Raw genomic sequence first — 56,409 nt, forward strand, 5'->3', positions numbered from 1 at the left:
ACAGCTGACGCCCGGCTGGCTGGCCTGCTCAACCGCACCGCGCTTGAACTCGGTGCTGAACTTCCTTCGCTTCGACATGAACACTCCTCATGGCCTTGATCGGCCTTCTCGTAAGTGTCCGTGAAAACGGGGGTGAACCCTTTCGTGGCCACGGCCTCGATGCGGGTATTAATGGTTGAGCCCTTGGCCCAGAACGGCAGCAGGCCCCACGCCAGCCGGGCCTTCGCCGCGATCCAGAATCACCGAGGCGCGTTGCGTCGGCGCCAGGTTGTAGCTGGGCTGGATCTCGGCCAGGCCGGGGGCAAGGTCAGCCAGCCTGGCTGGCCGAAGTCGACAACGGAGTGCTGGACGAATCGGCCGCACATGACCGGAGGGTAGCCTTGGTTCGAGGTTCATGTGACCTACAATCGTGGCGACCGGCTGTTTGGAAATGCCGCTTCAGCGGGACGGTGACGTGGACGCCAGGTCCTATTGGCCAAGAGGCGACTGCACCGGCGAGTGTGGCAAAAGAACCCCCGGCGAGCCGGGGGTTCCTCTGTGAGTTACGGATCATCCGCAGTGGTAAGGATCTGCAGGCCCAAGCTGGCGAAATAGTCGGTAGGCATGAAGAAGAGGTCTTTGTGGAACTCTGTCCCTGAATTGCCCCGGCCATGAACCATCCCGTAAGCGGTGTCGTAGAAGCGCCCGTCAGGCTTCTGCGTCCCATAGACAGGGCCGCCGCTATCACCAAAATCTGTCATGGTGCGGCCTTCCGGGCTAACCACCCGAACGAACTCTCCGATAGCGTTTTCAAAGGTTGCTTGAAATTTAAGATCGGTGATGAGACCGCAAGTCTCATACGTTGATTTTCCGTATTTACAGACAATGTCCCCAACTTTCATCCCTGAGCGCGGCCTTACGGCGACCATAATACGGCTCTGAGATCCGGCCTCGACGCGGTGGGAGGGGACGTAGTGATACCGGCTCGTGTCTGGATAGGTGTGCCATTGAATGTCCTCTGAGCCCGATTTTTTTTCGGCCTGAAAAGTCAAACGGTTTCCACTATGCGTCAACGTGTTATCGCAGTGCCCCGCCGTAGTGATGCCACGAGTCGTGCCGCTCTTAACGCCAAACCCGCTGGTGCAGTAGGATCCCGGTGGCTCCTTGAGCTTCTGTGCAGAACTCAGCGAAATTTCCAGTAGAGTGGGCTGCAAGAAGCCAGTGGTTTTCTTGAATCGAATGAACGGAATTTCGGACCGTAGGGAACGCATGGGCTGTTCCACCGCCTGCGGATCTTCAACGGAAAATTCAACCGTTGAATGCTCCAAGTCCAGACGTGAGAGGAAGTTGATCCCATTTCGATGGAGCTCCTCACCAACGGCTTGTTGAGCCGCGCTAAGTTCAGCCAGTGAATGGGATGCTGGCAGGGCAACGAAGGCTGGGTCTGCTGTCACTGCGCGCAGACTTTCTGCTGGGGAATCTGTGAAACGCACAACGACACGGAATTGGGGCTGGTGCTCGACATACAGGCCACCGAAAGTCGTTGGATACTTCGTTCGAAGGATCTCTTGAACTTTGGTCGATTCCGCCATGATGAGGAAACGCGCCTCAGCTTCAATCTTGGATACCCCGAACATCCTTGAGTATGTAGCTATTGGGGTGCTGTTGTCCTCGTTTTCCAACTCCGAAGAACACAGCGCATGGCTGGAGTAGAACGAAAGCAGCGCAGCTGCAGCAATTCCGGCAAGACGAAGATGCTTCATTTCCATTTCCTTTTGGATGTAGCGTTTTCCACACTAGCACCATCTCGTCGCTCGCACACCTGGCTTTCACATTCAAATTCCGGGCGACTGCACAAATTTTCATGAGGAAATGGACACTTCTTGATTAATTTCACACTTATCCAAAAAGCGCAATTCCTCTGTCCGACAACCAGTAGGCCTCGCTGTGTACTAAAAATTTTTGTGGATGCTGCCCTGACCGCTAGTACCCATCTTTGATGATGATCCGCATTCAGCGTCACGATCTCCTAAATTGTTGTGTGTTAGTCGCCAGCCCACGTAAACGTTCTCCTGCTACTGTTAGGGTCGTGCGTCGTCTAGGAGGTGCACGAATGCCCATCAGGGCCGTTGTATGCGTGAGCAGTGCCGGCGAGGAATTGCCGGCGACAAGCTGGGCCTGTCCAGCGGGAAACTGGATCAGATCGTGGACGACGCGGCCCGGTTCAGCCGTAATGCTGGAGTTACGGGGGGCTCCTCTTCGATGGCGAACGCTTCCTCCAATACCAGGAGGGGCCGGAAGACGGATTGTCGGTGGCGTACTGCCGCGTGCTGGGCGCGAGCAGCCACAATGGAATCGTGGAACTGCAGCGGGGCCGGGTTGGGCAACGCCGCCTGCCGTTCTGGCCGATGAAGTGGCTCTCGGTAGAGCCAGTGGAGCTTAAGCGCTTGGCCCACGCCGACTGGACCCGATTCAATCAGCGCGGCGTTGCCGATGATGCCAGCGCTACGGCCATGGACCTCTTGGTCGTGTTGGTCGAACCGTACGATATTGCCGCCTAGTTGGTGCCGAGTGGGCTCCATGGCGCTAGCATGGCCCTGGAGCCCTGACCGAGATAGCCGGACTGGATCATGGAAGAGTTGCCGAAGCGGAAGAAGAAGCCTGGCCGCAAAGACGGCTTCCCTTGGAAGAGCATCATTGCCGTCGTGATTATCGTCGGCGTTGTCCTTGCCGTAACGGAAATGGGGCGGGTTGACCGCGAGTACCGCGCGCAGGCCAATCGCCAAGCCTTCGGCGCAATGCAAAGTGCGCTCCATGGGGATAAATTCGTGGCTCGCCCGGCTGCGGACACGATCCCGGCCAGCGATGCAGATCAGAACGATCAGAAGGCCGAAACAGACCCCTCCAGCAACGTGAAGCGAAGCGCAGGTGCGGCCCGCGAACGGGCTGCACCGGCAGTGCTAGGAATCAGCTGGGTGTCCAACCGAACTCGTACAAGATCCATGGTTCCATGGACAGGCAGACCATCTCGCCCGCCAACTGACAAGCTTCTTCCTTGGTGAACGGCGGGTTGCCGAGCAGGAGGACTGCGTGCGATGGGTCGTCGCCGATATGGCATTGACCCTTAGGGGTGCAGATTACTCTCCCATCGCAGCCATCAGTGACCTTCAGGTAGTACGGGGTAGTGGTGTCGCCGCCCTCCAACCTTTTGCCGTTGCAGAAGTATGCGCGTTGACCGACAGGCGTGCCATTGACATCAAAGTAAACGTAGTTGACCGAGCTGTTTCGAGCGGCACTGGCGCCGAAGCTAATCGCGGTAAGGGTCGCAAGCAACAGAGATAGGGGTATTGCTTTCACAAGCGCTTCTCCTTAGGCAGTAGAGCTATCGCTCTTTAGGTCTGAATGGAAGGTGGTCCTATGGTTGTCAAGTTGATGAATGCCCGGTGGGCAGCTGGAAGGTCTCAACGGACTTGGATGCTCGCAATAGGAAAACCGCTCACTGGCATGTAGGGAAAAGCCTAAGAGGCAGTGCTGGTAGGGGCGTAGCAGGGCCTCCTGAGCGGTTAAGAATCGCGGTTGAGCGAATCGCAGCGATTGAGACGGCCGGTCGTATCCTTCCGGCCATGGTCTCCTCCACCCACCAAGGCTTTCGCACCGCGCCGATCCCGTCTGGCTGGGTCCAGACAGGGGAGCGGTGGGATCTATGGTGGAACGGGCGCTCAGTCGCCAATATCACTCCGGCGCCCGGCCGTGGTGTCCGGCTTCACTTGGATGCGCGAAAGATCTTCGAGACTGGCTTCCTGCTCGGTGGCGGCCAAACCGGCGCGCAGCAGCTGCTCGAGCCCCATCTCTGGGACGAGATGCATGGCTTCGGCCTGGGCGGTGACTACGGGCTCGGCGTAATGCGCAGCGAACGGCTCTACGGCAGTACGCCGGTGCGGCTGCTTCACCATCGCGGCGGAGGCTTCGGATTCGGGTGCGTGTTCACCTACTGCAGGCAGGCCAACGCTGGATTCGCCGCGATGTTCAACTGCGCGACGTCCGCGGGGTACGGCATCGGCGAGCGTCTGCTCGATCAATTGCTGTCGGCGCGTTTCGGGCCCCGTCAGCCGCGTGTGCCGCTATCGTCCCTGGCGCCGATCAGGTTGAACCAGGACCAGATGCAGCGGATGGCGGGAGACTGGATAGGGCGCAGCGGCAAGGCGAAGATCGTGGTTGCCGGAAGCGGTGAACTGCAACTGCATCGTGGGGCGCAAGCTGTGGGCAGACGGTTTGCGGCCATCGACGGCGACCAACTGTTCACCGCGGACACCGATGGAGAGGTTGCGACGTACCGTCACCATGCGGCGACGGAGAGGCTGCCGGCGCACCTGGAATGTACGAACGGCGAGGATGGCCTGGACCAGAACGATCCCATCGATGGGGCCACAGGGCCGCAGGCGTCCCATTGGCGACCCTGGCTGGGGCGCTATCGCATCGACCAATGGGGGAAACCGTCGATGTCCGTTGTGCTGGAGCAGCGACAGGGCTGGCTGTACATCGATGGCATCCGCCTGGTCACTGAACTGGAGCCAGGCCTGCTGTTCTCCAGCGATGGCGAAGCGGTGGATTTCCGCAGCTCCCAGCCGACATGGCGCAACCTGCGTCTGCAGCGCGTCCAGCCCGTGGGCCGGGGATGATGGCGGCATGCCGCGTGCTCATCCGCGCCGCCCACGCCCATCGATGCTGTAGCGCCCCGCCCCGGTGCAGGCCAGCAGCAGGAAGCCACCGGCCAGCCCCAGGTTCTTCAGGAACATGATCTGCTGGGTCGGGTCGGCAACGTTGTGGTGGAAGATGAAGGCGGTGACCAGGCTGAAGCCTGCCAGCACGATCGATACCAGCCGGGTCTGGAAGCCCAGCAGGATGCACAGGCCGCTGCCGATCTCAAAGGCGATGGTAGGCCACAGCAGGATGCCGGGTACCCCCATCGCTTCCATGTAACCCTGGGTACCGCTGAGGTCGCCGAGCTTGCCGATGCCGGACACCAGGAACAGTGCCATCAGCAGGATGCGCGCAAACAGGTAGGCGAGCGAATGCGATGAGTTGCTCACGTCGAAGTCCTCGGAGATGGCTGCCGAAGGCGATCGGAGCCCACCGGCAGTGAAGCCCGTGTCTACGTACCGGGCAAGGCGGCTTGACAGCTGGCCGGCCGCAGGACACCTTTCCATCATGACGATCGATATTGAATCGCTCAGCCTTCGGGAGCTGGGCGCCTTGGTGGTTGCCGCTGAACAGCGGAAACAGCTCATTTCCAGCCGCCGTCCGGCCAGCGCGGTGCGGCGGATGTTGAAGGCTGCCGCGGCCGAAGCCGGCTACACCCTCGAAGAACTCTTCGGTGGCGAAGCCTCGGAAACACCTGCGCCCGCCCGCAAACCCACCCGCCGTAAATCCGGCAAAGTCGCGCCCAAGTATCGCGACCCGGAATACAAGCGCCTGACCTGGACCGGTCGCGGGCGCATGCCGCGCTGGCTGGCGTCCAAGGTGTCGATGGGCCATAAGGCCACCGATTTCCTGATTCCTGGCTTGGCCAGGCCGACCGCTGGCAAGACCAGCACCATCGGCAAGCGGACTGTCATCAAGAAGGGATGAGGCTGCAGCACTGCTACCCTGCCCGGGTCTTTCAACCAAGGAGCACGGGATGGCACACGAGGGTGGCATGACGATCACGCCGAAAGTCCTGTACACAGCCGCAGGCGTGGCCGTGCTGGTCAGCCTGTTGGCCTGGGCGGTGGAGTGGAGCGGGATGGCCTATGTCTGCCCATACTGCCGCGTACAACGCACTGTCATCGGTGTGCTGGGCGTGCTGACATTGTTCGCGCGGCCGGGGAGCCTCATCGTGCCCTGGTTGTCGTACACAGCGGGCGGCTTCGCGTTCGTGGTTGCAGCGATGCAGCACTTCAACGGCTGGAAGCGCATTTCCGCCGGTGATTTCAGTTTCAACGCGCAGTGGTACATCGACCCGTGGCTGCTGTCAGGCGGCGCGATGCTGATCCTGGTAGCGCAGCTGATGCTGGTGCAGGCTGCCTGCCGGCGCAGCTTGCGCTGAGTGTTCCCACCCATGGCGTGGAACTACCCGTTCTGGAATACCGCCAACTGCGCAGCAAACGCGCGCTGATAGGCGGGACGCTGCGTCGCCCGTGCCACATAGGCCACCAGCAGCGGGTACTCGTCGAGCAGGCCGCTGCTCTTCAGGCGCAGCAGTACCGAGACCATCATCAGGTCGCCCACGCTGAACCCGCCGTCCAGCCACGCCGCCGCGCCCAACCACGCGGACAGTTGCGAGAGACGCATCCGCACGCGCTCGTCCAGCATCACCAACCGCCGTGCATACCAGGGCTGTTCGCGCTCCAGCACCCAGGCCATCGAGCGCTCGACGATGGGTGGCTCCACCGTATTCAACGCGGCGAACACCCACATGACTGCGCGCATGCGTGCATCCGGACCAACGGGCAGCAGGCCGGCATGCTGTTCGGCCAGGTGCAGGACGATCGCGCCGGATTCGAACAGGACCTGGTCGCCCTCCTGCCAGGTGGGAATCTGTCCGAAGGGATTCCGCGCCAGGTGGGCAGGTTGCTTCATTTCGGCGAAGGTCAGCAGCTGCACGTCATAGGGCACGCCCAGTTCCTCCAGCGCCCAGCGCACGCGCATGTCACGGGCCAGGCCCTGGCCGCGGTCGGGGGAGGTGGCAAAGGCGGTGAGGATGGGGGACATCGCGGCGCTCCTGCAGGCGGGAAGGCCTGGCTCTTCTGTTCCGACGAACGACGAGGGCGGAAATCGACATCCCTCGATGCGCTCTTCACCCCGCCCGATGCAGTTTCCGGTACTGGTCCGGCGTGCACTGTGCGTGCCGCTTGAACATCTCTGCGAAGGCGCTGACGCCGGAGTAGCCCAGCTCCTCGGCAATCCGGCTGATCGGCCGGCGTGTGCACAACGCTTCGGTGGCACGCACGAACTTCACCCGACCGCGCCAGTCACCGAGTGACATGCCCAGCTCGCTGCGTGCCATGCGCTCCAGCTTGCGTACGCTCATATGATGCCGCTGCGCGATATCGGCGACCGACTCGGCTGCGGACAGGTGCTTCTCGATGTACGCCATCACCTGTTTCAGGGCATCGCTGCTGGCGATCGGCAGGAAGCTGGGCAGCACTGCGGCATTGAGGATCTGGTCGATCACCACGGCGGCCATGCGCCGCTGGGCCGGCGTCCGCGGATCGGTCACGCCCTGTCGCGCCAGCTCGTGCAGCAGCTCGCGCAGCAATGGACTGACTTCCAGCGCACTGCAACGCTCGGGCAGGCGGCGTGACAACGCCGGCGACAGGTAGGCCGAGCGATAGGCCAACCGCGACCGGTTGCGCGAATAGTGGGGCATTCCCGGTGGGATCCAGATCGCGTAATGGGGCGGGGACACCATCCACTCGCCGTCGATCTTCATCTCCATCACCCCTTGTGCGACGAAGTTGAACTGGCCCCAAGGATGGCTGTGCGTGCCCCAGTCGGTGGGCTCCATCGCACCCTGCCGGAAGTAGACCGGACCGGGTAGCTGGCGGAAGGTGGGGATGGGTTCCATCGGTTGCCGCAACCCGGGGTCGGAGTGACGCATTTTCAGGATGTCCTCGATATGCGCCAAGCGTACGCTGGCCATTCCCCCACGTACACCCACGCTCTTGAACTACCTCTTCCCAATCCTTGCCTGCCTGCTGTGGGGCGCGAATACCATCGTGACCAAGCTGGCCTCGGGCGCGGTCGGTCCCATCGATATTGGTTTCTTCCGCTGGCTGGTGGCGGCCATTGTCCTGTTGCCCTTCGCGCTGCCGCGGCTGCGCAACAACCTGCAGACCGTGCGTGCCAACCTTGGCCGCTTCCTGCTGCTGGGGTGCCTGGGCGGGGTGATGTACCAGTGCCTTGCGTACTATGCGGCGCACTTCACCTCGGCCACCAACATGGGCGTGATCCAGGCATTGATTCCACTGCTCGCATTGGCGTTGTCACGCGTGTTCATGGGCCATCCGGTGCGCGGTACCTCCATTGCCGGTGCGGTGATTTCCACTGTCGGGGTGGTGGCGGTGGTCTCGCAGGGCGACCTGGCGCGATTGGCCGCTCAGGGCGTGAACCGCGGTGATGCGATCATGCTGATCGGTGCGTTGGCCTTTGCCGCCTACAACGTGCTGATGCAGCGCTGGAAGATCCCGCTGACGGTGCTGGAATCATTGTTCCTGCAAGCCACCGCCGCGTCGCTGATCCTGTTGCCGGCGCAGCTGCTGGTCGGTACCGGGGTGAACAATCTCACTGCGGTCGGCTGCATCGGGTTTGCGGCAGTATGCGCGTCGATCCTGGCCCCACTGACCTGGATGACTGGATTGTCACGGTTGGGCGCAGCGCGTGTCTCCGGCTTCTTCAACCTGGTGCCGATCGTGACCGCCGCACTGGCCGTGCTGCTGCTGGGCGAATCGCTCAGTGGCTGGGTACTGGCAGGGGCCGTGCTGGCGGTATCCGGTGTGGTCTTCGCCGAGTACGCAGCGAAGCGCGCGACGATGGCGAGTGGGGGCGAAGCGTCCTGACGCGGTCGGGCCGGACCCGCGCGGACCTCAGCCGCGGCGTGTCGTCCCGCATAGCGCCTGCTCCACCTCCTGTTCCAGCGCGTCGGCGTCGTAGCCGCGCTTGCCCTGCAGGCTCAGGTACAGCGACAGCGGGTCCACGCGGTCACCGCTACCGGTGAAGGCAGGCGGATACGACCATATCTGCAACGTTCCGCTGCGCGTGCAGTCGGGGCCGGCTGCAGGCAGTGCCCCCAGCTTCCGCCAGGCATCGATGTACAGGGCACGCGTGATGCCGTGGTCTTTCGACGGCACCGCAAGCATTGCTTCCGTCCCTGCCTGGGGGGCGGATTGAGCATGTCGGGCCAGAACGTCGGCGACCTGTTCCCAGCAGACCTCCACTTCCTTCAGCACGGGGGAGCGCAGGAACGGCTGCGCTCTCGCCCAGACCTCGCCGCGGCTGCCGGCGAGTCTCAGGAAGCGTTCGCGTCCGCCGGTGGAGCGTTCGGCCAGTCCGCGACCGACCAGTTCAGCGGAGAGCCTCGACGCGGTCATCGAGGTGTATCCGGCAGCACGGCTGACCTCACGCGGCGACCACCAGCGTGCCTGGCCGGACAGGAGTACGTGGATGAGCACGGCCTGCGCCGAAGGCAGCAGCGAAATCGCTTTCTTCTCGTGGTCGGGCGCATCGCGGAACTCGATCGCCAGGCTGGGGGCGTACAGCTGGTTGTGCGGTACCACGAAGTCGATATGGTTCTCGACCAGGAACCTGCGCTGGGTGGGGGTGAGGTACGGCGAGACATACAGCACCATGGCCTTTGCCGCTGAGCGCAGCACTTTCACATCCTGGATGACGCGGCTGCTGGATTCGCCCTGGACGCGTGGAACTGCCAGCATCGCCGGCGTTTCACCATAGAGGGTCAGCTCGGCGATGTGATAGCGCGAGGCCATGGTCTGCGGGATGAAGCGGGCCGCAGCCACGGGGCCGACCACCGAGGCCAGGCCGGGCAGGATCCGGCGCAGGTAGCGCTGCGCATCCATGACCAGATCGGTCAAGCCACTGTGTACTGCCGTTGTCATCGCTTGCTTCCCTTGGACCAGCCTCATCCCCGCAGCGGGGAGGGGGTGGTCCATCGCATTCAGTGGTGAATCCGGAGAGGTCGGGCGAGGTGGATGCCGCGCGGGCGATCCTCGCTTGCCTGCTCCATCTGCTGCCGTTGCGCCAGTGTTGCCGGGGATGTTGGAGATTGGGTCGAAGTAGCGTGGAGATTGGGTGGAGGTTGTGTGCGGCGTGGCCGGCGGAACTCCCCTTCCGCCGGCCACGTGCACGGACGCTACGGTCAGAAGCGCTGCGAGTACTTCACGTACACCGTGCGGCCGATATCGAAGCCGCCGTAGTAGGGGAAGGAACTCTCCGGCTTGGAGAACATGATCGGGCCGCGATGGTCGAACACATTGTTCGAGCCCACTGCCACGGTGCCATCCCAGGGCAGCCTGTAGCTGACCTGGATGTCGTGGAACGCGTTCGAGCCGACCCTGCGCACGGCATCCGGCTCGCCGTTGGCGATGCGTTCGGGCGCGGTGCAGGGCCGGTTTGGCATGCAGCCTTCCATCATCCCGGAGTAGTAGCGCACCGTGTACTGGGCCGAGAGGTTGCCCAGCTGCCAGTTGACGCCGAGATTGGACCGCAGGCGGAACACCCCCGGGCGTCCAATACGACCGTCCATGATGGTGTCACCGGCCGAGTTCTGCTTCTCCTCGTCGTACTTGGAGACGTAGCTGTTCTGCAGGTCAAGGGTGAAGCGACCGAACGCGTACTCCGGCAGGCGGTAACGGATGCCCAGGTCCCAGCCCTCGGTCTTCATCGCGCCGAGGTTGGTCAGGCCATAGAACATGCTGGTGATGTGGCCATCAGCGGCACGCTTGACGCTGCCGCAGCGCGAGGCATTGCCCAGCACGTAGCAGTCACGGAGGATGCGATCGACGTTGTCCTCGATGATCATGTTGGTGATCTTGTAGCTGTACCAGTCCAGGTTGATGTCCAGACCGTTGACCCAGCGCGGGCTCCAGACCACACCGACGGTCTTGCTCTTGGACTCTTCCGGGCGCAGGTTCGGGTTCGAGCCCGTGGTGAATTCGTTCGGGGTGGCGCACGGATAGCTGGTGCAGGGCTTCAGGCCCTGGGCCAGCTGCTCGTAGCCACGCGGAACACCGGCGGCGTTGCAGGCCGCGTTGCCGTTGACGCTGTTGGTGGCGCCGATGCCGCAGGGGTCCACGTAGGTTTCGAAGCTGGTGCCCAGGCCGCCATACAGGTCGGAGATGCTGGGAGCACGGAAGCCCTCGGCGAAGGTGCCGCGCACCATCAGCTCCTCGACCGGGCGCCAGGCGAAGCTGGCCTTGGTGTTGGTGGTGCTGCCGAAGTTGCTGTAGTCGGAATAGCGTGCCGCAACGTTGACGGTCAGCTCCTTGGCGAACGGAAGGTCACGCAGCACCGGCACATTCACTTCGGCGAAGACTTCATTGAGGCTGTAACCGCCTGCAGTGGTCTGTGCCCCCAGTGCAGTGCTCTGGCGCGACTGGGCAAAGGCGTCGGGAACGTAGCGTCCTTCTTCCTTGCGGTACTGGTAGCCCATCGCCACCGAGAGCTCGCCCGCCGGCAGTTCCAGCACCGGGCCGGAGATGTTGGCGAAGTAGCTTCGGGTCTTGGTGATGCCGGTATCGGTGAACGTGGGAAACAGGAAGCGCTGCAGTTCCGGGTCGGCAAGCGAGCCGGCGCCAGCAACGCCGTACGGCAGCAGCGGATTCCAGGCAAGGCAGCCGGCGATCGGTGCACCTGCGCTGCCGCAGCGTGCTACACCGTTGCCATCAACAAAGGACTGTCCCAGCGCTTGGCGCGAGGCGATCAGGCTCATGTCACCACGGCCGGTCTTGGTCACCTCGTTGCGGTTGAACAGCGCGCCCACCTCCCAGTCGAACGTTCTGCTGGCCAGTTCGAAGTAGCCCGACAGCGTCGGTGCCACGCGCAGCGACTTCAGCTTGCTTTCGGTCGTGCGCGGAAGCTCCCACAGGCGGCGGTTGAAGGCGATGTCATGGCCGACCGGATTGAACGCACTGTTGCCGGCCAGCGGCGTCCCGAACTTGGTCGATTCGTAGGGGTAGCCGGCAATCTGCTGGTCCGAGATGCGCTCGTTGTAGCCGATATCGGTGGTGAAGGTGATCTGGTCACTCAGTGCATAGTCGGAGCTGAGGAACAGCGACCGGCGCTCGATGCCGGTCTGCACATGCATCTGCTCGTTGCCGTTGGAATACTCGGCCGGCGTGATCGGATGGTAATCGTTCGGGTTCTTCGGGTCGCCACCACGATTGAGTGTCTTGAACACGGAATTTCCGGTGGCACAGTCGTAAAGCGCCGGGTCACACCAGGAGCCGTTCTGGCTGAGGTCACTCCAGCCCGCGCGCGGATAACCCGGCCCCGCACCACCATGCTTGGAGAACCAGCGGTCGCGGGCGAACACCGGGTCGGCCTTCTGGTATTCCAGGGCCAAGGTGTAGCCACCTCGCTCGCCGCGCGCGCCGGTAACGAGCGAGAACGTGCTGTCCTTGCCGTCGCCCTGGCTGAACTGGCCATGCTGCGCCGAAAGCTCCAGCCCCTCGACGCTCTTGCGGGTAATGATGTTGATGACGCCGGCGATGGCGTCGGATCCGTAGAGCACCGAGGCGCCATCCTTGAGCACGTCGATGCGCTCGACCGCGCTCATTGGAATCTGGCTCAGGTCCTGCAGGCCGCTGGTGCTGGCGCCCAGGCGCTTGCCGTTCACCAGCACCAGGGTGCGGGTGGCGCCGAGGTTGCGGATGTTTGCGTAGCTGCCGCCGACGTCTTCGCCGGACGACAGCGTGCGCGAACGCGAGAGCGCTGGTGCGCCGGCCGACGTGAGGTTCTGCAGGACGTCGGCGATGGTGGTGAAGCCCTGCTGCTCGATCATCTTGCGCGAGATGGCAAGCACCGGCTGCTGGGTTTCCACATCCACGCTGCGTATCGCCGATCCCGTCACCTGGATGCGGTCCAGGTTCTTCGGAGACTTCGCAGCATCGTCCTGTGCATTGGCAGCCGGCGAGAAAACGGCAGCCAACACGGCGCCGATCCCTGCCGAAAGCAGAGTGTATTTGTAGTGCATTGTTTCTCTCTCCAAATCCGTTGTGTGGTCGCAATGCGCGCGGCGCTACGACCGGTCTGCATTCCGTTACCCGGAATCGAGAGGAACCTAACATCCCGCTCACATTTGAACTGCGTTATGGACGCGTTATCTTCGCGCGCCCTTGGCCGCTGTCCTGCACGGGGAGTGCACGTCGCGTCGACGTTGTGCAATGACGTTTCGCTTCAGTCTGGCAGCTCCTTTCCCGGCATACACAGGAGGCCGCCGATGAATACGCCTGGCAAGCCGAAACCCAGCTGGAAGCAATGGCATGTGCTGCTGGTGATTCTGGCGATTGCGCTGCTGATCAGTGTGATCATCGTCATCGCGCCATGGTGAGGCAGGCATCGCATGCTTGTTTTCCGTGAACATTCAATGATGCCGGCAATGAAGAAGTCAGCACGTGTTCCGCATGGTGATGTGTACATCAATTCGTACTCACCCGGCCGGCACACGAGGACGATGATAGTGAGGTCGAAGGCAGTGCCGACGCGCTGCCATTCTCCACTGACTTTCGAGCACACAGGAGCGACGCCATGAGCACCCAGTCCACCATCGAACATCGCCTCAACGACCTGATCGAGATCGCGCGTGACGGCAAGTCCTTCTATGAGGAAGCCGCAACGAAGGTAAAGGATGCCGAACTGTCGGCACTGTTCACCCGTATCGCCGGGGTCAAGGCGCGGATCGTCGCGGCGCTGAGTGGTTCGGTCGCCGCCAGCGGCGGCAAGCCGGCCGAGCACGGCACCATGGTCGGTTCGATGCAGCAGTTCTACGGCAAGGTGCGCGCCGCGTTTGGTGATACCAACTACGGCTACGTGGCCGAACTGGAAGAATCCGAAGACCGCCTGCTGGGCGCGTTCAAGGATGTGCTGCAGGACAACGATCTGCCGCCGGCGGTGCGCCAGGAAGTGACCCAGCTGCTGCCGGATGTGCAGGAGTGCCACAACGTCATGCGGGCACGCAAGCACGCCATGAAGGCCGCCTGACGTCCCGCGCCGGGCGGCCGATCGCGGCCGTCGAGCCCCGGAGGCGCGTCATGCCCCGGGAACCTTCGCAGCCCGGCAGGGCTGCGAAGGACCGGGCGTCCCGCCCCGTTTCCATGGTTATACTTGGCCGAGTCCAGGGAACAGGCGCGGCATGACGAAGGGGGCTTCGTCCAGCATCAACGTCAATCGCCAACCGGATGCAGTCGCGTCCGGTTTTGTGCGTGTGCGCGGTTTGCTGTGATGTGCGCTTCGCCGGTCTTTCCGTTGCCTGGTCCTGGTTGTCCCATCGCCATCCATTGCGAACAGGCCCACTGACGATGCGTCGAGTCAATGCACTTTCCGCGATGATGTTGCTGGGCACGGTTGTGGGAAGTGCGGGGGCGCAGTCCTACAGCAAGACCAACGTCATCACCTATCACGATGATCTGTCGAAGTGGGTGCTTGGCCAGGTCCGGACGTCGGTCAACCAGGACACGGGCCGGACCGAGTCCCAGGTGGATTATGACCCGGCCACCGCGAAGCCCCAGCGGATCCATGCCTTCGGCCAGCTCCAGCAGACCATTCACTACAACAGCGACGGTACCGTTCGCGCCGTGGTGGATGGGCGTGGCAATACGGTGAGCCTGTCCGGCTGGAAGCGCGGCATCCCCGGGAACATCCAGTATGCGGATGGTTCGACCCAGTCTGCCGGCGTGGATGACAATGGCTGGATACGCTGGATCACCGATGGCCGGGGCAACACCACGCGTTACGACTACGACGCGATGGGGCGCATGTCGCTGGTCGACTACCCCGACGGCGATACGGTGGACTGGGCGTCCACCACGACACAGTTTGCCCAGGTGGGCGGCGCCGAGTACGGCATTCCTGCCGGTCATTGGCGGCAGACGGTCAGCACCGGCAATGCGCGCAAGGTCACCTACTACGATGCGCTGTGGCGCCCATTGCTGGTGCGCGAGTACGACGCGGGCAATGAAGCCGGCACGCGGCGGGCCTCTGTGACCGCCTATGACACGGAGGGGCGGGTCACCTTCCAGTCCTATCCTGTCGCGGGGGTCGGTACGGTCCAGGACGCCGGAACTGGCGTCCGTACGACGTACGACGCACTTGGGCGGGTGGTCCAGGTCAGCCAGGATTCGGAGATTGGCGCGCTGGTCAGCACAACCGAGTACCTGCCGGGGCGGCGCGTGCGCACGACCAATGCCAGGGGTATCCCGACCGTCGTGACCTACACCGGTGCAGATGCCGCGAAGCTTGACTGGCCGGTACGTATCGAACTGGCAGAGGGAGCCGTGCTGGATATCCCGCGGGACGTCTTCGGCAAGCCGACGTCGATCACCCGCAGGGCCAGCAATGGCTCGGTGACGTCGACCCGGCGCTATGTCTACGATGCGGCGCAGCGGTTGTGCAAGACGATCGAACCGGAAACCGGCGCCACCGTAATTGACTACGACGCCGCATCGAACCCGGTCGGAAGCGCGCAGGGGTTGGACCTGTCCGATGCAGGCAACTGCAACCAGGACATTGCCGCGGCAAGCGGGCGCCGGGTGGTGCGTTCCTATGACGCACGCAACCGGCTCGCATCACTGCAGTTCCCCGACGGCAATGGCAACCAGCGCTGGAGCTACTGGCCCGATGGCCTGGTCAAGCAGGTCACCACGTTGAACGCCGGGGTGGAGACGCACAACAGCTATGCGTACAACCGTCGCGGGCTGCTCATCGGTGAGGTGCAGAGCCCCACCGATGGCGAAGCGCTGGCGATGGGGTATGCCTACGACGCACTGGGCAACCTGTCCGCGCATCGCTATCCCTCCGGCAACGTGGTCGCGTATGCGCCCAACGCGCTGGGACAGGCCGGGCAGGCGGGCTCCTACGCCGCTGGCGTGGTCTATTACCCCAACGGCGCGATTCGTCAGTTCACCTATGGCAACGGCATTGTCCACTCGATGGTGCAGAACGCGCGCCAGTTGCCGGATGAAAGCCAGGACACGCTTGGCGCAACCCGGATCCTCAGCGACGGCTACGACTACGATGCGGTCGGCAATGTGATGGCAATCACTGACGGTGCCACGGGCCGCAACCAGCGTGGCAACCGCAATCTGGGCTATGACGCGCTGGATCGGCTCGTTTCGGCTTCCTCGCCCATGTTCGGCTCGGCGAGCTACAGCTATGACGCGTTGGACAACCTTACGCGGGTGACGATTCTCGGCCGTGACCATCACTACTGCTATGACAACGCCTGGCGCTTGACCAACGTGAAGATCAACGGGTGCGGAGGGTCAACCGTGGTCGGCCTGGCCTACGATGCGCAGGGCAATCTGCGGGCGAAGAACGGACAGCCGTTCACCTTCGACTTCGGCAACCGGCTGCGTGCGGCGGCAGGTTCCGAGAGCTACCGTTACGACGCTGACGGTCGCCGCACACAGACAGATTCATCGTTCGGACGGATCACCTCGATGTACGACCACGCCGGCGTCCTCCGCTACCAGGCGAGCGAGCGCGAGGACAAACGGACCGATTACATCACGCTGGGCGGAAGCCTGGTCGCCAAGGCAGCGGTGCCGATGCGGCGTTCGCCGGCCGCGAAGGACTTCGTTGGGTGGTCGCCTGTGGCCTCTGCCGTCCGCTACGTCGTCGAGGAAAGCGTGGACGGGGTGACCTGGACCACGGTCTACGAAGGCAACGCCGCGAACTGGACGTCGGCCGCACGCCCTGCCACCAGCTATGCGTATCGCGTGCTTGCCTGTGGCGCCACGGGGAGCTGCACGCCAGTGTCCGATGTCTCGCATGTCCAGCGTCCGCAGGGTGACATCGTGCCTCTGCTGTACCAGCTGCTGCTGGGCTGAGCGTAGCGGGCTGCACCGGCCGCAGTGCACCGTCAACCGGTTGTTCATGACAGGGGAAGGAAGAACATGGCTGGAGTACGTGCTGTATCGCGCCCGCGTGGACCATCGGCGGCAAGGTCCTGCTGGCGGTGGTGGCAGTGCTGGGAACTGGCCTGGCCTCAACGGCAAATGCTGAGCCTCACAATCTGGAAGGCCATCGGATCGTATCCGTCGCAACGGGCTGGGGCGGGGAAGGATTCTACCTGGTGACGCAAGGTGTGCTTCCAGCGGGCTCGGATTGTGGGGGTGGCAATCGCTTCATTCTCCTCAATGATCATCCGATGCAGAGGGAGATGGTCTCGATGCTGCTCATCGCCTGGCAGAACAAGCTGCGTGTCGGATTGCGTGTCGACGGCTGCACCTCCGGGGTAATGCAGCTGAGGGCCGTGACGATGCCTGAGGCCTGATGTCTGAATCCACAGGGGAACTACATGATGATGAGTGACGCGACGCCGGGCTTCCGCAGGAGGCTGGGAGCGGGGGTGGCCTTGACGTTGGCCTTGTGCCTGTCTGCACCACTGAAGGCGGAGCCAACCAGCGATCAGATGACGATTCTGTCGCTGCGGCCGTACATGGACGGCCCGGCGGGAATTGTGTACGTGCATGTTTCGAGTACGGCCTTCTGCAATACCGATACCTTTGCAATCGACATGTCCCGGCCGGGTGCCAAGGAAGCGTACGCTGCGGCGTTGGCAGCGCTGACATCGGGGAAGAATGTCCGGCTCGAGGCGTTCAACTCCACCGGGTGCAATGGCTGGGCGACCCGGCTCCAGTCGATCTTCATCCACGCGTAACGCTCCACGGATGGATCCAGGACGCGATGATCCTGAGGTATCGCGCATGGCCCTGGGGCGTGGATAAAAAAGGGGCGGCCCTGAGGCCGCCCCAAACCGTCAGGAGAACACGCGTCTAGAAGCGAACCGACCAGCGCATGTTGGCGCTGTGGTCGCGGCTTTCACTGCCGTACTGGCCGCTGTAACCCAGCTCCAGCTGCTGGCGCGGGGTCAGCCAGGCCGACAGCCCCAGCTCGGCCACAACGGCGCTGTCGGCAATCGGGGCGCCTTCGACCGCGAAGGTGGTGGTGCTGTTGGCGAATGCGAGGTCGGCCAGCTGGCGGCGGTCACCCGAGGCACGGCGGTAGCCCACGCCCCCACGCAGGTGCAGCCAGCTGTCCTGCTGGAACGATGCCTTCAGGCCCTTGTCGAAGCGCAGGCCAGCGGTGGCGATCGTGGTGCCGGTGTCGTCCACCTTGCCGTGCAGGGCGGCTGCACCACCGCGCTCGTTGATCTGCTTCAGGTCCACCTCCACGCGCGCGACCTGCAGGTAGGGTTCCAGCCCGGCCTCCGGGCCACCAAAGCGGTAGCCGGCTTCGATGAAGGCCTGGCGGGTATGCGCGTTGTAGCGGGCGCTCAGGCTGTCGCTGAACCCTGCGAAGTCGACATCGCGGGTGCTCTTCACCTTGTGCTTGCTCCAGGCGACGCCGCCACGCAGGCCGAGGCCGCCCCAGTTGTGACTGGCATATGCACCGAAGTGGGTGTTGTCGATCTTCGACTTGGCACGAAGCGCCTGCTGCTTGACGTCGGTGCGGCCGGTGCCAGCCAGCACGCCGACCTGCCAGCCAGAGAACTCGTGGTCGATACCGGCCAGCAGGCCGTTGCTGTTGGCTTCGGTGCGGGCGGTATTGCTGTTGCCGTCCAGCCTGCTGTTGCCGCCCAGAGCCTGCACCCAGGCGCCGGTGGCGTCGCCCGCATCGGCGCCTGGCGCGACTGCACCTGCACGGCGGGACAGCGCGGCATCGCGTACGTAGCGGCTGCCTTCCACCAGTGTGAGCGGCGTGGCTGCGTGCAGTTCGCCGCTGAGGCCGTCGAGCACGCCGCCGACCTGCTGCGGGAACAGCTGGGTCAGCGGCTTGGGCAGGCCCTGGTTGATTGCCAGCAGGTCCGCCGCGGCGGCCACCGCGCGCTGGTTCGGGGTGGTGGCGGCGCTGGCCAGCGAGGCACCGCGTGCCACGTCGATGCGGGTGCCATTGGCTCCGTAGGCGAGGCTGAACTGCAGGAACGGCGAGAACGCGCTGAAGTCGGTTTTCGCGAACTGGCCGTTGATGCCACCGTCGGCGCGGATGAAGTTGAACTGCTCGCCGAGATAGTAGATGCCTGGTTCCGGCAACGCGACCAGCGTGCCGCCGAGGGTGGCAGTACCGGTCACGTGCAACTGGTCGCTACGCCCGCCAGGCGCGAGTTCGGCGGCGTAGACGCCGGTCGCGCCCTGCACGTAGTCGCCGTTGATGGTCAGCGTGCCGATCGAATTGCCGGGCGCGATGGTGCCGTCCACTCGGGTGCTGCCCAACGTGCCGATACCCTTCAGCAGGCCGTTGCTGCCGACCGTGGTGGTGCCGCCGGTCTGCATGCCATTGAAGGACACCACGCCGCCATTGACGGTCAGGTTCCCGTCCTTCAGAACGCCGCTGGCGCTGACCGTGCTGACGCCACCGGTGGTGGTGAGTGCGGTGGAGACCAGGCTGCCGTTGAGCAGGAACCGGCCGCCTTGCACATCGACCGCCGAGGTGAGGGTGTTGCTGCCGTTCAACTCCAGCGTGCCCTCGCGCAGCACCGCGCCGTTGAAGCTGTTGTCGCCGCTCAGGCGCAGCCAACCGATGCCGGATTTGGTCAGCGTGCCGGGGCCGCCGATGTCATTGGTCCAGTCGTCCCAGGCATCGCCTTCCCACACCTTCAGGCCGCCGGCCCTCTGGTTCATCACCACGTTGGTATCCACGCGCAGCGAGCCATAGCCCTCGATGGCCCTGCGCAGGTCAACCATGCCCCAGCCGTAGATCGGGTCGACGCCTGCCGCACCGAGATCGCGCGCGGTGGTCAGCAGGACGTCGCGCACCTGGGCGTTGTCCAGGTAGGGGAAGCGCTCCATCAACAGGCCGAGTGCGCCGGTGATATGGGGGGCGGCCATGGACGTGCCGGTCTTCAGGCCGTAGTCGTACGTGGGATTCTGGCTGTCGATGAGAAGACGGACGTAGTCAGCGGTCTTCTCCAGCCGTCCCTGGATGTCACCGGAAACGATGGTGCTGAGGATTGCCGTGCCGGGTGCGGAAATGCACCAGTTGGCGGCAGCGCCACAGATGCTCGAGCCTGCGTTGATCACGTAGTCGGTTTCACCATTGGCTGTATTGGGCTGGCGAACGTTGGCGACGGCCAGCCAGTAGGGCTCGATCTCCGGCTTCCAGCGCGGCAGGGCCGCGGTGATACCGGCGACGGCGCCGCTGCCATTGCCGGCCGACCAGACCTGGATCAACTGCGAAGCGGGGGCGTTCGCACTGTCCTTGTAGATGCTTCCGTATACGTCGTAGCCGGCACCGATGCGTGCGTACTGGGCATCCAGTGCGGCCACGGTCATGTTCCGGGTGGAGATGCCCCAGCTGTGATTGATGGCACGCACGCCTTGTGCCTGCAGCTGCGCGTACATGTCCAGCCTTGCGGCACCATCGGGATCCGTCCGTTCCACGGCTTCAGGCAGGTAGCCTCCGCTCGCCTGGCGCCTCCATTCGTAGTAAGTGTCACCAAATACACGGGCGGTCGTCAGATCGGCACCGAAGGCGACGCCGTGCATCCCCGTGCCATTGCGGTTGGCGCCAATGGTTCCGAGGACATGCGTGCCGTGATCGGCATAGCGGAAACCCCATTCACGGCCTGCGGCAATGATGTTGGCCTGCAGGGAAGCAGGCACGCCCGCGCCGAGCGTGTAGTAGTTGATACCCGGTTGATCACCCTGTGTCTGGCTGCACGCGCCGGTACCGCCGACGGTTCCCGGTGACGCACAGTTCGGGCCGATGGTGATGCTGGAGGTGTTGCGGCCGGCGAATTCGGGGTGAGCCAGTGCCGAGCCGGTGTCGAACAGCGCCAGGCGCACGCCCTTGCCGGTCAGGCCGCGGGCATACGCGTGGTCGGCCCCCATCGCACCCAGGCCCCAGTCGGCGTTGAATTCATCGCTGCGCCAGCTGGCGGCATCGCCCGGATTGCCGAGCAGGGCGGTGCCGGTTGCCGCGGGCGTGGCGGCCGTCGATGCTGCAGGCGCGCTGACGGCGGGCTGTGCCCACGCCGCCTGCAGCTGGCGCTGTTGCTGCCATGCGTCGAGCGCCTCGCCGGCCATGGCGGGCGCGGCAGCGGCAAGCAACAGAGAGCTGGACACGGCCAGCGCGAGGCGGCTGTGCAGCGGGGAGCGGGAGTGGGACGAACGGCCGTGCAGCGGGTGATTCATCGGGCAACTTCCTTGGTGGACGGGCAACAAGGCCGTTAACGCCAATCCGTGGCGACATCCCCCATGCATGTGAAAGGAAAATTGTGAACAGGTTAAGTGTGCGTGACAGTGGGCTTCACTTCGTCTCCCCGTGTCCTCGCTAACGTGGGCCGGCCTGGGCTCACCAGGCTTATCAAGGAGTGATGGCGATGCGTGTTGTCAGGAAGGTGATCGCAGTGGCGGTATTCGCGTTGGCGTGTACCGGTTCGGTGGCAGTGGCAGGGCCGGTCGAGCCCTGCGACCAGCCGTGCTGGCGGGCTTATCAGATGTGCCTGGCCAGTGGCACCGATGCCGGTGAATGCCAGCAGGCGTACAACACCTGCGTGGTCGATCTGTGCATGGGCGTGTGAGTCGCGCCGTTTGAGCCGTACGCGGAGCCCCGTCATCGACGGGGCTCTTCTGTTCCAGCGATCGCCTCAGGTGGCGATGCGGGCATCTGGCCTGAGCCCGCTTGCGGGCCATGCATGCAGCGGCGAGGATGTGAAATCGCACCGGAGCCGCTGCACATGGCCGTCAAACGCATTGTCGCCAACATCGCCACGCCCGACCCGGCGCGTGCCGCAGCGTTCTATGGCGGGCTGCTGGGCATGCCGGTGGTGATGGATCATGGCTGGATCGTCACCCATGGCGGGCAGGGCAGTGCGCTGGCGCAGGTGAGCTTTGCCAGCGAAGGGGGTTCCGGCACCGCGGTGCCCGATCTGTCGATCGAAGTGGACGACCTGCAGCAGGTGCTGGAGCGCATGCACGCGGCCGGCATCCCGCTGGAGTATGGCCCGGCCGACGAGCCTTGGGGAGTGCGTCGTTTCTTCGTCCGCGACCCGTTCGGGCGGCTGTTGAACATTCTCGCCCACACCTGAGCGGGAAGCGTTCCTTCAGCGGCGTCTGCCGCTGCGCGTCGGCGCTGCCGGAACGCCGACCATGCGCAGGCAATCCGCTTCCACAGCGGCGATGAAGGCATCGGCATCCTGTGCGGGTGTGGCGATCAGGTCGTCGGTGGCCCCGTGCACGCCGGCATAGATCAACGAGGCGGTGACCTGTGGAGCAGGCAGCTGCCACAGTCCGGCTGCGTTGCCCGCTTCGAGGATGCCCAGCAGCTGCTGCTGGATCGCATTGCGCTCGGCATTGCCCCGCTGGTGGTGGTGATGGTTGGCGTACACCACGTCATGCAACGCGTGGGTGCGCGCGTAGATCTCGATGTTGGCGCGGATCCAGGCGCGCAGGCGCGCTGCGCCATCACCGGCAGGGTGTTGCTGCACTGCCTGCTCGACTTCGTCCATGAACTGCCGCGTGTAGCGCTGCGCCAGCGCCTGCAGGATCTCGGTGCGGGAGGCGAAATAGGTATAGAAAGTGCCCTTGGCCACGTCGGCCGCGGCGACGATGTCGCTGATGGTGGTGGCGTCCACACCCTGCGAAAGGAACAACGCCTGCGCGGCGTCCATCAGTTCCTCCTGGCGGGTTTCGGCGGGCTTGGTGCGAGGCCTGGCGACAGCTGGGGTCTGCATGGTGGGCGGTATCCGGGTGTGACGGACGCCATTCTAGCTGCCCCTTCGCATTGACTGACCGCTGGTCATTGACCGACGGTCAGTCAGTCGATAGCATGCGCGCACATCCTCCCCCCGGATCCACGCATGAGACGCCTCCAACGGCCCGCCCTGGTGCTGGCGGCCTACCTCGGTACATTCCTCGCTTCGCTGGACATCAGCATCGTCAACGTGGCCCTGCCAACCCTGCAGCAGGCGCTGCAGACCGACATGGCGGGCCTGCAATGGGTGATCAACGCCTATGCGATCGCACTGTCGGCGCTGATGCTGTCGGCCGGTCCGTTGGGGGATCGCTATGGTCATCGGCGAATGTGGTTGCTGAGCGTCGCCACCTTCACCATGGGCTCGCTGCTGTGCGCCTGCGCCAAGGACCTTTCGACCCTGGTCGCCGGGCGCGCGGTGCAGGGCGTGGCAGGTGCGCTGTTGATTCCCAGTGCGATGCCGATCCTGAGTCACGCATTTCCCGATCCGGGCCAGCGTGCACGCGTGATCGGTGGCTGGTCCGCTTTCAGCGCGCTGGCCCTGGTGCTCGGCCCGTTGCTCGGCGGTGCGCTGGTGCAGCGGGCCGGCTGGCCCAGCATCTTCCTGATCAACCTGCCTTTGGGGCTGCTGGCGTTTGTGCTTGGCGCCTGGGGCATCGCCGAGCGACGGCACCCGCAGCACGCCGCGCTGGATCCGGCCGGGCAGCTGCTCAGTATCGGCGCGCTGGGCGCACTGTGCTATGGCCTGATCGCGATCGGCGAGCAGGGCCTGCTGGCCCCGGTGACGCTTCTGGCGCTGGGCGCCGCAACTGCGGGGCTGATCCTGTTCGGCATCGTCGAGCGGCGGGTGGCACGGCCACTGCTGCCGCTGGACCTGTTTGCCGACGGTCGCTTCCGCATGCTCAACCTGGCCTCGTTCGTGCTGGGCTTCACCGCCTATGCGAGCCTGTTCTTCCTGTCGCTGTTCTTCCAGCAGGCACAGGGGCACAGCGCCGCGCTGGCAGGCTCGCAGCTGGCTCCCCAGTTCCTGTTGATGGGTGGTGTCTCGCTGTTGTTCGGGCGCCTGGTTGCCCGCCTCGGGCTGCATGCCGCGCTGGTGCTGGGCTACGTCCTGGCCGGTGTGGCGCTGTGCGCAATGGCCACGTTCGAACCGGCTACTTCGCGCGCTCATGCCACTGCCGTGCTGATGCTGCTTGGCATTGGAATGGGGCTGGCGGTGCCGGCGACCGGCATGGCGATCATGGCCAACGCACCGGCCGAACGCGCAGGTATCGCGTCAGCCACGATGAACGCGCTGCGCCAGGCAGGCAGGAGCCTGGGCATCGCGCTGATGGGCAGCCTGATGGGCCAGCGTGCCGTACAGCAGTTCGCCGCCTGCGCACAGGCCGCAGGGCAGCAGCGGCTTGTTGCGCAGGCGCGTGAACTGATCCTGCACCCGGGCTCGATGCACGCCACGCCGCAGGTGCTGACCTGGTACCGCAGTGCGATGGCCAGCGGGTTCGGTTGGGCGATGGCGGTGGCGGGTGCGCTGGCCCTGCTTGCGGCGCTTGGGCTGCATCGGCAGCGTGCATCGGCTTGACGCGCAGCAATCAGCCCTGCTGGCGTTGCGGGTCCTCTGCCGTGCGTTCGATCGCCTGAGGCTGTTGTTGCTGCTGGCGCGCGTTGGCGTGGCGTGCGTGTCCACCTTCGCGTCCGATCGTGGCCATGTGCTGGCGGTCGCGGCTGATCGCTTCGCCGCCCTTGCGGCCTGCGACACGTGCTTCGGCCGGACTGAATTCGTGCGCATTGCCGGAGGCATGTGCCGCGCGCCCGCCCTTGGCGGCGATCGCGCGCTGTTTGTCCTGGTCCATCGAGGCGAAGCCCCGGTTGGAGCTGCGCGGGTTCTGCTCAGTCATGTGAAATCTCCTGCAGTGTGGACGCCGCCTTCGTGGGCGACGGCGTCCATGCTTGGCCATCGCACGCTAAGTCCAGGTCGCCATCTTCGCCCCGGTTTTCACGCGCCCTGCGCACGGGGATGATCACGCAGCCGGCCCGGCGGCCGCATTCGTCGCGTATTCACTGCCGGCCCTCGGATGCGCGGCAAGGCCGGCGGCCGCAGTGGCGGTGCCGCACATATGTTCGATGATCCTGTGCTGCTGCCCGATGGCTATCAGATAAACGTTCCGGACCGGCAACCGATCAGACTGCGCACCGGTGGAAACTGCGAACGGACCGGTGTCGCGCCCCACGCGGCAGGCGGCGACGATCCACTCTCCATCGCGCGTCAACTGCTGGCTCCGCCGAAGTCGTCAAGATGAACGCACAGTTGCGTGGTCGTCCTATCGCAGATGTTCCGCTGCATGCCTAGAATCGAAGCATCCCGGTAGTTCCCGGGCGCTTCGAGTGAATGGACTCAATGAAGATTCTGTTGACCGGCAGTTCCGGGCGGATCGGGCGCGCGATCTTCGGCGCGCTGGCGGCTGCCCATGAAGTGGTGGGTCTGGACCGCAGTCCGTTTGCCACCACGCGCATCATTGCCGATGTCACCGATCATCAAGCCGTCGTGCGCGCGGTGCAGGGCGTCGACGCGGTCATCCATACCGCGGCCCTGCATGCGCCACACGTCGGCCTGGTACCGGACGCGGTGTTCCAGCAGATCAACGTGGACGCGACCGCGCACCTGCTGCAGGCGGCGCGCGAGGCAGGCGCACGGCGGTTCGTGTTGACCAGTACCACCGCGCTGTACGGCCACGCGGTGGTGGCAGGGGGATGCCGCTGGATCGATGAGGATACCGAGCCGCTGCCGCGAACGATCTACCACCGCAGCAAGCTGCAGGCCGAGGCCCTGGCTGAAGCTGCCGCCGCACCGGACTTCGGGGTGCGCGTGCTGCGGATGGGGCGCTGCTTCCCGGAACCGCCGGAACGGATGGCGATGTTCCGGTTGCATCGTGGGATCGACGCCCGTGACGTGGCCAGTGCCCATGCCGCGCTGCTGCTGGATGAGGGGCCGGCCTTCGCCCGCTACATCGCCTGCGCCTCAACCCCGTTCCGTCGCGAGGATTGCCTGGAACTGGCCACCCAGCCGCGCAATGTACTGGCCCGGCGCGTACCGCAGCTGTTGGCAGAGTTCGAGCGCCGCGGCTGGCCGTTGCCGCTGAGCGTCGACCGTGTCTACGACAGCGCCCGCATCCGCAGGGAGCTGGGGTGGCAGCCGCGTTTCGGGCCGGACGCCGTGCTGCAGCAGTACGCCGCAGGCAGCATCGAGGTGTTGCCACGCGCGGAGTGGATCAAGGATCGGGTGGCCGAATAGGGGACGCGGGGACGGATCCCTCCCCCGTCCCTGAGTGGATTCAGGAATGTGTAGGCCGGTCGCCTCAACCTCGTTGGCAGGCGGCCGCTAACCCGGTGCGCTTCCTGCGCCGGGCGGGTCCCGGCGGCCGGTGGCCTGCGCGACGGATCGCGCGCCTGCGCGGTGCCCTCCCGGTGCCGGTCGTCCTGAACTGCCTTGCGGACCCCTCCATGCCTTCTTCCCGTTCCGCCGCTGCCCGCCGCCCGGGCAGCATCGCCCACAAGCTGATGCTGGGCACCGCCGTCATCGCGCTGCTGTGCTTCGGCCTGACGGCGTTCCTGATCTATCGCCAGGCCAGTGCCAGCCTGATCGATGCCTCGCGCCAGACCATGACCAGCGAGGCCAACGCCGAAGCGCGCCAGGTCGCCGCCGACCTGGGCACGGCGTTCGCCAGCAACGATGCCATGGTCGAAGCCGTGCTCGCCCAGCGTGCGCGGGGTGACGTGCCCGATCGCGCCAGCCTGGCTGCCGTGCTGGGCGAGCAGCTGCGCACCCACCCGGAGTGGCTGGGCAAGAGCACCATGTGGGAGGCCGATGCCTTCGATGGCAAGGATGCCGAGTTCGCCAATACCGCGATGCACGATGCCAGCGGCCGCTACATGAGCTACTGGGCCTGGCATGACGGCAAGCCGCAGCAGTCGACCATGACCGACTACACCGAAGCCGCCGACGGCTCGGCCGACTGGTACGTGGTACCCAGCCGCGACAAGCTGCCCAAGGTCAGCGAGCCCTATGCCTACGACATCGCCGGCCAGCAGGTGCTGATGAGCACGTTGAGCTCGCCGATCGTCGAAAACGGTACCTTCCTCGGCGTGTTCACCGTCGACTTCTCGCTGGCGGCGCTGCAGAAGCACCTGGCGACGCTGACGCCGATGGGCGCAGGCCGCGTCGAGCTGCTTTCGCCCAACGGCGTGGTGCTGGCCTCGGCGAATGCCGCCGAGATCGGCAAGCCGCGCACCGACGCATTGACCCGCAGCATGCTGGCCGACATCGCCGCCGACCGCCGGTTCGAAGCCTTCACGCCCGATGCAGCCGGCAACGTGCGCGTCTACGTGCCGCTACGCGTGGGCAATGCCCCGCAGCGCTTCGCGCTGGGCGTGGTGATGCCGCACGCGGTGATCGTGGCCGAGGCGCGCCAGCTGCTGTGGTTGACGCTGCTGGTGGGCGTGGTGGCCGCGCTGACGCTGAGTGCCGGCGTCTATGTGCTGCTGCGCCGCCTGGCGATCCGCCCGTTGGCCGAAGCGGTGCGGGTGGCGGGTGACGTCGCCGCCGGCAAGCTCGACAGCACCTTGCCTGCGCGCAGCAACGATGAAGTGGGCCGCCTGCTGGACGCGATGCAGGGCATGCGCGGGCAGCTGCAGGCGGTGATGGCGGCGCAGGCGGAAATGGCGCGCCGCCACGATGCTGGCGAGCTGAGCTACCGCATGGACGCCACTGCCTTCCCCGGCGAGTACGGCCGCATGGTGGCCGACAGCAACCAGCTGGTGGCTTCCAGCAATGCGGTCACCCAGCGCCTGGTCGAGGTGATGCAGCGTTACGCGGTGGGTGACCTCAGCGTGGACATGGAAGCGCTGCCGGGCGAGAAGGCGGTGTTCACCGCAGCGATGGCCACCACCAAGAGCAACCTGGCCGCGATCAACGAGCAGATCCAGCAGCTGGCTGCCGCCGCGGCAGCCGGCGACTTCGCTGTACGCGGTGATGCCCAGCGCTTCGACCACGATTTCCGCCGCATGGTGGAGACCCTCAACATCATGATGCAGGTGAGCGATCACAACCTGGCTGAGCTTTCGACGCTGCTTCGCGCGATTGCCGCCGGCGACCTCAGCGCACGCATGCGCGGTGATTTCCATGGCGTGTTCGCGGTGATGCGCGACGATGCCAACAGCACCGTGCAGCAGTTGACCCAGATCGTCGGCCAGATCCAGCAGTCGGCCGCCAGCATCCGCCTGGCGGCGGGTGAGATCGCTGCGGGCAACAGCGATCTCTCGCGTCGTACCGAGCAGCAGGCCGCCAACCTGGAAGAAACCGCCGCCTCGATGGAGGAGCTGACCTCCACCGTGCGCCAGAACGCCGACCACGCGCTGCAGGCCAATACCCTGGCAGGATCCGCCGCTGACGTTGCCAGCGAGGGCGGGGAAGTGGTCAACCAGGTGGTGCAGACCATGGAGCAGATCGAGGCCTCCTCGCAGCGCATCGCCGAGATCATTTCGGTGATCGACGGCATCGCGTTCCAGACCAACATCCTGGCGTTGAATGCGGCGGTGGAAGCGGCGCGGGCCGGTGAGCAGGGCCGCGGCTTCGCGGTGGTCGCCAGCGAAGTGCGCGCGCTGGCGCAACGCTCGGCGGGCGCAGCGAAGGAGATCAAGGAACTGATCGACGCATCCGTGGCGCAGGTCGGTGCCGGTGCGCAGCTGGTGCACGGTGCGGGCCGTACCATGCAGGCCATCGTCGGCCAGGTGGGGCGCGTCAACGAGATCATGGCCGAGATCTCGGCTGCGTCGCGCGAACAGTCCGCCGGCATCGAGCAGGTCAACCAGACCGTGGTGCAGATGGATGAGACCACCCAGCAGAACGCCGCACTGGTGGAGGAAGCCAGCGCCGCGGCGCGGGCGATGGAGGAGCAGGCCGAGCAGCTGGCCGTGGCGGTCTCGCGCTTCCGCCTGCAGGCCGAACCGGAGGCCATGGCCCGCCGCGCGGCCTGATCCCGGAAACGAAGACGCCCGGAGGGGGCCGGGCGTCGGTTGCATCCTTGCCGCGCATCCTGCGCAGGTCTGATGGCTCAGAACATTCCTTCAAACGGGTTCCAGCTGGTACGGCCTTCCACCTTCTCCAGGTAGTAGCTGTAGTTGGTGCTGGAGGCGACCAGCAGGTTCATGGCGATGAACAGCATGCGCCCGACGACGTCCGGAAGGAACATGGAGACGATGGCCAGCACGATGTTGATGCCGATCACCACCAGTGCCTTGCGCCACATGCCAAGAATCAGCAGGTAGATGGCACCGAAGAACAACGCGAAGAAGTTCAGGTTGATCTTCAGGCGGTCACCAAAGGACAGCGCCTTCCAGGCCTGCTTGAAGCCGGGGTTCTTGGGGGCGCCGTGCTGGCGGAAGAAGTTGAAGCGGAACTGCCACTTCGGGCTGAACTGGGACAGGTCAGTGGTATTCATTGGGGGGAGACATCCCTGTGAGAAAACGTTTTCATGATAGGGCAAGTCCTATTCAGGATCCAAGCGTCACCGTCAAAAATGTGACGCCTGCCTTGTTCCGGCTGCTGCGGCAGGGGCGCGCACCGTCACCCGCCCGCCTTGTTTTTAGGATAGGGTGCGCAGTTCCGCTGCCGCACCAGCTGAATCCGTGCGGCGGCGGGATGTCCATGGAGGTTGCATGACCACACCTGCTACACCGGAAAACGCACCGGGACCGGTGCTCCTGCCGACACCTGAAGTGGTGCAGGCACAACAGCTGCTCGCACGCCAGCAACTGGCGGTGGCGATGGACCGTGCACGCACGGCGGCTACGCAGAGCGCGGCGCCCGCCGCCGCATTGGAAAGCGAGTAATCCGCAACACCGCCGATCGCGCCGGCCCGTCGCCAGCGCGATCGCGGCGGACGCTCTTGGTCAGAACCGCGCGGTCATGCTGAGGAAGTAGCTGCGCCCGGCCACGAAGTAATCGGTGGAGCCTTCCGCATACAGCTTCTTGTCGGCCAGGTTGCTGACGCCGCCACGCAGGGTCAGTACCTCATTGACGTTCCAGGCCGCGGTCAGGTCATACAGCGTGTAGGCCTTGAGGAAGGTCGTCGCCGTGCCGGCCTGCCTGCCGGTGTACTGCGCCGACAGGCTGCTGGAAAACACCGCGTCGGGCGTCCAGTCCAGCGACGAATAGCCCGAGAATTCGGGGGTATCGATCAGGTTGCGGCCGGTGGTCAGGTTCCTGGCTTCCTTCATCCATGTCGCCGAGGTGCGCCAGCGCCAGTGCTCGCCGAAGCGGACATTGAAGCTGCCTTCCATGCCGCTGGTGCGTGCGCGCTGCACGTTGCTCATCCGCGTCCACCAGATGCCGTTGAACCTGCCCAGCGGTGCGTACTCGATCTTGTTCCTGAAGTCGGTGTGGAAGTAGGTCAGGCCGGCATCGACCAGGTCGTTGTCGAAGCTGATGCCGATTTCGCGGTTGGTGCTGGTTTCCGGGTCCAGGTCCGGATTGCCGGCCATGTAGCAGCCGCCGCGGGTATAGCCCAGCGGAATCAGCGAGGTGCAGCCACGGCCACCGGACTGGGTGGCGGCGCTGGCGGAGTTCTCGGTCAGGCTGGGGGCGCGGAAGCCCTTGGAAACGCCACCGCGGATGGTCCATTGCTCGGCCGGATGCCAGACCAGGTAGGCGCGCGGGCTGACGTGGCCACCGAATTTCTCATGGTGATCCAGGCGCGCGCCCAAGGTCAGTGCCAGGGTGCGGTGCAGCTTCAGTTCGTCTTCGACGAACAGGGCCCAGGTATCCACTTCCAGATCGGAGCCGCTGACGGCATTGCCGGCATAGTCGATCGGCGCGCGGCCGATGGTGTCGGTGTTGGTCAGCTCCTGGCGCTTCCACTGGCCGCCCACGGCGAACTGGTGTTCAACGCCGAGGGTGAACGGCGTGGTCAGGCTGCCCTCGATGATCGTATCGGTGGCTTCGGAACGGCCGGTAGCACCGATGTCGTTCCTGTACTCGGTCCAGTACGCACTGATCTTCGAATTGCCGAAGCTCCACTTGCCATCGTGGTTGAGCGCCAGCGAGCTGCGCTTGAGTTCGCTGGCACCCCAGGCGCCTTCATCCTGCTTTTCCAGCGAAGCGTCGATGAAGGCCTGCTGCACGCCATGGCCGGCTTCGAGCGACAGTTCCTGCGCGTCGCTCAGTTTCCACTGCAGCAGCGCATCGACATTGCGGTCCTTCTCGCCTGCATACGCGTTGCCGTAGACACCGCCATTGGAGCGATCCGAATCGCGGCGCATGCTGTTGGCACCGATGCGCAGGCCGAAGCGCTCGCCGAGCGGCCCGGAGAACGTCGCACCGATCTGCTGGGTGTCGCCGCGCTTGCCATCGCCCGGGCGGGTATAGCTGTGGGTGGCGCTGCCGCTCCAGTCATCACCGATGCGCCGGGTGATGATGTTGATCACGCCGCCCATGGCGTCGGAGCCATACAGCGACGACATTGGTCCGCGCACCACTTCGATGCGCTCGATCTGGTCAGGCGAGATCCAGTTCAGGTCCTGGCGGCCCAGGTCCGGCCGGTAGTTGGTCGAGGCCGAGCTGCCCATGCGCTTGCCGTCCACCAGCACCAGCGTGTAGTTCGACGGCATGCCGCGCAGCTTGATCTTGGACTGCTCGCCAACCGCACTGAGGCCACCGGTCACGCCGGGCACGCGGCTGAGCAGGGTGGCCAGGTCGTGCACCGGCTGGCGCGCGATGTCCTCGCGGCTGATCACGCTGATGCTGGCCGGCGCATCCTTGATCCATTGCTGGTTGCCCGAGGCGGTGACCACCACGGTATCCAGGTCCTTGGTGGAGGCATCGGCGCTGGCCTCTGCAGCGGCCAGGCCGGGCAGGGCCAGCAGGCAGGCAGTGGCCAGGGCACTGGCCAGGCGGGTGCGCGGCAGGCGCGCGGAACGGGAGCGGAACGGCTGGGACATGACGGCTTCCATCGAATGAGGGGGGACCGGATGGAAGCAACGGGCACACGCAGACAAGCAGGCAGGCCCCCCTTCCATGGGTCGTAGGGCGCACGGTTCGGGCCGGCGCAGCTGGGTGGGTCTCGGCCGTACGGAAGACGGCGACCTGCCTGGTTAATGAAATGATAACCGTTCGCGTTTGTTACGATCCAGTACCCGGTGCCACGAAGCGACATTCCGCTGCGCGGTCCACCATCGCCTGCTGTTTGCTGAATGGGGATAAATCCCGGCGTAGACCTTCGCACTCGGCTTACATCCGGCGCCCTAGACTGGGCCGCATTTTCGATTCCGCCCCGTTGGAGATCGTGTGGGTTCCGGTAGTGACAGACAGCGACTGTGCGGCCAAGGGCCGGTACAGCCAGGACAAGTGCGGGCGCCGGGAAGGCGCGCCGGGAACCTTCGCGCATGCAGCCCGGCCGGGACGGCCGGCCATGCCGATCGTGGGGAGTAAGCGGTGATGGGGGGTCACACCATCCACGCGGAAGCGGATGCGCCCCGGCTCGACGCCGGCTGGGCGCTGCTGCCGGCCGAATCTCCGCTGCCGATGCCCGAACAGACCCTGCGCGAAGGCAAGCTGAAGGTCCGTCGGCACCGTACCTCGCCACGCCTGATCGGCCTGCGCCGGTTCTACATCTTCGGCGGCACCCTGGCCATGACCGCCATCGCCACCCGCATGATGTGGCGGGTGCTGTCGGCCAATGGCATCAGCGTGCTGGAAGCCTGCCTGCTGGTGCTGTTCGTCGGCCTGTTCGCCTGGATCGCGCTGTCCTTCGCCAGCGCCGTGGCCGGCTTCCTGACCGCCGTGTTCGACCGTGGCTATCGCCTTGGCATCGACCCGGACAAGCCGCTGCCGACCGTGCACAGCCGCACCGCGCTGCTGATGCCGACCTACAACGAGGATCCGCGCCGACTGCTGGCGGGCCTGCAGGCGATCTACGAGTCGGTGGCCGCCACCGGCCAGCTCGAACGCTTCGACTTCTTCGTGCTCAGCGATACCCGGCGCGAGGACATCGCACGCGCCGAGGAGCAGGTATTCGCCGAACTGCGCGAGCGCGTGCCGGACGGCCAGACGCGGCTGTTCTACCGCCGCCGTGGCGACAACAGCGGGCGCAAGGCCGGCAACATCGCCGACTGGGTGCGCCGCTTCGGTGGCGCTTACCCGCAGATGCTGATCCTGGACGCCGACAGCCTGATGACCGGCGACAGCATCGTGCGCCTGGTGGCCGGCATGGAACACAACGCCGATGTCGGCCTGATCCAGACCCTGCCCTCGGTGATCGGTGGCCGCACCCTGTTCGCACGCATGCAGCAGTTCGGCGGTCGCGTGTACGGCCCGGTGATTGCCCGTGGCGTGGCCTGGTGGCATGGCGCCGAGAGCAACTACTGGGGCCACAACGCCATCATCCGCACCCGTGCCTTCGCCGACCACGCCGGCTTGCCAGCGCTGCCGGGGCGCAAGCCGTTCGGCGGTCACGTGCTCAGCCACGATTTCGTCGAAGCGGCGCTGATGCGCCGTGGCGGCTGGGCCGCGCACATGGTGCCGTACCTGGGGGGCAGCTACGAAGAAGGGCCGCCGACCCTGACCGACCTGCTGGTGCGCGACCGTCGCTGGTGCCAGGGCAACCTGCAGCACGGCAAGGTGGTCGGCAGCCGTGGCCTGCACTGGATCAGCCGCACCCACATGCTGATCGGCATCGGCCATTACTTCACCGCGCCGATGTGGGCGATGCTGATGCTGATCGGCATTGCGATCCCGCTGTTCCAGGAAGGCATCGATTTCAATGCCCTGCTGCACCTGTCACCCAGCGTGTACTGGCGGGCCCAGGACGAGGAGCAGGTGGTGCGCCTGTTCGCCGCCACCATGGCGGTGCTGCTGCTGCCCAAGGTGCTGGGCTATCTGGCGATGCTGCTGGACCCTGTCGACCGCCGCGGTTGCGGCGGTGCGATCCGTGCGTTCGTGTCGATGCTGGTGGAGACCGTGCTGGCCGCACTGATGGCACCGGTAGTGATGTACGTGCAGTCGCGCGGCGTGGCCGAAGTGCTGTCCGGCCGCGATTCCGGCTGGGACGCACAGCAGCGTGACGATGGTGGCATCTCGTGGATGGCCTTGATCCGTGGCTACGGCGGGTTGGGCGTGTTTGGTGCGTTCATGGGTGTGCTGGCGTGGGCGGTGTCGCCGTCGCTGGCAGCCTGGATGGCGCCGGTGGTGATCGGCATGGTGCTGGCCGTTCCGGTGGTGGCGCTGACCTCCTCGCGCGGCCCGGGTGCCTTCCTGCATCGCCTCGGCCTGCTCGACATCCCCGAAGAGAACATTCCGCCACCGGTGCTGGTGCGCGCCGCGCAGCTGCGCCGGGAAGCCGCCGAGCAACCGCCGCTGTACTGATGGCCCTGCACCAGCGGCATAATGCGGCTCGAACTTGAAGGAGCCGCATCATGCTGCAAACGGTGGAACAGGAAACCGGCGCCTCGCCACAGTGGTCGGTGATCTGGCTGCACGGGCTTGGCGCCGACGGCCACGACTTCGCGCCGATCGTGCCGGAACTGGTGCGTCCGCACTGGCCGGCGCTGCGCTTCGTGTTCCCGCACGCACCGGTGCGGCCGATCACGATCAACAACGGCGTGCCGATGCGCGGCTGGTACGACATCGTCGGGATGGACTTCCGCTCGCGTGCCGACATGGCCGGCGTGCAGGAATCGGTGCTGCAGCTGGATGCGCTGATCGCACGTGAGATCGAGCGCGGCGTCGCGCCGGAGAAGATCTTCCTGGCCGGCTTCTCGCAGGGCGGGGCGATCATCCTCACCGCTGCACTGTCGCGCACCGCGCCGCTGGCTGGCCTGATCGCACTGTCCACTTACCTGCCGGAAGCCGAGAGCGCCAGGCGCGTTGACGGTGCGGTGCAGGTGCCGGTGTTCATGGCCCATGGCAGCAGCGACCCGGTGATTCCGCAGGCGGTGGCCGTACACAGCGCGCAGGCCCTGCAGGCGCTGGGCCTGGAGGTGGAGTGGCACAGCTACCCGATGGCCCACCAGGTCTGCGCCGAAGAGATCCAGGCGCTGGGTGACTGGCTGCAGGAACGGTTGGGCGCTGCCTGAGCCATGCCCCCGGCCAGCACATCGCCGTGGATGCCGGAACTGTGCCGCCTGCCGCGGCTGGCGGCGATGCTTGGCCTGGCCCAGCTGGTAGTGGTGGTGCTGGCGCTGGCGCCCGATGGCAGCCGCCACTGGACCTTCGGCGAGCTGCTGTCGGCCAGCGGCTTCGCGCTGTGGCTGGCGCTGGCGGTGACCGCCAGCCTGTGCCTCCTGCGGCAGGCACTGTCGAGGCTGCCGCAGGTGCTGGGCGCTGTCGCGGCGATCGTGCTGGCGACCCTGATCGCCGTGGTCTGTGCCGGCATCGTGCATGCACTGTACGCGGTGCTGGGCGACAACTTCGCCCGCGGCATCAGCTTCTGGCGCTTCACCCTGGGCAGTGCGGCAACCACGGCACTGATCGCCGCACTTGCCCTGCGCTACTTCTATGTGAGCGATCGCTGGGCCGCGCAGGTGCAGGCCAACGCGCGTGCCCAGGCCGACGCGCTGCAGGCGCGGATCCGGCCGCACTTCCTGTTCAACAGCATGAACCTGATTGCCAGCCTGCTGCATCGCGATCCGGCGGTGGCCGAACGCGCGGTGCTGGATCTGTCCGATCTGTTCCGTGCTGCCCTGGGCGCGGGCGAGGGCGACTCCACCCTGCGTGACGAATGCGAGCTGGCCGAGCGCTATCTGTCGATAGAGTCGCTGCGCCTCGGCGAGCGTCTGCAGGTGCGCTGGCAGCGCGATGAGCCGCTGCCGTGGGACCTGCCACTGCCGAGGCTGGTACTGCAGCCGCTGGTGGAAAACGCAGTGCTGCATGGCATTTCGCGGCTGCCCGAGGGCGGCACCATCGAATTGCAGCTGGTGCGCGAGGGCAACGAGCTGCAGATCCGCGTGCGCAATCCCGCGCCCGATCCGCAGGCGCCGGGGTTGGCGCTGGCGCGTGGTGCCGGCCATGCCCAGCACAGCATCGCTCATCGGCTGGCCTGGCGCTTCGGCGCCGCCGCGCGGATGACGGCTGGCTGGAGCGAGGGCTACTATGCCTGCCAGGTGACAGTGCCGATCCAGTGAGGGGACGACCGTGAGGGTAGTCATCGCCGATGACGAACCGCTGGCGCGGGAACGCCTGCGCAGCCTGCTGGCGGCGCAGGACGGGGTGGACGTGGTGGCCGAGGCCGGCAACGGCGAGCAGGCCCTGCATGCGTGCGCGGAGCTGCAGCCGGACCTGGTCCTGCTGGATATCGCCATGCCCGGGCTGGACGGCCTGGAAGCCGCCCGCCACCTGGCCAGCTTCGAGCCGCGCCCGGCGGTGGTGTTCTGCACGGCTTATGACGCGCATGCGCTGTCGGCGTTCGAGGCGGCGGCCATCGATTACCTGATGAAGCCGGTCCGCGCCGAGCGCCTTGCCGCAGCGATCGCACGTGCACGGACGTTCCTGGCCGGCCGCGACGGCCAGCCGCAGGACAGCGGCGGGCAGCAGGCCCGCAGCATGCTGTGCGCACGCCTGCGTGGCAGCCTGCGGCTGATCCCGCTGGACGACATCCACTACCTGCAGGCGGAAGAGAAGTACGTGGTGGTGCACCATGCGCGCGGCGAGGACCTGATCGAGGAGTCGCTGAAGTCGCTGGAGGAAGAGTTCGCCAGCCGCTTCATCCGCATCCATCGCAACTGCCTGGTGGCGCGCCACGAGCTGGTGGAGCTGCGTCGAGGATCGGGTGGTCAAGTGCAGGCGGTGCTGCGGCATGGCAAGCAGCCGCTGGAAGTCAGCCGCCGCTGCGTGGCGACGCTGAAGCAGGAATTGCGGCATCTGTGAGTGGTCCGCGCGGCCTGCGGCCGCGACTGCTTACGAGCAACGTCTGAAGCAACAGCAACAGCAACAGCAGATTGTCGGCTCTGTGTTGTTGCGTGTTGGGTGAGGCGGGAAGGGCGGGCGGGACACGCCGTAAACCCATCCATGGGGGCTCGATGGCGCCATCCATGGCGCCAACGGTCCCGCCCGCCCTTCCCGCCTCACCCTCGCGAATTTCCCGGTGACGGACGGCAAAGGCATTGTTTTTATCGGGTGGGGGAAGCAATCGGCTGTTGCCTTTGCTTCTGCTTTTTCCTTTTTTTGATCTTCCGTGGCTGGCGCGCACGGAAACTGTCAGAGGCCGGGCGGGGTGGGCTGCGCAGGGGCGTGAGCCGCATGGATGCGGCGACCGAGCTTACATGGATGTACTTGCAGCGTCCCCTGCGTGGCCCACTCCGCCCGGCCACGCGCGGCTGTTGCTTTCATGACCCCTCCACCAGCCACGAGGGGCTCCGCCGTTGGCCGTATCCGCGCCGAAGGCGCGATAATGACCGGATGGAAACCGTCCGCATCGCCACCCGCAAGAGCCCGCTCGCCCTCTGGCAGAGCGAACACGTCGCCGACCGCCTGCGCCAGGCCCATCCCGGCTTGCATGTGGAACTGGTGCCGATGAGCACCCGCGGCGACGAAGTGCTCGACCGTTCGCTGGCCGCCATCGGTGGCAAGGGCCTGTTCCTGAAGGAGCTGGAGCTGGCCATGCTGCGCGGTGAGGCCGACTGCGCGGTGCACTCGCTGAAGGATGTGCCGATGGAACTGGACACGCCGTTCGCGTTGCCGGCAATGCTGACCCGCCACGATCCCGCCGATGGCTTCGTTTCCAACCTGTACGCCTCGCTGGACGCGCTGCCGATCGGTGCGCGGGTCGGGACCTCGTCGCTGCGTCGCCAGGCGCAGCTGCGCGCGCTGCGACCGGACCTGGAACTGCTCGACCTGCGCGGTAACGTCAACACCCGGCTGGCCAAACTCGACAACGGTGGCTACGACGCCATCGTGCTGGCCGTGGCCGGCCTGGAGCGTCTGGGTCTGGGCGAGCGCATCGTCGCGCGCCTGCAACCGCCGCAGTGGCTGCCAGCCCCGGCGCAGGGCGCGGTGGCGGTGGAGTGCGATAGTGGCAATGCGCGTCTGATGGCGTTGTTCGCCCCGCTTGATGACGCGGCCACGCGTGCCTGCGTGGAAGCCGAGCGGGCGATGAACCGTGCGTTGCATGGCAGCTGCCACGTGCCGGTGGCGGCCATCGCGCAGTGGCAGGGCGATGACCTGCACCTGCAGGGGCTGGTTGGCAGCGCCAGCGACGGCCGTGCGGTGCGCGCCGAGGCCGTGGGCCCAGGCAGTGATCCGGAAGCGCTGGGCCAGCAAGTGGCGAAGATGCTGCTGGATGCCGGTGCCGGCGAACTGCTGAACGTCTGAGCCATCGCAGGTCGTGCCGGCCAGCGGCCGGCACTACCGGAAGAAGAACGGGCGCCCTTGGCGCCCGTTTCTTACTTGAACTTGTAGACCACGTTCATCGTGGTCAGCGTATCGGTCTTGCGCTTGTCCTCGGCCACGTCACTGTTGTAACGCGCCTGCCAGCCGGCCTTCAGCGCCAGGTGCTCGTTCATGCTCACCGACACGCCGAAGTCGTTCTGGCCGAAGGTGTTGTACGAACCGGATTCGACCAGCAGGGTGTTGACCAGGTCGGTGTTGTCGGTCAGCGAGTACTTCATGTCGAACAGGCCGCGGCCGATCATGCCGGTGCGGGTGCGGTCGTCCTCGGTGCTGTGGGTGCGGCGCACACCGGGGCCGATCTGCGCGTCGAACGAGAAGCGCTCGGTGTTCCACAGGCGGGTGCCGTAACCCAGACCGAACGAGCTCTGGCGGTCGTAGGTGGCGAAGTCGTCGCGCTCTGTACGCACCGTGGCCGTCAGCTGGCGGTGCTCGCCCAGCTGCAGCGCGCTGCCGGCACTGCCGGTGTAGCGGTTGGCGGTGGTGTTGTTGCGGCGGGTGGTGGTGCCGTCGTCGCGGGTCTCGGTCACCTTGGAGCTGGAACGCAGGCCGGCCAGGTCCATGCTGTGCACCCAGTCGCCGTCGGTGTAGCGCAGGCGCAGGCGGCCGTTGAAGCTCTCGGTGCTGCTGTTGCCGCGTGCCGAGGCGAAGCCGAGCTCGCCGCCGCTGCCGCTCCACGGCGAAGACATCGCCGCCAGTTCGGAGGCATCCTGTGCATACGCGAGCGGCGCGCACAGCAGCAGGGGGATCAGCAGGGACACGCGCAGGGACATCGGGGCTTCTCCGAAGCGGTTGACAGCCGGTGATGATACTGGAAGCGTGATGGCGGTCAGAATCGATCCAAGGCGCGCTTCAGCAGACGTTGCCGCGGACGCCTATTCAGGGCAGATCGATACGCAATGCCGGGTCGTTGAAGCGCGAATAGCGCAGGCGCAGCTGGAAACTGCGGCCATTGCTGCTGCCGCTGCGCACGATCTGCCGTGGCAGGCCCTGGGCGTCCACCCAGTACTCCAGGCGTTCGCCGGCCTGCGCGCCGCGCAGGCGGTAGTGACGGGTCTCGACTCCATCCAGCGATTGGCTGCCCAGGTCTTCGGCCTGCAGCTCGGCAGGCAGGGCGTCGGCCGGCAAGGGATTGCGCCACTGCTCCAGCAGGCCCGGCGGGGTGGGAACCTGGCGGATCGCACCGTCGGCCTGCAGGAACATGGTGTCGCCAATGATCGTCTGCGGCCCGCCCGGGGTCTGCACCCGGAAGCGGTCGGGAGCGACGAAGTCCATGGCACTGCGCACCGGCTGCGGCGCGCCCAGCACCTCCAGCTCGGCATGGAAACTGCCCAGGGCAGCAAAGCGTTGGCTGGCGCCCAGTACGGCCTGGGCCGGATCTGCCGCGGGCACGGGGGCTTCGGTCCTGGCCGGCGCCGGTGCGCGATCGCAGGCAGCCAGCAGCAGGCAGACCAGCAGGGACAGGGCGGGCAACCGGCGCATCGGGCATTCCATGGGGGTGGGGGCGACCACGATAGCCCAAACGTCCCACACAAGACCCGCGACTCGGACATAATCGGGGGTATGGACCGATACGAACGCATCACCGCCCTGCATCGTCTGCTCAAGTCCGCGCGCTATCCGGTGACGGTGGCGACCCTGCAGGACAAGCTCGGTTGTTCCCGTGCCACCGTCTACCGCGACCTGGCCTTCCTGCGCGATGCGCTGATGGCACCGATCGAGGGCGACGGCGAGGCCGGCTTCCGCTACCAGGCCGACGAGAGCGACCGCTTCGAACTGCCTGGCCTGTGGCTCAGCTCGGAGGAGCTGCACGCCCTGCTGGCCTCGCAGCACCTGCTGGCGCGTACCGGCGGCGGCGTGCTGTCCTCGGTGCTGGCGCCGCTGCAGCAGCGTATCGAGAGCCTGCTGGCTGCCCAGGCCGGTGTCTCCAACTGGCCGGTGGACCGTGTGCGGGTAATCCCGCACCGCGGCCGCAAGTTCGATGAAGGCAGCTTCCGCAGCGTGGCCTCGGCGGTGCTGGAGCGCCGCCAGCTGGCGTTCGAGTACCGTGCCCGTTCCACCGACGAGCCGACCAAGCGCACCGTCTCGCCGCAGCGCCTGACCCATTACCGCGACAACTGGTACCTGGATGCCTGGGACCATGACCGCGAAGCCCTGCGCAGCTTCGCCGTGGACCGCATCCACAAGGCGCGCGTGGTCGACAGTACTGCGCGTGACGTCGCCGACAGCGAGCTGGACGAGCAGCTGGGTGCCAGCTACGGCATCTTCTCCGGTGCGCCGAAGGGCTGGGCGACCATCCTGTTCAGTGCCAAGGCCGCGCGCTGGGTGGCCGACGAGCATTGGCACTCCAAGCAGCAGGGCCGCTTCCTTGCCGATGGCCGCTATGAACTGAAGGTGCCGTACAGCGTCTCACGCGAACTGCTGATGGACGTGCTGCACTACGGCTCGGATGCCGAAATCGTCGAGCCGGTGATGCTGCGCGAGCAGGCCAAGGCGCTGCTTGAGCTGGCCCTGAGCAACTACGAAAAATCCTGACACTCCCCCCGAGAACTCCTCCGCCCATGAAGAAGACCCTGTTGCTGCCCCTGCTCGCCGCTGCGCTGGCCCTGACCGCCTGCGGCAAGTCCGGCGAGCCCTCGCAGAAGCTGGTGGTGGCCGCCACGGCCGTGCCGCATGCCGAGATCCTTGAGGTGGTCAAGCCGATCCTCAAGCAGGAAGGCGTGGACCTGGACGTGCGCGTGTTCAACGACTACGTGCAGCCCAACGACCAGCTGGTGCAGAAGCAGGTGGACGCCAACTACTTCCAGACCGAGCCGTACCTGGATGCCTACAACCGCGATCGCAAGACCGATCTGGTGAAGGTGATCGGCGTGCATATCGAGCCGTTCGGTGCCTATTCGCGCAAGGTCAAGTCGCTGGCCGAGCTGCGCGACGGTGCCGACGTGGTGATCCCGAACGACCCGAGCAACAACAGCCGCGCGCTGATCCTGCTGCACAAGGCCGGCGTGATCGAGCTGAAGGATCCGGCCAACGCGCTGTCGACCCTGCGTGACATCACCGCCAACCCGAAGAACCTGAAGTTCCGCGAGCTGGACTCGGCGATGCTGCCGCGCGTGCTGGACCAGGTCGACCTGGCCCTGATCAACACCAACTACGCGCTGGATGCGGGCCTCAACCCGACCAAGGATGCACTGGCGATCGAGAGCAAGGACTCGCCGTACGTGAACTTCCTGGTCGCGCGGCCGGACAACAAGGACGACGCCCGCGTGCAGAAGCTGGCCAAGGCCCTGACCAGCCCGCAGGTGAAGGCTTTCATCGAGACCAGGTACAAGGGCGCGGTGCTGCCGGCGTTCTGACCGGCGCTACGGACGTTCTGGCCATGCGGTCGTGCCGGCCACTGGCCGGCAATCTGCAAACGCCGCCAAGGATCATGGGGTTGCCGGCCAGCGGCCGGCACGACCTTCAGTCGACGTGGAAGGCGAGGGTGGCCGCCACGGCCTGCTGCCAGCCTGCATAGAGTTTCTCGCGCCGCGCCACTTCCATCTGTGGCTCGAAGCGCCGGTCCAGGCCCCATTGCGCGGCGATCTGCTCGCGGCTGGACCAGAACCCGACGGCCAGACCGGCCAGGTAGGCCGCGCCCAGCGCGGTGGTCTCGGTCAGCCGCGGCCGCAGCAGAGGCACCCCAAGGATGTCGGCCTGGAAGCCGGCCAGGAAATCGTTGCCGATCGCACCGCCGTCGGCGCGCAGTTCGGTCAGCGCGATGCCCGCATCGGACTGCATCGCATCAAGCACGTCGCGGGTCTGGTAGGCCATCGCCTCCAGCGCGGCACGCACGAAGTGTGCCTTGCGGGTGCCACGGGTCAGGCCGAACATCGCGCCGCGCACATCGCTGCGCCAGTAGGGCGCGCCCAGGCCGACGAATGCTGGCACCAGATACGCGCCGCCGCTGTCCGGCACCTGCGCGGCCAGTGCCTGGCTGTCGCTGGCACGCTCGATCATGCGCAGGCCGTCACGCAGCCACTGCACCACCGAGCCGGCGATGAAGATCGAGCCTTCGAGTGCATATTCCACGCGCCCGTCCAGGCCCCAGGCAATGGTGGTCAGCAGGCCGTTGCGCGAGCGCACCGCCTGCGTGCCGGTGTGCATCAGCATGAAGCAGCCGGTGCCATAGGTGTTCTTGACCATGCCCGGCTGGAAGCAGGCCTGGCCGAACAGCGCCGCCTGCTGGTCTCCGGCGATGCCGGCGATCGGGATCGGGTGGTCGAAGAAGAACTGCGGCCGGGTGTGCGCATACACCGTGCTGGAATCGCGCACCTGCGGCAGCATCGCGCGGGGTATGTCCAGCAGCGCCAGCAGGTCGTCATCCCAGTCCAGCGTGTGGATGTTGAACAACAGCGTGCGTGCGGCGTTGCTGTAGTCGGTCACATGCGCCTGGCCGCCACTGAGGTTCCATACCAGCCAGCTGTCAATGGTGCCGAACAGCAGCTCGCCACGCTCGGCGCGTTGCTGCGCACCTTCCACGTGGTCGAGGATCCAGCGCACCTTGGTGGCGGAAAAATAGGCGTCGATCAGCAGGCCGGTGCCTTCGCGGACCAGTGCCTCATGCCCGTCGCACTTCAGTCGCTCGCAGATGGCATGGCTCTGCCGCGACTGCCAGACGATGGCGTTGTGGATCGGCTGGCCGGTGGCGCGGTCCCAGACCACGGTGGTCTCGCGCTGGTTGGTGATGCCCAGCGCGGCGATATGACGCGGGTCGATCTGTTCGCGGCTGAGCAGTTCGGTCAGCGTGGCATAGACACTGGTGAGGATCTCGCGCGGGTCATGCTCGACCCAGCCGGGCTGCGGGAAGATCTGCGCGAACTCGCGCTGCGCACTGCCGACGATGTCGCCAGCACGGTCGAACAGGATCGCGCGCGAACTGGTGGTGCCCTGGTCGATGGCCAGCACGTAGCGGGGCGTCATGCAGCGTCTCCGGTGGCGATGGGGAAATCCTAATGCATCGATCGCGTCGCGCGCGGCCACCCTGGTAGCTGCCAACCTTGGTTGGCACACGTGGCAACACGGGGGGTCAGAGCCCTTTCCCTGGGAAAGGGATCCGACCCCCCATCCACGCCTGCAGCCGCGCCACCTGCGCCGCATCCAGCCGCAGCCCCAGCTTGCTCCGCCGCCACAGCACGTCCTCGGCGCTACGCGCCCATTCGTGGTCGCGCAGGAAAGCCACTTCCCGCGCATGCAGGCCGCCGCCAAAGTCCTCGCCGAGATCGTTCACACCCCTCAGGCCGTGCAGCAGCTCCGCGCTGCGGCTGCCGTAGGCGCCGGCCCAGCGGCGCGCAATCTCTGCGGGCAGCCACGGTGCCAGTGCCTGCAGGCGCGAGCACGCCTGCGTGGCGTCGCCCCAGTCGCTGCCCGGCAGTGGGTGGCCCGTTGCCGTCCATGCCGGTCCCATCTGCGGCAGGGCGGGGCGCAGCAGGTCCAGCGCTTCTTCGGCCAGCACGCGGTACGTGGTCAGCTTGCCGCCCAGCACATGCAGCGCGGGCGCCGGGTCGGACTGCAACTGCAGGCGGTAGTCACGGCTCAGCTTCGCTGCACGCGGATCTGGATCGGCAAGTAGCGGGCGTACCCCTGCGAACTGCCAGACCACGTCCTGCGGGGTGATCGGCTCGCGCAGGTAGTGGTTGGCGGCCTCGCACAGGTAAGCCACCTCCGAAGGCAGCACGCTGCACCGGGCCGGGTCGCCACGGTAGTCGGTGTCGGTGGTGCCGACCAGCAGGTGGTCGTGGGCGAACGGCAGCAGGAACACCACGCGGCCATCGGGCTGCTGAAGCAGGCAGGCGCTGTCGTCGGGCCAGGGCCGGCGCAGCACGATGTGGCTGCCCTGTACCAGGCGCAGGGCGGGGCCGCCATCGCGCGCCTGCATACGTTCCAGCAGGCCTCCTGCCCAAGGGCCGGCTGCATTGGCAACGGCCTGGGCGATCACCGTTTGCTGCCGGCCGTCGGTGGCTTCCAGCGTGGCCTGCCAACGGCCCAGCACAGGGCGCAGTTCAATGCAGCGGCTGCGCACATGTACCCGTGCGCCACGCCGGGCGGCATCCAGCGCATTGAGCAGTACCAGCCGCGCGTCATCGACCTGCGCATCGGCGTAGCTGAAGGCCTGCCGCAGCGCCGGGGAGAGCCAGGGGCCAAGCGGGTCGCGTTGCAGGTCCAGTGCGCGCGAGGCGGGAAAACTCGGGCTGCGCCGGCCCAGATGGTCATACAGCCACAGGCCCGCGCGCAGCATCCAGCGCGGTCGCAGGTGGGGTTCCCATGGCAGCACGAAGCGCAACGGACGGACCAGATGGGGGGCCTGGCGCCGCACCACTTCGCGTTCACCCAGTGCCTTGCGCACCAGTCCGAACTCGCCCTGTTCAAGGTAGCGCAGGCCGCCGTGGATCAGTTTGCTGCTGGCGCTGGAGGTGTGTGCGGCCAGGTCATCCTGCTCGCACAACAGCACCCGCAGGCCGCGGCCGGCCGCATCGCGGGCGATGCCGGCGCCGTTGATGCCGCCACCGATCACCAGCAGGTCGACGTCGTCCATCGCGTCTCCGTGTCCTGTGTGTGCGTAGAGTCGACTGACAGTTGACTGCCTTTTGTAGAGTCGAGCCATGCTCGACTTTTGAAAGAGCAGTCGACTGACAGTCGACTCTACAGAACGCGGGTGACGGAAACGACGACGGGCCCCGCAGGGCCCGTCGCGTTACATCAGTGAAGCCGGTGCTGCCTGGATCAGAAGCGGGCACCGATGCCGAAGCCGACGGTCCACGGATCCATCTTGGCTTCGCCGATCTTCTCGCCGCCGACCTTCACGTCCGGACGCGAACGCATGTAGCGGGCATCGGCACGGGCGAACCAGGTGGAGTTGATGTTCATGTCCACGCCGACGGTGCCGATCACGCCCTTGGCGTCCTTGAGGCGGATGTCGGAGCTGCTGCCGTCGGCCAGCGTTTCATTGCTGAAGCTGGACTGGTAGTAGCCCACGCCCACGAACGGACGGAACACGTTGTCAGCCTGGCCGAAGTGGTACTGGCCGCTCAGCGCGACCGGCTGCTGCTCGACGTTGCCCAGGCGGGCATTGTTCGGGCCCTTCACCTTGTGGTCGAACTTGTCGGCGGCGCCCCACAGTTCAACGGCCCAGTTGTCGTTGACGTAGTAGCTGAAGCTGACGGTCGGCGCCGGGCCACCATCGACCTTCTTGATGCCGTCGATCGGATCATTCTTCGGCTGCAGCAGCGCGACGCCGCCAACCACGGCAAAATGCTTGCCCGAAGCGGTATCGGTGGAGCTGCTGTCCTGGGCGAAAGCGGCCGGCGCGAAGGCGGCGGAGGTCAGCAGGGCGAGACTCAGGATACGGATGGAGCGCATGGGGGTATCTCCTAATGTTTCTTGTTTTGGGCCCCCGGTTGCGGGGCGAGCACACCGTAGTCGCCTCAACATGAATCGAATCCGACGCGCGTTAAAAAATAGTTTTCCTTGTTCAGCGATCAGCGCGAAAAGCCTGTATCCATGGGGTTTCTGGTCGTCAGTGGCATTCATTCAGTTGGAGAAGATGTGAGCGCGGCAACGCTGTGCGTCGGCCTGCAAGCGCAGGTGAACGTGGATTGCAGGGTGCTGCTGCTGGGTTCGATGCCAGGCGTGGCATCCCTCCAGGAGCAGCGTTACTACGCGCATCCGCGCAACCGCTTCTGGCCGCTGATGGCCGATATCTGCGGTTTCGACGCGGCTCTGCCCTATGTGCAACGGCTGCAGGCGTTGAACGCCGCGGGCATCGGCCTGTGGGATGTGATCGGCCGCTGCGAGCGGCGCGGCAGCCTGGATGCCGACATCGTGCGTGGCACGGAAGTGGCCAATGCGCTGCCGGAACTGATCGCCACGCTGCCTGAGCTGAAGCTGATCGGCTGCAATGGTGGTGCCTCGCTGCAGGCATTCCAGCGCTGGGTGCTGCCACGGCTGGAAACCCCGCCGAAGCTGGTCGCATTGCCGTCGACCAGCCCTGCCAATGCGGCGTGGTCGTTGCCGCGCCTGCGCCAGGCCTGGCAGCCGGTGGCCGACGCGCGGGCGACATGAAGCGGACATCGTCCGGACAATACGCTACCGACTGGTCGCGGCCGCGACCCATGGGCAACAGCCTGTCCCGGCTGCGTGCGTACTGAAAACACCTGTAACGGTTGGCGCTGGACCCCGCTGGCCGCACAATAGACGTTTCCCTACACCAGATTGCCGGAGTTATCCCCATGGCCGAAATCAAGGAAGCACTTGTCCCCGATATCGGTGACTACAGCGATATCCCGGTAATCGAGGTGCTTGTCGCCGTCGGCGACACGGTCAAGAAGGACCAGGGCCTGGTGACGCTGGAAAGCGACAAGGCGACCATGGAAGTGCCGTCCTCGGTGGCTGGCGTGGTCAAGGAACTGAAGGTCAAGGTCGGCGACAGCCTGTCCGAAGGCAAGGTCGTGGCCCTGATCGAAGTGGCCGCAGGCGAAGCCGAAGCCGCCAAGCCGGCGGCTGCCGCGCCGGCACCGGCCAAGGCCGCTGCCCCGGCTGCCGCCACCCAGAGCGCACCGGCCCCGGCCGCAGCTGCGCCGGCCGCCCCGGCTGCCAGCGGTGGTGCGGTTGAAGCGCTGGTGCCGGATATCGGCGACTACGCCGGCATTCCGGTCATCGAAGTGCTGGTCGCCGTCGGCGACACGGTCAAGAAGGACCAGGGCCTGGTCACGCTGGAAAGCGACAAGGCCACCATGGAAGTGCCGTCGTCGGTGGCCGGCGTGGTCAAGGAGATCAAGGTCAAGGTCGGCGACACTCTGTCGCAGGGCAATGTGGTCGCCATCATCGAGGCCGAGGGCGCTGCCGCGCCGGCGCCGACCAAGGCGGCCGCTGCGGCCGCTCCGGCTGCCGCCGAGACCGCCACCAAGGTCGAGCCGGTCGCTGTGCCGGTGCAGCCGGACAAGCTGGCGGCCCGCGAGATCGCCTCGGCCGGTACCCCGTCCAGCCCGCCGGTGCAGTTCAACGCCGATGGCGTGCTGCCGGCCAAGGTGCCGTATGCCACCCCGGCGGTGCGTGTGTTCGCCCGCGAACTGGGCGTGGACCTGCTGCAGATCAACGGCACCGAGAAGGGTGGCCGCATCACCAAGGGTGACGTGCAGAAGTTCGTCAAGGCCGCGCTCAGTGGTGGCGTGCCGGCTGCCGGCGGTGCTGCTGTCGCTGCCGGTGGTGGCCTGAACCTGCTGCCGTGGCCGAAGGTCGACTTCAGCAAGTTCGGCGAGACCGAAGTGCAGCCGCTGTCGCGCATCAAGAAGATCTCGGGTGCGAACCTGGCCCGCAACTGGGCGATGATCCCGCACGTCACCCAGTTCGAGCAGGCCGACATCACCGACCTGGAAGGCCTGCGCGTGGCGCTGAACAAGGAGAACGAGAAGGCCGGCATCAAGCTGACCATGCTCGCCTTCCTGATCAAGGCCAGCGCCGCAGCGCTGAAGAAGTTCCCGGAGTTCAACGCCTCGCTCGATGCCAGCGGTGAAAACCTGACCCTGAAGAAGTACTTCCACATCGGCTTCGCCGCCGACACGCCGAACGGCCTGGTCGTGCCGGTGATCCGCGACGTGGACAAAAAGGGCGTGGTGCAGATCGCGCAGGAAACCGGCGAACTGGCCAAGAAGGCTCGCGACGGCAAGCTCGGCCCGGCCGACATGAGCGGCGGCTGCTTCTCGATCAGCTCGCTGGGCGGCATCGGCGGCACCGCGTTCACCCCGATCGTCAATGCACCGGAAGTGGCCATCCTCGGCGTCTCCAAGTCGTCCATCCAGCCGGTCTGGAACGGCAAGGAATTCGCACCGAAGCTGATGCTGCCGCTGTCGCTGAGCTACGACCACCGCGTCATCGACGGCGCCCTGGCCGCACGCTTCACCACGTACCTGTCCCAGGTACTGGCCGACATGCGCCGCGTGCTGCTGTAAGGCACCCGCTTCGCCCCCACCGTGCGGCCGCAGCCCCTGGCGCGGCCGCGTGAACAGATGCAGTGACAGCCCACCGGCCATGCCGGGCGGGCATGAGGAAAACCCACCATGGCCACGATTGAAGTCAAGGTTCCCGACATCGGCGATTACAGCGATGTGCCGGTGATCGAAGTGTTGGTCGCCGTCGGCGACACGGTGAAGAAGGACCAGGGTCTGGTGACCCTGGAATCGGACAAGGCCACCCTGGAAGTGCCGTCCTCGGCTGCCGGCGTGGTCAAGGAAATCAAGGTCAAGCTGGGCGACACCCTGTCCGAAGGCGCCGTGGTCGTGGTGCTGGACGCTGAAGGCGCCGCCGAAGCCCCGGCCAAGGCCGCTGCGCCGGCTCCGGCTGCAGCCGCTCCGGCCAGCAAGCCGCCGGTGACCCCGTCGCACCGCGCCCCGGCCGAACCGGCTGCGCCGAAGCCGGCGCTGTCCAGCGGCAAGCCGGCCGACATCGAATGCGAGATGGTCGTGCTGGGCTCGGGCCCGGGCGGCTACACCGCCGCCTTCCGCGCTGCCGACGTCGGTCTGGATACGGTGCTGGTCGAACGCTACGCCAGCCTCGGCGGCGTCTGCCTCAACGTGGGTTGCATTCCGTCCAAGGCGCTGCTGCACGCCGCAGCGGTCATCGACGAAGTGGCCCATGCCGGTGATTTCGGCGTCGAGTTCGGCAAGCCGACCATCACCCTGGACAAGCTGCGCCAGTACAAGGAAAAGGTCGTCAACCAGCTGACCAAGGGCCTGGCCGGCATGGCCAAGCAGCGCAAGGTCCGCAACGTGCAGGGCGTCGGCAAGTTCATCTCGGCCAACGAGCTGGAAATCACCGCTGCTGACGGCAGCACCCAGCTGCTGCGCTTCCAGAAGTGCATCATCGCCGCCGGTTCGCAGGCGGTGAAACTGCCGAACTTCCCGTGGGACGACAAGCGCGTGATGGATTCCACCGACGCGCTGGAGCTGGCCGAAGTGCCGGGCTCGCTGCTGGTCGTCGGCGGCGGCATCATCGGCCTGGAAATGGCCACCGTGTACAGCGCGCTGGGCAGCAAGGTCACCGTGGTCGAGTTCATGGACCAGCTGATGCCGGGCGCCGACAAGGACCTGGTCAAGCCACTGGCCGACCGCCTGAAGAAGCAGGGCATCGAAGTGCACCTGAAGACCAAGGCCTCGGGCGTCACCGCCGATGCCAAGGGCATCACCGTCACCTTCGACGCCGCCGAGGAAGGCCAGGCGCCTGCGCTGGCGCAGGGCACCTTCGACCGCGTGCTGGTGGCCGTGGGCCGTTCGCCGAACGGCAGGAAGATCGATGCCGAGAAGGCCGGCGTGCAGGTCACCGACCGTGGCTTCATCCCGGTCGACCGCCAGATGCGCACCAACGTGCCGCACATCTTTGCCATCGGCGACATCGTCGGCAACCCGATGCTGGCCCACAAGGCCACGCACGAGGGCAAGCTGGCCGCTGAAGTGGCAGCCGGCCACAAGAAGGAGTGGGTCGCCCGCGTGATTCCGTCGGTGGCCTATACCAACCCGGAAATCGCCTGGGTTGGCGTGACCGAGACCGAAGCCAAGGCCAAGGGCCTGAAGGTCGGCGTGGCCAAGTTCCCGTGGGCCGCCAGTGGCCGCGCGATCGGCATCGGCCGCACCGAGGGCTTCACCAAGCTGATCTTCGACGAAGAAACCCACCGCATCATCGGCGGTGCGATCGTCGGCGTGCACGCCGGTGACCTGCTGGCCGAGATCGGCCTGGCCATCGAGATGGGTGCCGAAGCCGAAGACATCGGCCACACCATCCATGCCCATCCGACGCTGAGCGAGTCGGTGGCGATGGCGTCGGAAATCTACGACGGCACGATCACCGATCTGTACATGCCGAAGAAGAAGTAAGGCGCCCGCGCCGTTCCGAACGAAAAGCCCCGGTTTCTGCCGGGGTTTTTTGTTGGCTGCAGGAATGTCTTCGGCTGTTGTCATCGCGAGGGTCCGGGCCACTGCGCGGGTGGCAGGCATTTCGACAAATGTCCCCCGTCGCCCGCCTGTGGCGGTCGCCTCCTCCTTTACTTTGTCGAAACGCCCGCCACCCGCGCAGTGGCTCGGCTTGCGGACAGTCGAGAGCCACCGGCCAGGCCGTCTGGACGCCTGACACGCTCCCTCAAGCGCTCGACCAACCCGCTTCTGCTCTTCTGACAGGAACCCACAAAAAACGCGGCCCCGATGTTCCGGAGGCCGCGCCAGGAGAGAGGGTGCCGTGGAAGGGGCGGGGGATCAGAACACGAAGCTGATACCGGCCACCGGGCCCTTGAATTCCTGCTTCAGGCCGACAGTACCGTCGCTGCCCTTCTTGTCCACGTCCAGCTTGAACCAGTCGTAGCCGGCGAACACACCGAAGTTCTTGGTGAAGCGGTAATCGACGATGGCATTGGCGCGGCTCAGGTCGCCCTTGTAGTCATCGAAGCTGCCCCAGCGCGTGTTGAGGTACTGGCCCTGCAGCGTGATCATCCAGCGCTCGGACGGCGTGAAGGTCATGCGGGCGCCCACCACAGGTGCCACGCCATCGGCCTTCTCGTCGAGGAACTGGCCTTCGTACACCGTGCCCAGGTCGGCGTAGCCCTTGGTGCTGACCTTGGCGTACTCGCCACCGATCTGCAGGCCGAGGTCGAAGGTGTCGGTATCAACCACCGAGTAGTCATAGACCAGGCTGGCCACCTGGTACTTCAGCTCACCCTTCACGAAGCTGCCGGCCGGCACGTTCTCACCGCCGAAGGAAATGCCCTGGTCGAGGGTCTCGCGGCGGTCCTTGTCGTACTTGAAGTAGTTGAACAGGAGGCGCTGACGGTTGCTGATGCGGAACATGCCGTCGATGCGCGGCTCCCATTCCTTGCCACCCAGCTTGAAGTCCTGGTTCAGGGAGATGTCCTGGCCGGCCACGGTGGTGCTGCCGCGGAGGGTGTTGTCCGAATCGATGTTCATCGCACCCAGACGGATGGCAAAGCGGTCATCGCCTTCGGCGGCGTGGGCCGCATTGGCGAACGAGGCGCCGGCAGCGAGCAGGGAGAGGGCGAGCAGGGTGGGTACGGGGCGCATCGAAGAGTCCTTGCAGTGGTTCATCAGAATGAAGGCCACTGTGCCGGACAGGCCCGTCCACCATGCGTGAACGTATGGTCCATGGCATGTGTACGGTTCAGTGCTGTCGCGACGATGCAAAAAGATGGCCCCGGAGCCGGGCTTCGGGGCCATCGTGGGACCTGCGGGGCGGAGCCGACGAGGATGCTGCAGGCAGGTCGAATGATCGGACCGGCATGTCTGACGAAAGTTCCGCAGCCTGCGACCAAAGTTCAATAGTGCGTCGCAACATGGTGCGGACGTCATTGTCCCCGTGGTGGCACGCAAAAATGTAACCGTTACCGCAACTTGCGGCTTCCAGGGATGAACAGGGAGCGGTTGTCTCGCAAATTGTCCCATTGCTATAATTTGGCGGCTCGATGAGGCCCCCCTGCTGTAGCCGCCTCAGCCCTCCACTTGCAACCACGCGGGACGTCCTGTGCTGAACTCCGTTGATGCGGGTCGGCGACTGATGCTGCGCGCCGCGGTCTACCCGCTGGCCGCAGTGGCTGTCCTGGCCCTGGCCTTCCTGCTGGTAGGTCCGAAATACGCCCTCGGCGCGCTGGCGTCCGGTGTGGCCATTTCGGCCGGTGGCTGGGTGGCGGCACGGATGGCACTGGGCGGTGGGGCACTGGCCGCAGGATCGGCGATGGCTCGCCTGATCATTGCGATCGTGGCCAAGTGGGTCGTGGTTTTCGGCGTCCTGCTGGTGGGGTTCCTGGTCTTCAAGCTGCCTGCATTGGCGCTGTTGGCCGGTATCGCCGTCGGCTTGATGTTCCAGGTCCTGGCGATGGCCAGGCGTTGACAGAATTCAATTAACTGAAGGTTCCGGACACATGGCGGGCGAGGCTCTAACCCCTACCAGCTACATCCAGCATCACCTGCACAACCTGACCGCGCCGGTCGGCAAGGGTGAGGGTATGTTCTGGCATATCCACGTCGATACCTTCCTCACCGCGGTCCTGATGGGCCTGGTGATCGTTGTCGCGTTCTGGCTGGGCACCCGCAAGGCCACCGCCGGCGTGCCGGGCAAGTGGCAGGCCTTCGTTGAAATCTGCCTGGAGTTCGTCGACCGCCAGGCCAAGGACACCTACCACGGCAAGAGCAAGCTGGTCACGCCGATCGCCATCACCATCTTCTTCTGGATTCTGCTAATGAATCTGCTGAAGATGATCCCGGCCGATTTCATCGCCAAGCCGCTGGAATGGGCGGGCGTGCACTACTGGAAGCCGGTGCCGACCGCTGACGTCAATGCCACCCTGGGCATGGCCATCAGCGTGTTCTTCCTGATGCTGTTCTTCGCGCTCAAGTCCAAGGGCCTGGGCGGCTTCATCAAGGAATTCCTGACGGCCCCGTTCGGCAAGTGGATGATGCCGTTCAACCTGATCCTCAACATCGTCGAGTGGCTGAGCAAGCCGATCTCGCTGGCGATGCGACTGTTCGGCAACATGTTCGGCGGCGAAATCGTGTTCCTGCTGATCTGGGTGCTGGGTGGTGCCGGTTTCTTCGGTGCCATTGCCGGTGGTGTGTTCGGCCTCGGCTGGATGCTGTTCCACCTGCTGGTGATCCCGCTGCAGGCCTTCATCTTCATGATGCTGTCGATCGTGTACCTGAGCCTGTCGGAAGACGCTCACTGAGTTTCAAGCTTCAACGCGTTTCAACCTTCATCCGTTTCATCACCCTTAGCAACTTAAGTTCCTGGAGATAACCATGTACTTCGCCGTCCTGACCAACTTCGCGCAGATTCAGAGCTCCACCGCCCTTGCCGTCGGCATCATGATCGGCCTGGCCGCGCTGGGCGCCGGTCTGGGTCTGGCCATCATGGCTGGTAAGTTCCTGGAGTCGGCCGCCCGCCAGCCGGAACTGATCCCGGTCCTGCAGGTCCGCATGTTCATCACCGCCGGCCTGATCGACGCCGCGTTCATCATCTCGGTCGCCGTTGGCCTGCTGCTGGCCTTCGCCAACCCGCTGTCGGCTGCCTTCGCTGGCGCCGTCACCAAGGCTCTGGCCGGCTGATACAGCGGTTTGAGACGACCGGGTGCTGATGCACCCGGTTTCGGATGAAGGCCGGATGTGCCGCTACGGCGGCGCGTCCACCCCGAAACCAGCGATCGAGCTAACCATGAATATCAATTTCACCCTTCTTGCGCAGGCGCTGGCCTTCGCTGGTCTGATCTGGATCATCGCGACCAAGATCTGGCCGCCGCTGATGAACGCGATCGAAGAGCGCCAGCAGAAGATTGCTGAAGGCCTCGCTGCTGCCGACCGCAGCCAGAAAGATCTGGCCCAGGCGCAGGAGAAGGTCAACGAAGCGCTGAAGGAAGCACGCACCAAGGCCAACGAGATCATCGATCAGGCCCACGCGCGTGCCAACCAGATCGTTGATGCTGCGCGTAACGAAGCGATCACCGAAGCCACCCGTCAGAAGGAACTGGCCCAGGCTGAAATCGACGCCGCCGCCAACCGTGCCCGTGAAGATCTGCGCAAGCAGGTGTCCGCGCTGGCCGTGACCGGTGCCGAAAAGCTGCTCAAGCGCGAAATCGACGCCAACGCCCACAAGGCGCTGCTCGACGAGCTGGCCTCGGAGATCTAAGGATGAGCCAGGCCCTCACGCTTGCCCGCCCGTACGCCCGCGCCGCGTTCGCGACCGCGCGCGACGAAGGCGCGTTCGCGCCGTGGTCGGACGCCCTGGCGTTCTCCGCCCACGTCGCCGCCGACCCGCGCGTGGCGGCCCTGCTCGCCAACCCGGAGCTGGGTCGTGACGACGCCGTCGCCCTGCTGGCGCCGGTGTCCCACGGCGAGACCTACTCGCGCTTCCTGGCCATCCTGGCCGAATCGCATCGTCTGCCGCTGCTGCCGGAGATTTCCGGCATGTTCGACGCCCTGCGCGCCGAAGCCGAGCACGTGGTCAAGGCCACCGTCACCTCGGCCGCCGAACTGTCGGCCGGTGAGCTGGACGCGATCAAGGTCGCGCTGCGCAAGCGCTTCAACCGCGAGGTCGACGTGACCACCGCGGTCGATGCCTCGCTGATCGGCGGCGCCGTGATCGACGCCGGCGACGTGGTCATCGATGGTTCGCTGAAGGGCAAGCTGGCCCGTCTGCAGACCGCGCTCGCTAACTGAATTCATTTAACGTCCGGCCCCGCTGCCGGCACTAGGACTTGACGATGGCAACCACGCTCAACCCCTCCGAAATCAGCGAACTGATCAAGAACCGCATCGAGAAGGTCAAGCTGGCCGCGGAATCGCGCAACGAAGGCACCGTGACCAGCGTGTCCGACGGCATCGTGCGCATCTTCGGTCTGGCCGACGTGATGCAGGGCGAAATGATCGAACTGCCGAACAACACCTTCGCCCTCGCCCTGAACCTGGAGCGCGACTCGGTCGGCGCCGTGGTGCTGGGTGACTACGAGCACCTGCGCGAAGGCGACGTCGCCAAGACCACCGGCCGCATCCTGGAAGTGCCGGTCGGTCCGGAACTGCTGGGCCGCGTCGTGAACGCGCTGGGCGAGCCGATCGACGGCAAGGGCCCGCTGGGCACCGACCTGACCGCTCCGGTGGAGCGTGTTGCGCCGGGCGTGATCTGGCGCAAGTCGGTCGACCAGCCGGTGCAGACCGGCTACAAGTCGGTCGACTCGATGATCCCGATCGGCCGTGGCCAGCGCGAGCTGATCATCGGTGACCGCCAGACCGGCAAGACCGCGATGGCGATCGATGCGGTGATCAACCAGAAGGGCACCGGCATCAAGTGCGTGTACGTTGCGATCGGCCAGAAGGCTTCGACCATCGCCAACATCGTGCGCAAGCTGGAAGAGAACGGCGCGCTGGCCCACACCATCGTGGTGGCCGCGACCGCTTCCGAATCGGCTGCCATGCAGTACATCAGCGCCTACTCGGGCTGCACCATGGGTGAGTACTTCATGGACCGCGGCGAAGACGCGCTGATCGTGTACGACGATCTGTCCAAGCAGGCTGTCGCCTACCGCCAGATCTCGCTGCTGCTGAAGCGCCCGCCGGGCCGCGAAGCCTACCCGGGTGACGTGTTCTACCTGCACTCCCGTCTGCTCGAGCGCGCTGCCCGCGTGTCCGAGGAATACGTCGAGAAGTTCACCGAAGGCAAGGTCACCGGCAAGACCGGTTCGCTGACCGCGCTGCCGATCATCGAAACCCAGGCCGGCGACGTGTCCGCCTTCGTTCCGACCAACGTGATCTCGATCACCGACGGCCAGATCTTCCTGGAAACCGACCTGTTCAACGCCGGCATCCGCCCGGCCGTGAACGCCGGTATCTCGGTGTCGCGCGTCGGCGGCTCGGCCCAGACCAAGATCATCAAGAAGCTGTCCGGCGGCATCCGTATCTCGCTGGCCCAGTACCGCGAGCTGGCTGCGTTCGCGCAGTTCGCCTCGGACCTGGACGAAGCGACCCGCAAGCAGCTGGAGCGTGGCCAGCGCGTCACCGAGCTGATGAAGCAGAAGCAGTACGCGCCGATGTCGATCGCCAACCAGGCACTGTCGATCTACGCCGTCAACGAGGGTTACCTCGACGACGTGCCGGTCAACAAGCTGCTAGCGTTCGAAGAAGGCCTGCACGCCCACTTCGCCAACACCCAGGGCGAGCTGGTCAGCAAGGTCAACGCCACCGGCGGTTGGGACAACGACATCGAAGGTGCCTTCAAGAAGGGCATCGCCGAGTTCAAGACCACCGGCAGCTGGTAATCGCGGTCCTGTAGAGCGGAGCCGCTGGCTCCGCTGGACCAGATGACAAACGGTTGAACAACGCGGGGCAGCAGCCCCGCGCCACGGGAAACAAGAGATGGCAAGCGGACGCGAAATCAAAACCAAGATCAAGAGCGTGCAGAACACCCGCAAGGTGACGCGCGCCCTGGAAATGGTCTCGGCCTCCAAGATCCGCAAGGCGCAGGATCGGATGAAGACCTCGCGTCCGTACGCGCAGGCGATGAAGCAGGTGATCGGTCACCTGGCCCAGGCCAGCACCGACTACCAGCATCCGTTCCTGGTCGAGCGCGAGCAGGTCAAGCGGGTCGGCTTCATCGTGATCTCCTCCGATCGCGGTCTGGCCGGCGGCCTGAACAACAACCTGTTCCGCAAGATGCTGGGCGAAGCCAAGGCATGGCAGGACAAGGGTGCGGAAGTGGACCTGGTGACCATCGGCCAGAAGGCTTCGACCTTCTTCCGCCGCGTGAAGGTCAACATGGTCGGCAGCGTGACCCACATCGGCGACGTGCCGAAGCTGGAATCGCTGATCGGTGTGATCAAGGTCATGCTCGACGCCTTCACCGAAGGCAAGATCGACCGCGTGTACCTGGTCTACAACCGCTTCGTGAACACCATGGTGCAGAAGGCCAGCTTCGATCAGCTGCTGCCGCTGCCGCCGGCTGAGAAGCAGGTCGCTCACCAC

The 56,409-nt window shown here is 65.6% G+C and carries 49 protein-coding genes and 2 pseudogenes (1 of these 51 only partly in view); 33 read left to right on the plus strand and 18 right to left on the minus strand.

The genetic code is table 11. The annotated features are described in order from the left end of the window. Both AC5P99_RS18335 and AC5P99_RS18340 read right to left on the minus strand, forming a co-directional pair. On the minus strand, window positions 1–78 hold a 78-nt coding region (locus AC5P99_RS18335; RefSeq protein ID WP_495213335.1), incomplete at its 3' end, for a transposase. Window positions 79–542: 464 nt separating this feature from the next. Beyond that, window positions 543–1,742 (minus strand): S1 family peptidase, encoded by a 1,200-nt coding sequence (locus tag AC5P99_RS18340; RefSeq protein ID WP_285309207.1) that lies wholly within the window; start codon window positions 1,740–1,742, stop codon window positions 543–545. A 350-nt stretch (window positions 1,743–2,092) separates the two neighbouring features. Between AC5P99_RS18340 and AC5P99_RS18345 the strand changes: the two are divergent. The 3 genes and pseudogenes from AC5P99_RS18345 (at window position 2,093) to AC5P99_RS18355 (ending at window position 4,658) form a co-directional block, all read left to right on the plus strand. Then, window positions 2,093–2,540: pseudogene (locus AC5P99_RS18345) on the plus strand (BLUF domain-containing protein). Window positions 2,541–2,609: 69 nt separating this feature from the next. After that, complete coding sequence (locus AC5P99_RS18350) at window positions 2,610–3,041, plus strand: hypothetical protein (RefSeq protein ID WP_495213407.1); 432 nt, start codon at window positions 2,610–2,612, stop codon at window positions 3,039–3,041. Window positions 3,042–3,602: 561 nt separating this feature from the next. Further along, window positions 3,603–4,658, plus strand: a complete 1,056-nt coding sequence (locus AC5P99_RS18355; RefSeq protein ID WP_495213408.1) for a hypothetical protein — start codon at window positions 3,603–3,605, stop codon at window positions 4,656–4,658. A gap of 18 nt (window positions 4,659–4,676) precedes the next feature. On the opposite strand, the gene AC5P99_RS18360 is transcribed toward AC5P99_RS18355, so the two are convergent. Next, entirely contained in the window at window positions 4,677–5,069 is a 393-nt protein-coding gene (locus AC5P99_RS18360) for a DoxX family protein (protein WP_123959072.1), read from the minus strand. A 118-nt stretch (window positions 5,070–5,187) separates the two neighbouring features. On the opposite strand from AC5P99_RS18360, the gene AC5P99_RS18365 reads away from it, so the two are divergent. Together AC5P99_RS18365 and AC5P99_RS18370 are read left to right on the plus strand one after the other, a co-directional pair. Beyond that, window positions 5,188–5,607 carry an H-NS histone family protein gene (locus tag AC5P99_RS18365; RefSeq protein ID WP_005414575.1) on the plus strand — a complete coding sequence of 140 codons (420 nt, stop codon included), beginning with the start codon at window positions 5,188–5,190 and terminating at the stop codon, window positions 5,605–5,607. A 49-nt stretch (window positions 5,608–5,656) separates the two neighbouring features. Next, on the plus strand, window positions 5,657–6,064 hold the full coding sequence (locus AC5P99_RS18370) for a hypothetical protein (protein ID WP_005411174.1): 408 nt from the start codon (window positions 5,657–5,659) through the stop codon (window positions 6,062–6,064). A 23-nt stretch (window positions 6,065–6,087) separates the two neighbouring features. Here the strand turns inward: AC5P99_RS18370 and AC5P99_RS18375 are convergent, their stop codons facing one another. Next, window positions 6,088–6,729, minus strand: coding sequence for a glutathione S-transferase family protein (locus tag AC5P99_RS18375; RefSeq protein WP_024957910.1), 642 nt, complete (start codon window positions 6,727–6,729; stop codon window positions 6,088–6,090). An 85-nt stretch (window positions 6,730–6,814) separates the two neighbouring features. After that, a complete protein-coding gene (locus AC5P99_RS18380) occupies window positions 6,815–7,618 on the minus strand; it encodes an AraC family transcriptional regulator (protein ID WP_049404131.1) in 804 nt (267 codons plus the stop codon). Between the two features lie 7 nt (window positions 7,619–7,625). Here AC5P99_RS18380 and AC5P99_RS18385 point away from each other — a divergent pair, with 7 nt between their 5' ends. Continuing rightward, a complete protein-coding gene (locus tag AC5P99_RS18385) occupies window positions 7,626–8,576 on the plus strand; it encodes a DMT family transporter (protein WP_495213409.1) in 951 nt (316 codons plus the stop codon). Window positions 8,577–8,603: 27 nt separating this feature from the next. Here AC5P99_RS18385 and AC5P99_RS18390 read toward each other — a convergent pair whose 3' ends face one another. After that, window positions 8,604–9,632, minus strand: a complete 1,029-nt coding sequence (locus AC5P99_RS18390; protein WP_164221780.1) for a hypothetical protein — start codon at window positions 9,630–9,632, stop codon at window positions 8,604–8,606. Between the two features lie 260 nt (window positions 9,633–9,892). Next, on the minus strand, window positions 9,893–12,727 hold the full coding sequence (locus AC5P99_RS18395; protein ID WP_495213410.1) for a TonB-dependent receptor: 2,835 nt from the start codon (window positions 12,725–12,727) through the stop codon (window positions 9,893–9,895). 554 nt (window positions 12,728–13,281) lie between these two features. Here AC5P99_RS18395 and AC5P99_RS18400 point away from each other — a divergent pair. The 3 genes from AC5P99_RS18400 to AC5P99_RS18410 all read left to right on the plus strand — a co-directional run bounded on the left by AC5P99_RS18400 (window position 13,282) and on the right by AC5P99_RS18410 (window position 17,413). Next, the gene (locus tag AC5P99_RS18400) at window positions 13,282–13,734 is read left to right on the plus strand and encodes a PA2169 family four-helix-bundle protein (RefSeq protein ID WP_005411167.1); all 453 of its coding nucleotides are present in this window, start codon (window positions 13,282–13,284) and stop codon (window positions 13,732–13,734) included. Between the two features lie 317 nt (window positions 13,735–14,051). Beyond that, window positions 14,052–16,580 carry an RHS repeat protein gene (locus AC5P99_RS18405; RefSeq protein WP_495213411.1) on the plus strand — a complete coding sequence of 843 codons (2,529 nt, stop codon included), beginning with the start codon at window positions 14,052–14,054 and terminating at the stop codon, window positions 16,578–16,580. Window positions 16,581–17,056: 476 nt separating this feature from the next. Then, window positions 17,057–17,413, plus strand: coding sequence for a hypothetical protein (locus tag AC5P99_RS18410; RefSeq protein WP_495213412.1), 357 nt, complete (start codon window positions 17,057–17,059; stop codon window positions 17,411–17,413). A gap of 115 nt (window positions 17,414–17,528) precedes the next feature. Here the strand turns inward: AC5P99_RS18410 and AC5P99_RS18415 are convergent, their stop codons facing one another. Next, window positions 17,529–20,885 carry an autotransporter domain-containing protein gene (locus AC5P99_RS18415; protein WP_495213413.1) on the minus strand — a complete coding sequence of 1,119 codons (3,357 nt, stop codon included), beginning with the start codon at window positions 20,883–20,885 and terminating at the stop codon, window positions 17,529–17,531. Window positions 20,886–21,073: 188 nt separating this feature from the next. Here AC5P99_RS18415 and AC5P99_RS18420 point away from each other — a divergent pair, with 188 nt between their 5' ends. Together AC5P99_RS18420 and AC5P99_RS18425 are read left to right on the plus strand one after the other, a co-directional pair. Continuing rightward, complete coding sequence (locus tag AC5P99_RS18420; protein WP_005411162.1) at window positions 21,074–21,274, plus strand: hypothetical protein; 201 nt, start codon at window positions 21,074–21,076, stop codon at window positions 21,272–21,274. 156 nt (window positions 21,275–21,430) lie between these two features. Next, window positions 21,431–21,781, plus strand: coding sequence for a VOC family protein (locus tag AC5P99_RS18425; protein ID WP_005411161.1), 351 nt, complete (start codon window positions 21,431–21,433; stop codon window positions 21,779–21,781). Window positions 21,782–21,796: 15 nt separating this feature from the next. On the opposite strand, the gene AC5P99_RS18430 is transcribed toward AC5P99_RS18425, so the two are convergent. Further along, window positions 21,797–22,426 (minus strand): TetR/AcrR family transcriptional regulator, encoded by a 630-nt coding sequence (locus AC5P99_RS18430; RefSeq protein ID WP_005414565.1) that lies wholly within the window; start codon window positions 22,424–22,426, stop codon window positions 21,797–21,799. Window positions 22,427–22,552: 126 nt separating this feature from the next. On the opposite strand from AC5P99_RS18430, the gene AC5P99_RS18435 reads away from it, so the two are divergent. Next, window positions 22,553–24,025 (plus strand): MFS transporter, encoded by a 1,473-nt coding sequence (locus AC5P99_RS18435; protein WP_495213414.1) that lies wholly within the window; start codon window positions 22,553–22,555, stop codon window positions 24,023–24,025. Between the two features lie 10 nt (window positions 24,026–24,035). Here the strand turns inward: AC5P99_RS18435 and AC5P99_RS18440 are convergent, their stop codons facing one another. Next, a complete protein-coding gene (locus AC5P99_RS18440; RefSeq protein ID WP_024957919.1) occupies window positions 24,036–24,341 on the minus strand; it encodes a KGG domain-containing protein in 306 nt (101 codons plus the stop codon). Between the two features lie 121 nt (window positions 24,342–24,462). On the opposite strand from AC5P99_RS18440, the pseudogene AC5P99_RS18445 reads away from it, so the two are divergent. The 3 genes and pseudogenes from AC5P99_RS18445 to AC5P99_RS18455 all read left to right on the plus strand — a co-directional run. Further along, window positions 24,463–24,743, plus strand: a pseudogene (locus AC5P99_RS18445) (S41 family peptidase); the annotation flags it as partial. A gap of 98 nt (window positions 24,744–24,841) precedes the next feature. After that, entirely contained in the window at window positions 24,842–25,735 is an 894-nt protein-coding gene (locus AC5P99_RS18450; RefSeq protein ID WP_495213415.1) for an NAD-dependent epimerase/dehydratase family protein, read from the plus strand. A gap of 209 nt (window positions 25,736–25,944) precedes the next feature. After that, a complete protein-coding gene (locus AC5P99_RS18455) occupies window positions 25,945–28,476 on the plus strand; it encodes a methyl-accepting chemotaxis protein (RefSeq protein ID WP_043034588.1) in 2,532 nt (843 codons plus the stop codon). A 77-nt stretch (window positions 28,477–28,553) separates the two neighbouring features. Here AC5P99_RS18455 and AC5P99_RS18460 read toward each other — a convergent pair whose 3' ends face one another. Continuing rightward, window positions 28,554–28,940 carry a DUF2628 domain-containing protein gene (locus AC5P99_RS18460; protein WP_005414559.1) on the minus strand — a complete coding sequence of 129 codons (387 nt, stop codon included), beginning with the start codon at window positions 28,938–28,940 and terminating at the stop codon, window positions 28,554–28,556. Window positions 28,941–29,157: 217 nt separating this feature from the next. Here AC5P99_RS18460 and AC5P99_RS18465 point away from each other — a divergent pair, with 217 nt between their 5' ends. Next, window positions 29,158–29,331: a hypothetical protein gene (locus tag AC5P99_RS18465; protein ID WP_005411154.1), complete on the plus strand. Its 174-nt coding sequence runs from the start codon at window positions 29,158–29,160 to the stop codon at window positions 29,329–29,331. Window positions 29,332–29,391: 60 nt separating this feature from the next. Here AC5P99_RS18465 and AC5P99_RS18470 read toward each other — a convergent pair whose 3' ends face one another. Then, on the minus strand, window positions 29,392–31,437 hold the full coding sequence (locus AC5P99_RS18470; protein WP_108269982.1) for a TonB-dependent receptor domain-containing protein: 2,046 nt from the start codon (window positions 31,435–31,437) through the stop codon (window positions 29,392–29,394). A gap of 496 nt (window positions 31,438–31,933) precedes the next feature. On the opposite strand from AC5P99_RS18470, the gene mdoH reads away from it, so the two are divergent. The 5 genes from mdoH (at window position 31,934) to hemC (ending at window position 37,801) form a co-directional block, all read left to right on the plus strand. Continuing rightward, window positions 31,934–33,859, plus strand: coding sequence for a glucans biosynthesis glucosyltransferase MdoH (gene mdoH, locus AC5P99_RS18475; protein WP_049395441.1), 1,926 nt, complete (start codon window positions 31,934–31,936; stop codon window positions 33,857–33,859). Window positions 33,860–33,909: 50 nt separating this feature from the next. Then, complete coding sequence (locus tag AC5P99_RS18480) at window positions 33,910–34,569, plus strand: alpha/beta hydrolase (RefSeq protein WP_049450392.1); 660 nt, start codon at window positions 33,910–33,912, stop codon at window positions 34,567–34,569. Between the two features lie 3 nt (window positions 34,570–34,572). Continuing rightward, a complete protein-coding gene (locus tag AC5P99_RS18485) occupies window positions 34,573–35,616 on the plus strand; it encodes a sensor histidine kinase (RefSeq protein WP_171040179.1) in 1,044 nt (347 codons plus the stop codon). Window positions 35,617–35,626: 10 nt separating this feature from the next. After that, window positions 35,627–36,358 (plus strand): LytR/AlgR family response regulator transcription factor, encoded by a 732-nt coding sequence (locus AC5P99_RS18490; RefSeq protein ID WP_005411148.1) that lies wholly within the window; start codon window positions 35,627–35,629, stop codon window positions 36,356–36,358. A 531-nt stretch (window positions 36,359–36,889) separates the two neighbouring features. After that, window positions 36,890–37,801 carry a hydroxymethylbilane synthase gene (hemC, locus tag AC5P99_RS18495; RefSeq protein WP_099606025.1) on the plus strand — a complete coding sequence of 304 codons (912 nt, stop codon included), beginning with the start codon at window positions 36,890–36,892 and terminating at the stop codon, window positions 37,799–37,801. Window positions 37,802–37,872: 71 nt separating this feature from the next. On the opposite strand, the gene AC5P99_RS18500 is transcribed toward hemC, so the two are convergent. Then, on the minus strand, window positions 37,873–38,649 hold the full coding sequence (locus AC5P99_RS18500) for a DUF481 domain-containing protein (protein WP_005411146.1): 777 nt from the start codon (window positions 38,647–38,649) through the stop codon (window positions 37,873–37,875). A gap of 106 nt (window positions 38,650–38,755) precedes the next feature. Further along, window positions 38,756–39,358: a LolA-like protein gene (locus AC5P99_RS18505; RefSeq protein WP_049450396.1), complete on the minus strand. Its 603-nt coding sequence runs from the start codon at window positions 39,356–39,358 to the stop codon at window positions 38,756–38,758. A gap of 81 nt (window positions 39,359–39,439) precedes the next feature. Here AC5P99_RS18505 and AC5P99_RS18510 point away from each other — a divergent pair, with 81 nt between their 5' ends. Together AC5P99_RS18510 and AC5P99_RS18515 are read left to right on the plus strand one after the other, a co-directional pair. After that, complete coding sequence (locus AC5P99_RS18510) at window positions 39,440–40,411, plus strand: helix-turn-helix transcriptional regulator (RefSeq protein ID WP_005411144.1); 972 nt, start codon at window positions 39,440–39,442, stop codon at window positions 40,409–40,411. Between the two features lie 26 nt (window positions 40,412–40,437). Then, window positions 40,438–41,232 (plus strand): MetQ/NlpA family ABC transporter substrate-binding protein, encoded by a 795-nt coding sequence (locus AC5P99_RS18515; RefSeq protein WP_012481327.1) that lies wholly within the window; start codon window positions 40,438–40,440, stop codon window positions 41,230–41,232. Window positions 41,233–41,338: 106 nt separating this feature from the next. On the opposite strand, the gene glpK is transcribed toward AC5P99_RS18515, so the two are convergent. The 3 genes from glpK to AC5P99_RS18530 all read right to left on the minus strand — a co-directional run bounded on the left by glpK (window position 41,339) and on the right by AC5P99_RS18530 (window position 45,274). Beyond that, window positions 41,339–42,838, minus strand: a complete 1,500-nt coding sequence (gene glpK / locus AC5P99_RS18520; RefSeq protein WP_495213416.1) for a glycerol kinase GlpK — start codon at window positions 42,836–42,838, stop codon at window positions 41,339–41,341. A 106-nt stretch (window positions 42,839–42,944) separates the two neighbouring features. Continuing rightward, a complete protein-coding gene (gene glpD / locus AC5P99_RS18525; RefSeq protein WP_049450398.1) occupies window positions 42,945–44,450 on the minus strand; it encodes a glycerol-3-phosphate dehydrogenase in 1,506 nt (501 codons plus the stop codon). A gap of 188 nt (window positions 44,451–44,638) precedes the next feature. Then, window positions 44,639–45,274, minus strand: coding sequence for an OmpW/AlkL family protein (locus AC5P99_RS18530; protein ID WP_495213417.1), 636 nt, complete (start codon window positions 45,272–45,274; stop codon window positions 44,639–44,641). 186 nt (window positions 45,275–45,460) lie between these two features. Between AC5P99_RS18530 and AC5P99_RS18535 the strand changes: the two genes are divergently transcribed. The 3 genes from AC5P99_RS18535 to lpdA all read left to right on the plus strand — a co-directional run bounded on the left by AC5P99_RS18535 (window position 45,461) and on the right by lpdA (window position 49,779). Then, window positions 45,461–45,976, plus strand: coding sequence for a DNA-deoxyinosine glycosylase (locus AC5P99_RS18535; RefSeq protein WP_005411139.1), 516 nt, complete (start codon window positions 45,461–45,463; stop codon window positions 45,974–45,976). Between the two features lie 167 nt (window positions 45,977–46,143). Then, window positions 46,144–47,862, plus strand: a complete 1,719-nt coding sequence (gene aceF / locus AC5P99_RS18540) for a dihydrolipoyllysine-residue acetyltransferase (protein ID WP_049450400.1) — start codon at window positions 46,144–46,146, stop codon at window positions 47,860–47,862. 108 nt (window positions 47,863–47,970) lie between these two features. After that, entirely contained in the window at window positions 47,971–49,779 is a 1,809-nt protein-coding gene (lpdA, locus tag AC5P99_RS18545) for a dihydrolipoyl dehydrogenase (RefSeq protein WP_033833955.1), read from the plus strand. A 375-nt stretch (window positions 49,780–50,154) separates the two neighbouring features. Here lpdA and AC5P99_RS18550 read toward each other — a convergent pair whose 3' ends face one another. Further along, window positions 50,155–50,973: a hypothetical protein gene (locus AC5P99_RS18550; protein WP_032967007.1), complete on the minus strand. Its 819-nt coding sequence runs from the start codon at window positions 50,971–50,973 to the stop codon at window positions 50,155–50,157. A 457-nt stretch (window positions 50,974–51,430) separates the two neighbouring features. Between AC5P99_RS18550 and AC5P99_RS18555 the strand changes: the two genes are divergently transcribed. From AC5P99_RS18555 to atpG, 7 genes are all read left to right on the plus strand, one after another. Then, window positions 51,431–51,796, plus strand: coding sequence for a hypothetical protein (locus AC5P99_RS18555; RefSeq protein ID WP_006394654.1), 366 nt, complete (start codon window positions 51,431–51,433; stop codon window positions 51,794–51,796). Window positions 51,797–51,827: 31 nt separating this feature from the next. Next, complete coding sequence (gene atpB, locus AC5P99_RS18560; protein ID WP_005411134.1) at window positions 51,828–52,628, plus strand: F0F1 ATP synthase subunit A; 801 nt, start codon at window positions 51,828–51,830, stop codon at window positions 52,626–52,628. Between the two features lie 73 nt (window positions 52,629–52,701). Further along, entirely contained in the window at window positions 52,702–53,007 is a 306-nt protein-coding gene (gene atpE, locus AC5P99_RS18565; RefSeq protein ID WP_005411133.1) for a F0F1 ATP synthase subunit C, read from the plus strand. A 106-nt stretch (window positions 53,008–53,113) separates the two neighbouring features. After that, entirely contained in the window at window positions 53,114–53,584 is a 471-nt protein-coding gene (locus AC5P99_RS18570) for a F0F1 ATP synthase subunit B (RefSeq protein ID WP_005419512.1), read from the plus strand. Window positions 53,585–53,586: 2 nt separating this feature from the next. Next, entirely contained in the window at window positions 53,587–54,114 is a 528-nt protein-coding gene (locus AC5P99_RS18575; RefSeq protein ID WP_005411131.1) for a F0F1 ATP synthase subunit delta, read from the plus strand. Window positions 54,115–54,158: 44 nt separating this feature from the next. Further along, window positions 54,159–55,706 carry a F0F1 ATP synthase subunit alpha gene (gene atpA / locus AC5P99_RS18580; RefSeq protein WP_005411130.1) on the plus strand — a complete coding sequence of 516 codons (1,548 nt, stop codon included), beginning with the start codon at window positions 54,159–54,161 and terminating at the stop codon, window positions 55,704–55,706. Between the two features lie 97 nt (window positions 55,707–55,803). Then, window positions 55,804–56,409 carry the 5' portion of a F0F1 ATP synthase subunit gamma gene (gene atpG / locus AC5P99_RS18585; protein ID WP_005411129.1) on the plus strand. Its footprint extends 258 nt past the window's final position, so 606 of the gene's 864 nt are visible here — the first part of the coding sequence; it begins with the start codon at window positions 55,804–55,806; its stop codon lies off the right edge, out of view.

It is taken from the genome of Stenotrophomonas sp. YJH_SMC_80, assembly GCF_059372495.1.

Coding starts and splice junctions, on each gene's coding strand:
- AC5P99_RS18340 (WP_285309207.1), bottom strand. CDS start 1,742: ATGAAGCATCTTCGTCTTGCCGGAATTGCTGCAGCTGCGCTGCTTTCG.
- AC5P99_RS18350 (WP_495213407.1), top strand. CDS start 2,610: ATGGAAGAGTTGCCGAAGCGGAAGAAGAAGCCTGGCCGCAAAGACGGC.
- AC5P99_RS18355 (WP_495213408.1), top strand. CDS start 3,603: ATGGTCTCCTCCACCCACCAAGGCTTTCGCACCGCGCCGATCCCGTCT.
- AC5P99_RS18365 (WP_005414575.1), top strand. CDS start 5,188: ATGACGATCGATATTGAATCGCTCAGCCTTCGGGAGCTGGGCGCCTTG.
- AC5P99_RS18370 (WP_005411174.1), top strand. CDS start 5,657: ATGGCACACGAGGGTGGCATGACGATCACGCCGAAAGTCCTGTACACA.
- AC5P99_RS18375 (WP_024957910.1), bottom strand. CDS start 6,729: ATGTCCCCCATCCTCACCGCCTTTGCCACCTCCCCCGACCGCGGCCAG.
- AC5P99_RS18380 (WP_049404131.1), bottom strand. CDS start 7,618: ATGCGTCACTCCGACCCCGGGTTGCGGCAACCGATGGAACCCATCCCC.
- AC5P99_RS18385 (WP_495213409.1), top strand. CDS start 7,626: ATGTCCTCGATATGCGCCAAGCGTACGCTGGCCATTCCCCCACGTACA.
- AC5P99_RS18390 (WP_164221780.1), bottom strand. CDS start 9,632: ATGACAACGGCAGTACACAGTGGCTTGACCGATCTGGTCATGGATGCG.
- AC5P99_RS18395 (WP_495213410.1), bottom strand. CDS start 12,727: ATGCACTACAAATACACTCTGCTTTCGGCAGGGATCGGCGCCGTGTTG.
- AC5P99_RS18400 (WP_005411167.1), top strand. CDS start 13,282: ATGAGCACCCAGTCCACCATCGAACATCGCCTCAACGACCTGATCGAG.
- AC5P99_RS18405 (WP_495213411.1), top strand. CDS start 14,052: ATGCGTCGAGTCAATGCACTTTCCGCGATGATGTTGCTGGGCACGGTT.
- AC5P99_RS18410 (WP_495213412.1), top strand. CDS start 17,057: ATGAGTGACGCGACGCCGGGCTTCCGCAGGAGGCTGGGAGCGGGGGTG.
- AC5P99_RS18415 (WP_495213413.1), bottom strand. CDS start 20,885: ATGAATCACCCGCTGCACGGCCGTTCGTCCCACTCCCGCTCCCCGCTG.
- AC5P99_RS18420 (WP_005411162.1), top strand. CDS start 21,074: ATGCGTGTTGTCAGGAAGGTGATCGCAGTGGCGGTATTCGCGTTGGCG.
- AC5P99_RS18425 (WP_005411161.1), top strand. CDS start 21,431: ATGGCCGTCAAACGCATTGTCGCCAACATCGCCACGCCCGACCCGGCG.
- AC5P99_RS18430 (WP_005414565.1), bottom strand. CDS start 22,426: ATGCAGACCCCAGCTGTCGCCAGGCCTCGCACCAAGCCCGCCGAAACC.
- AC5P99_RS18435 (WP_495213414.1), top strand. CDS start 22,553: ATGAGACGCCTCCAACGGCCCGCCCTGGTGCTGGCGGCCTACCTCGGT.
- AC5P99_RS18440 (WP_024957919.1), bottom strand. CDS start 24,341: ATGACTGAGCAGAACCCGCGCAGCTCCAACCGGGGCTTCGCCTCGATG.
- AC5P99_RS18450 (WP_495213415.1), top strand. CDS start 24,842: ATGAAGATTCTGTTGACCGGCAGTTCCGGGCGGATCGGGCGCGCGATC.
- AC5P99_RS18455 (WP_043034588.1), top strand. CDS start 25,945: ATGCCTTCTTCCCGTTCCGCCGCTGCCCGCCGCCCGGGCAGCATCGCC.
- AC5P99_RS18460 (WP_005414559.1), bottom strand. CDS start 28,940: ATGAATACCACTGACCTGTCCCAGTTCAGCCCGAAGTGGCAGTTCCGC.
- AC5P99_RS18465 (WP_005411154.1), top strand. CDS start 29,158: ATGACCACACCTGCTACACCGGAAAACGCACCGGGACCGGTGCTCCTG.
- AC5P99_RS18470 (WP_108269982.1), bottom strand. CDS start 31,437: ATGTCCCAGCCGTTCCGCTCCCGTTCCGCGCGCCTGCCGCGCACCCGC.
- mdoH (WP_049395441.1), top strand. CDS start 31,934: ATGGGGGGTCACACCATCCACGCGGAAGCGGATGCGCCCCGGCTCGAC.
- AC5P99_RS18480 (WP_049450392.1), top strand. CDS start 33,910: ATGCTGCAAACGGTGGAACAGGAAACCGGCGCCTCGCCACAGTGGTCG.
- AC5P99_RS18485 (WP_171040179.1), top strand. CDS start 34,573: ATGCCCCCGGCCAGCACATCGCCGTGGATGCCGGAACTGTGCCGCCTG.
- hemC (WP_099606025.1), top strand. CDS start 36,890: ATGGAAACCGTCCGCATCGCCACCCGCAAGAGCCCGCTCGCCCTCTGG.
- AC5P99_RS18500 (WP_005411146.1), bottom strand. CDS start 38,649: ATGTCCCTGCGCGTGTCCCTGCTGATCCCCCTGCTGCTGTGCGCGCCG.
- AC5P99_RS18505 (WP_049450396.1), bottom strand. CDS start 39,358: ATGCGCCGGTTGCCCGCCCTGTCCCTGCTGGTCTGCCTGCTGCTGGCT.
- AC5P99_RS18510 (WP_005411144.1), top strand. CDS start 39,440: ATGGACCGATACGAACGCATCACCGCCCTGCATCGTCTGCTCAAGTCC.
- AC5P99_RS18515 (WP_012481327.1), top strand. CDS start 40,438: ATGAAGAAGACCCTGTTGCTGCCCCTGCTCGCCGCTGCGCTGGCCCTG.
- glpK (WP_495213416.1), bottom strand. CDS start 42,838: ATGACGCCCCGCTACGTGCTGGCCATCGACCAGGGCACCACCAGTTCG.
- glpD (WP_049450398.1), bottom strand. CDS start 44,450: ATGGACGACGTCGACCTGCTGGTGATCGGTGGCGGCATCAACGGCGCC.
- AC5P99_RS18530 (WP_495213417.1), bottom strand. CDS start 45,274: ATGCGCTCCATCCGTATCCTGAGTCTCGCCCTGCTGACCTCCGCCGCC.
- aceF (WP_049450400.1), top strand. CDS start 46,144: ATGGCCGAAATCAAGGAAGCACTTGTCCCCGATATCGGTGACTACAGC.
- lpdA (WP_033833955.1), top strand. CDS start 47,971: ATGGCCACGATTGAAGTCAAGGTTCCCGACATCGGCGATTACAGCGAT.
- AC5P99_RS18550 (WP_032967007.1), bottom strand. CDS start 50,973: ATGCGCCCCGTACCCACCCTGCTCGCCCTCTCCCTGCTCGCTGCCGGC.
- atpB (WP_005411134.1), top strand. CDS start 51,828: ATGGCGGGCGAGGCTCTAACCCCTACCAGCTACATCCAGCATCACCTG.
- atpE (WP_005411133.1), top strand. CDS start 52,702: ATGTACTTCGCCGTCCTGACCAACTTCGCGCAGATTCAGAGCTCCACC.
- AC5P99_RS18570 (WP_005419512.1), top strand. CDS start 53,114: ATGAATATCAATTTCACCCTTCTTGCGCAGGCGCTGGCCTTCGCTGGT.
- AC5P99_RS18575 (WP_005411131.1), top strand. CDS start 53,587: ATGAGCCAGGCCCTCACGCTTGCCCGCCCGTACGCCCGCGCCGCGTTC.
- atpA (WP_005411130.1), top strand. CDS start 54,159: ATGGCAACCACGCTCAACCCCTCCGAAATCAGCGAACTGATCAAGAAC.